The organism is Rhodococcoides sp. S146-33 (assembly GCF_059489205.1).
The window spans coordinates 190,494-244,707 of the sequence record NZ_JCAJWY010000001.1 but is presented as its reverse complement, the minus strand read 5'-3'; the positions used below and the strand labels follow the sequence as shown (position 1 = coordinate 244,707).

General features: G+C 63.4%; 62 protein-coding genes and 1 pseudogene (2 of these 63 only partly in view). 41 read left to right on the top strand and 22 right to left on the bottom strand.

What is annotated here, in order from left to right; translation table 11 throughout:
* On the bottom strand, window positions 1-275 hold the 5' portion of the coding sequence (locus AC5WEY_RS01175; protein ID WP_495644341.1) for a MerR family transcriptional regulator. Its footprint begins 187 nt before the window's first position; only the first 275 of its 462 coding nucleotides appear in the window; its start codon is at window positions 273-275; its stop codon lies off the left edge, out of view.
* A gap of 4 nt (window positions 276-279) precedes the next feature.
* Between AC5WEY_RS01175 and AC5WEY_RS01170 the strand changes: the two genes are divergently transcribed.
* The 4 genes from AC5WEY_RS01170 to AC5WEY_RS01155 all read left to right on the top strand — a co-directional run bounded on the left by AC5WEY_RS01170 (window position 280) and on the right by AC5WEY_RS01155 (window position 3,121).
* Window positions 280-1,128 (top strand): alpha/beta fold hydrolase, encoded by an 849-nt coding sequence (locus AC5WEY_RS01170; RefSeq protein WP_495644340.1) that lies wholly within the window; start codon window positions 280-282, stop codon window positions 1,126-1,128.
* Between the two features lie 20 nt (window positions 1,129-1,148).
* A complete protein-coding gene (locus AC5WEY_RS01165; protein WP_495644339.1) occupies window positions 1,149-1,829 on the top strand; it encodes a class I SAM-dependent methyltransferase in 681 nt (226 codons plus the stop codon).
* Between the two features lie 506 nt (window positions 1,830-2,335).
* Window positions 2,336-2,773 carry a protein-tyrosine phosphatase family protein gene (locus AC5WEY_RS01160; protein ID WP_495644338.1) on the top strand — a complete coding sequence of 146 codons (438 nt, stop codon included), beginning with the start codon at window positions 2,336-2,338 and terminating at the stop codon, window positions 2,771-2,773.
* Between the two features lie 45 nt (window positions 2,774-2,818).
* Window positions 2,819-3,121 carry a helix-turn-helix domain-containing protein gene (locus AC5WEY_RS01155; RefSeq protein ID WP_495644337.1) on the top strand — a complete coding sequence of 101 codons (303 nt, stop codon included), beginning with the start codon at window positions 2,819-2,821 and terminating at the stop codon, window positions 3,119-3,121.
* On the opposite strand, the gene AC5WEY_RS01150 is transcribed toward AC5WEY_RS01155, so the two are convergent.
* Both AC5WEY_RS01150 and AC5WEY_RS01145 read right to left on the bottom strand, forming a co-directional pair.
* Window positions 3,079-3,705: a ClpP family protease gene (locus AC5WEY_RS01150; protein WP_057478985.1), complete on the bottom strand. Its 627-nt coding sequence runs from the start codon at window positions 3,703-3,705 to the stop codon at window positions 3,079-3,081. The genes AC5WEY_RS01155 and AC5WEY_RS01150 overlap by 43 nt on opposite strands.
* A complete protein-coding gene (locus AC5WEY_RS01145; RefSeq protein ID WP_495644336.1) occupies window positions 3,702-4,310 on the bottom strand; it encodes a ClpP family protease in 609 nt (202 codons plus the stop codon). Before AC5WEY_RS01145 ends, AC5WEY_RS01150 begins: the two co-directional genes overlap by 4 nt.
* A 99-nt stretch (window positions 4,311-4,409) precedes the next feature.
* Between AC5WEY_RS01145 and AC5WEY_RS01140 the strand changes: the two genes are divergently transcribed.
* The 7 genes from AC5WEY_RS01140 (at window position 4,410) to AC5WEY_RS01110 (ending at window position 9,936) form a co-directional block, all read left to right on the top strand.
* Window positions 4,410-4,877: an SRPBCC family protein gene (locus AC5WEY_RS01140; protein ID WP_057478983.1), complete on the top strand. Its 468-nt coding sequence runs from the start codon at window positions 4,410-4,412 to the stop codon at window positions 4,875-4,877.
* Window positions 4,878-4,989: 112 nt separating this feature from the next.
* Complete coding sequence (locus AC5WEY_RS01135; protein WP_057478982.1) at window positions 4,990-5,439, top strand: YdeI/OmpD-associated family protein; 450 nt, start codon at window positions 4,990-4,992, stop codon at window positions 5,437-5,439.
* Between the two features lie 95 nt (window positions 5,440-5,534).
* Entirely contained in the window at window positions 5,535-6,023 is a 489-nt protein-coding gene (locus AC5WEY_RS01130) for a histidine kinase (protein ID WP_495644335.1), read from the top strand.
* A 78-nt stretch (window positions 6,024-6,101) separates the two neighbouring features.
* Window positions 6,102-6,944: a DUF4097 family beta strand repeat-containing protein gene (locus tag AC5WEY_RS01125; RefSeq protein ID WP_495644334.1), complete on the top strand. Its 843-nt coding sequence runs from the start codon at window positions 6,102-6,104 to the stop codon at window positions 6,942-6,944.
* A 16-nt stretch (window positions 6,945-6,960) separates the two neighbouring features.
* On the top strand, window positions 6,961-7,899 hold the full coding sequence (locus AC5WEY_RS01120) for an ATP-binding cassette domain-containing protein (protein ID WP_495644333.1): 939 nt from the start codon (window positions 6,961-6,963) through the stop codon (window positions 7,897-7,899).
* Entirely contained in the window at window positions 7,896-8,696 is an 801-nt protein-coding gene (locus tag AC5WEY_RS01115; RefSeq protein WP_495644332.1) for an ABC transporter permease, read from the top strand. Before AC5WEY_RS01120 ends, AC5WEY_RS01115 begins: the two co-directional genes overlap by 4 nt.
* A 136-nt stretch (window positions 8,697-8,832) precedes the next feature.
* Window positions 8,833-9,936 carry a Fic family protein gene (locus AC5WEY_RS01110; RefSeq protein WP_495644331.1) on the top strand — a complete coding sequence of 368 codons (1,104 nt, stop codon included), beginning with the start codon at window positions 8,833-8,835 and terminating at the stop codon, window positions 9,934-9,936.
* A gap of 157 nt (window positions 9,937-10,093) precedes the next feature.
* Here the strand turns inward: AC5WEY_RS01110 and AC5WEY_RS01105 are convergent, their stop codons facing one another.
* The 3 genes from AC5WEY_RS01105 to AC5WEY_RS01095 form a co-directional block, all read right to left on the bottom strand.
* Window positions 10,094-10,456: a GNAT family N-acetyltransferase gene (locus tag AC5WEY_RS01105; protein ID WP_495644330.1), complete on the bottom strand. Its 363-nt coding sequence runs from the start codon at window positions 10,454-10,456 to the stop codon at window positions 10,094-10,096.
* A 269-nt stretch (window positions 10,457-10,725) separates the two neighbouring features.
* On the bottom strand, window positions 10,726-12,192 hold the full coding sequence (locus AC5WEY_RS01100) for an aminotransferase-like domain-containing protein (protein WP_495644329.1): 1,467 nt from the start codon (window positions 12,190-12,192) through the stop codon (window positions 10,726-10,728).
* A 197-nt stretch (window positions 12,193-12,389) separates the two neighbouring features.
* Window positions 12,390-13,274 (bottom strand): LysR family transcriptional regulator, encoded by an 885-nt coding sequence (locus tag AC5WEY_RS01095; protein ID WP_495644328.1) that lies wholly within the window; start codon window positions 13,272-13,274, stop codon window positions 12,390-12,392.
* Between the two features lie 89 nt (window positions 13,275-13,363).
* On the opposite strand from AC5WEY_RS01095, the gene AC5WEY_RS01090 reads away from it, so the two are divergent.
* The 8 genes from AC5WEY_RS01090 (at window position 13,364) to AC5WEY_RS01055 (ending at window position 21,433) form a co-directional block, all read left to right on the top strand.
* Entirely contained in the window at window positions 13,364-14,401 is a 1,038-nt protein-coding gene (locus tag AC5WEY_RS01090) for an HpcH/HpaI aldolase/citrate lyase family protein (protein WP_495644327.1), read from the top strand.
* Window positions 14,284-14,781: a MaoC/PaaZ C-terminal domain-containing protein gene (locus AC5WEY_RS01085; protein WP_495644326.1), complete on the top strand. Its 498-nt coding sequence runs from the start codon at window positions 14,284-14,286 to the stop codon at window positions 14,779-14,781. Before AC5WEY_RS01090 ends, AC5WEY_RS01085 begins: the two co-directional genes overlap by 118 nt.
* Window positions 14,781-16,115, top strand: coding sequence for an acetyl-CoA hydrolase/transferase family protein (locus tag AC5WEY_RS01080; protein WP_495644325.1), 1,335 nt, complete (start codon window positions 14,781-14,783; stop codon window positions 16,113-16,115). Before AC5WEY_RS01085 ends, AC5WEY_RS01080 begins: the two co-directional genes overlap by 1 nt.
* Window positions 16,116-16,142: 27 nt before the next feature.
* On the top strand, window positions 16,143-16,523 hold the full coding sequence (locus AC5WEY_RS01075) for a VOC family protein (protein ID WP_495644324.1): 381 nt from the start codon (window positions 16,143-16,145) through the stop codon (window positions 16,521-16,523).
* A 66-nt stretch (window positions 16,524-16,589) separates the two neighbouring features.
* Window positions 16,590-17,537 carry a helix-turn-helix domain-containing protein gene (locus AC5WEY_RS01070; protein WP_495644323.1) on the top strand — a complete coding sequence of 316 codons (948 nt, stop codon included), beginning with the start codon at window positions 16,590-16,592 and terminating at the stop codon, window positions 17,535-17,537.
* A gap of 130 nt (window positions 17,538-17,667) precedes the next feature.
* The gene (locus AC5WEY_RS01065; RefSeq protein ID WP_495644322.1) at window positions 17,668-19,455 is read left to right on the top strand and encodes an FAD-dependent oxidoreductase; all 1,788 of its coding nucleotides are present in this window, start codon (window positions 17,668-17,670) and stop codon (window positions 19,453-19,455) included.
* On the top strand, window positions 19,452-20,528 hold the full coding sequence (locus AC5WEY_RS01060; protein ID WP_495644321.1) for a maleylacetate reductase: 1,077 nt from the start codon (window positions 19,452-19,454) through the stop codon (window positions 20,526-20,528). The genes AC5WEY_RS01065 and AC5WEY_RS01060 overlap by 4 nt, the downstream gene beginning before the upstream one ends.
* Before the next feature lie 8 nt (window positions 20,529-20,536).
* Window positions 20,537-21,433, top strand: coding sequence for a dioxygenase family protein (locus AC5WEY_RS01055; RefSeq protein ID WP_495644320.1), 897 nt, complete (start codon window positions 20,537-20,539; stop codon window positions 21,431-21,433).
* Between the two features lie 4 nt (window positions 21,434-21,437).
* Here AC5WEY_RS01055 and AC5WEY_RS01050 read toward each other — a convergent pair whose 3' ends face one another.
* The 5 genes from AC5WEY_RS01050 to AC5WEY_RS01030 are packed head-to-tail and all read right to left on the bottom strand — an operon-like array spanning window position 21,438 to window position 24,849.
* Window positions 21,438-22,070, bottom strand: a complete 633-nt coding sequence (locus AC5WEY_RS01050; protein ID WP_495644319.1) for a TetR/AcrR family transcriptional regulator — start codon at window positions 22,068-22,070, stop codon at window positions 21,438-21,440.
* Window positions 22,071-22,080: 10 nt separating this feature from the next.
* Window positions 22,081-23,295, bottom strand: a complete 1,215-nt coding sequence (locus tag AC5WEY_RS01045; RefSeq protein ID WP_495644318.1) for an NAD(P)/FAD-dependent oxidoreductase — start codon at window positions 23,293-23,295, stop codon at window positions 22,081-22,083.
* Entirely contained in the window at window positions 23,292-23,465 is a 174-nt protein-coding gene (locus AC5WEY_RS01040; protein WP_027495558.1) for a rubredoxin, read from the bottom strand. Before AC5WEY_RS01040 ends, AC5WEY_RS01045 begins: the two co-directional genes overlap by 4 nt.
* The gene (locus AC5WEY_RS01035) at window positions 23,462-23,626 is read right to left on the bottom strand and encodes a rubredoxin (protein ID WP_057478976.1); all 165 of its coding nucleotides are present in this window, start codon (window positions 23,624-23,626) and stop codon (window positions 23,462-23,464) included. The genes AC5WEY_RS01040 and AC5WEY_RS01035 overlap by 4 nt, the downstream gene beginning before the upstream one ends.
* Window positions 23,626-24,849, bottom strand: coding sequence for an alkane 1-monooxygenase (locus AC5WEY_RS01030; protein WP_495644317.1), 1,224 nt, complete (start codon window positions 24,847-24,849; stop codon window positions 23,626-23,628). Before AC5WEY_RS01030 ends, AC5WEY_RS01035 begins: the two co-directional genes overlap by 1 nt.
* A 501-nt stretch (window positions 24,850-25,350) precedes the next feature.
* On the opposite strand from AC5WEY_RS01030, the gene AC5WEY_RS01025 reads away from it, so the two are divergent.
* The 3 genes from AC5WEY_RS01025 to AC5WEY_RS01015 all read left to right on the top strand — a co-directional run bounded on the left by AC5WEY_RS01025 (window position 25,351) and on the right by AC5WEY_RS01015 (window position 27,859).
* Complete coding sequence (locus AC5WEY_RS01025) at window positions 25,351-26,019, top strand: SGNH/GDSL hydrolase family protein (protein ID WP_495644316.1); 669 nt, start codon at window positions 25,351-25,353, stop codon at window positions 26,017-26,019.
* A 412-nt stretch (window positions 26,020-26,431) separates the two neighbouring features.
* Entirely contained in the window at window positions 26,432-26,650 is a 219-nt protein-coding gene (locus AC5WEY_RS01020) for a hypothetical protein (RefSeq protein WP_156399647.1), read from the top strand.
* A gap of 48 nt (window positions 26,651-26,698) precedes the next feature.
* Window positions 26,699-27,859 carry a GGDEF domain-containing protein gene (locus AC5WEY_RS01015; protein ID WP_495644315.1) on the top strand — a complete coding sequence of 387 codons (1,161 nt, stop codon included), beginning with the start codon at window positions 26,699-26,701 and terminating at the stop codon, window positions 27,857-27,859.
* Window positions 27,860-27,919: 60 nt separating this feature from the next.
* On the opposite strand, the gene AC5WEY_RS01010 is transcribed toward AC5WEY_RS01015, so the two are convergent.
* Entirely contained in the window at window positions 27,920-28,639 is a 720-nt protein-coding gene (locus tag AC5WEY_RS01010; RefSeq protein WP_495644314.1) for a hypothetical protein, read from the bottom strand.
* Window positions 28,640-28,686: 47 nt separating this feature from the next.
* Entirely contained in the window at window positions 28,687-29,196 is a 510-nt protein-coding gene (gene praA, locus AC5WEY_RS01005; protein ID WP_495644313.1) for an alkane oxidation protein activator PraA, read from the bottom strand.
* A gap of 434 nt (window positions 29,197-29,630) precedes the next feature.
* On the opposite strand from praA, the gene AC5WEY_RS01000 reads away from it, so the two are divergent.
* Window positions 29,631-30,860 carry an EAL domain-containing protein gene (locus AC5WEY_RS01000; RefSeq protein ID WP_235581771.1) on the top strand — a complete coding sequence of 410 codons (1,230 nt, stop codon included), beginning with the start codon at window positions 29,631-29,633 and terminating at the stop codon, window positions 30,858-30,860.
* 144 nt (window positions 30,861-31,004) lie between these two features.
* On the opposite strand, the gene AC5WEY_RS00995 is transcribed toward AC5WEY_RS01000, so the two are convergent.
* The 5 genes from AC5WEY_RS00995 to AC5WEY_RS00975 form a co-directional block, all read right to left on the bottom strand.
* Complete coding sequence (locus AC5WEY_RS00995; RefSeq protein WP_082521122.1) at window positions 31,005-31,226, bottom strand: ANTAR domain-containing protein; 222 nt, start codon at window positions 31,224-31,226, stop codon at window positions 31,005-31,007.
* Between the two features lie 136 nt (window positions 31,227-31,362).
* The gene (locus tag AC5WEY_RS00990; RefSeq protein ID WP_037193923.1) at window positions 31,363-31,671 is read right to left on the bottom strand and encodes a WhiB family transcriptional regulator; all 309 of its coding nucleotides are present in this window, start codon (window positions 31,669-31,671) and stop codon (window positions 31,363-31,365) included.
* A gap of 158 nt (window positions 31,672-31,829) precedes the next feature.
* Window positions 31,830-31,994, bottom strand: coding sequence for a hypothetical protein (locus tag AC5WEY_RS00985; protein ID WP_495644312.1), 165 nt, complete (start codon window positions 31,992-31,994; stop codon window positions 31,830-31,832).
* 53 nt (window positions 31,995-32,047) lie between these two features.
* Window positions 32,048-32,644: an Rv1733c family protein gene (locus AC5WEY_RS00980; RefSeq protein WP_495644311.1), complete on the bottom strand. Its 597-nt coding sequence runs from the start codon at window positions 32,642-32,644 to the stop codon at window positions 32,048-32,050.
* Between the two features lie 145 nt (window positions 32,645-32,789).
* Window positions 32,790-33,563: a sulfite exporter TauE/SafE family protein gene (locus AC5WEY_RS00975; protein WP_495644310.1), complete on the bottom strand. Its 774-nt coding sequence runs from the start codon at window positions 33,561-33,563 to the stop codon at window positions 32,790-32,792.
* A 124-nt stretch (window positions 33,564-33,687) separates the two neighbouring features.
* Between AC5WEY_RS00975 and AC5WEY_RS00970 the strand changes: the two genes are divergently transcribed.
* The 6 genes from AC5WEY_RS00970 (at window position 33,688) to AC5WEY_RS00945 (ending at window position 39,599) form a co-directional block, all read left to right on the top strand.
* Complete coding sequence (locus tag AC5WEY_RS00970; RefSeq protein ID WP_495644309.1) at window positions 33,688-35,067, top strand: MBL fold metallo-hydrolase; 1,380 nt, start codon at window positions 33,688-33,690, stop codon at window positions 35,065-35,067.
* On the top strand, window positions 34,959-35,273 hold the full coding sequence (locus AC5WEY_RS00965) for a DUF8730 family Cys-rich protein (protein ID WP_495644308.1): 315 nt from the start codon (window positions 34,959-34,961) through the stop codon (window positions 35,271-35,273). The genes AC5WEY_RS00970 and AC5WEY_RS00965 overlap by 109 nt, the downstream gene beginning before the upstream one ends.
* A 133-nt stretch (window positions 35,274-35,406) precedes the next feature.
* Window positions 35,407-36,072, top strand: a complete 666-nt coding sequence (locus AC5WEY_RS00960) for a response regulator (RefSeq protein WP_495644307.1) — start codon at window positions 35,407-35,409, stop codon at window positions 36,070-36,072.
* Window positions 36,065-37,768 (top strand): sensor histidine kinase, encoded by a 1,704-nt coding sequence (locus AC5WEY_RS00955; protein ID WP_495644306.1) that lies wholly within the window; start codon window positions 36,065-36,067, stop codon window positions 37,766-37,768. Before AC5WEY_RS00960 ends, AC5WEY_RS00955 begins: the two co-directional genes overlap by 8 nt.
* 107 nt (window positions 37,769-37,875) lie before the next feature.
* The gene (locus tag AC5WEY_RS00950) at window positions 37,876-38,718 is read left to right on the top strand and encodes a universal stress protein (protein ID WP_495644305.1); all 843 of its coding nucleotides are present in this window, start codon (window positions 37,876-37,878) and stop codon (window positions 38,716-38,718) included.
* Window positions 38,715-39,599: a universal stress protein gene (locus AC5WEY_RS00945; protein WP_495644304.1), complete on the top strand. Its 885-nt coding sequence runs from the start codon at window positions 38,715-38,717 to the stop codon at window positions 39,597-39,599. Before AC5WEY_RS00950 ends, AC5WEY_RS00945 begins: the two co-directional genes overlap by 4 nt.
* A gap of 11 nt (window positions 39,600-39,610) precedes the next feature.
* Here AC5WEY_RS00945 and AC5WEY_RS00940 read toward each other — a convergent pair.
* A pseudogene (locus AC5WEY_RS00940) lies at window positions 39,611-39,922 on the bottom strand (phosphoketolase family protein); the annotation flags it as partial.
* Window positions 39,923-40,019: 97 nt separating this feature from the next.
* Complete coding sequence (locus tag AC5WEY_RS00935) at window positions 40,020-40,898, bottom strand: universal stress protein (protein WP_495644303.1); 879 nt, start codon at window positions 40,896-40,898, stop codon at window positions 40,020-40,022.
* 152 nt (window positions 40,899-41,050) lie between these two features.
* On the opposite strand from AC5WEY_RS00935, the gene AC5WEY_RS00930 reads away from it, so the two are divergent.
* From AC5WEY_RS00930 to AC5WEY_RS00910, 5 genes are all read left to right on the top strand, one after another.
* Window positions 41,051-41,446, top strand: a complete 396-nt coding sequence (locus tag AC5WEY_RS00930) for a DUF6153 family protein (protein ID WP_495644302.1) — start codon at window positions 41,051-41,053, stop codon at window positions 41,444-41,446.
* Window positions 41,447-41,528: 82 nt separating this feature from the next.
* Entirely contained in the window at window positions 41,529-42,152 is a 624-nt protein-coding gene (locus AC5WEY_RS00925) for a DUF305 domain-containing protein (protein WP_495644301.1), read from the top strand.
* Between the two features lie 128 nt (window positions 42,153-42,280).
* Window positions 42,281-43,588: an NAD(P)/FAD-dependent oxidoreductase gene (locus AC5WEY_RS00920; protein ID WP_495644300.1), complete on the top strand. Its 1,308-nt coding sequence runs from the start codon at window positions 42,281-42,283 to the stop codon at window positions 43,586-43,588.
* A 413-nt stretch (window positions 43,589-44,001) separates the two neighbouring features.
* A complete protein-coding gene (locus AC5WEY_RS00915; RefSeq protein ID WP_495645494.1) occupies window positions 44,002-44,967 on the top strand; it encodes an alpha/beta hydrolase in 966 nt (321 codons plus the stop codon).
* Between the two features lie 105 nt (window positions 44,968-45,072).
* Window positions 45,073-45,369, top strand: coding sequence for a hypothetical protein (locus AC5WEY_RS00910; protein WP_057478952.1), 297 nt, complete (start codon window positions 45,073-45,075; stop codon window positions 45,367-45,369).
* Window positions 45,370-45,423: 54 nt separating this feature from the next.
* Here AC5WEY_RS00910 and AC5WEY_RS00905 read toward each other — a convergent pair whose 3' ends face one another.
* Complete coding sequence (locus AC5WEY_RS00905; protein ID WP_495644299.1) at window positions 45,424-46,014, bottom strand: CsbD family protein; 591 nt, start codon at window positions 46,012-46,014, stop codon at window positions 45,424-45,426.
* A gap of 510 nt (window positions 46,015-46,524) precedes the next feature.
* Here AC5WEY_RS00905 and AC5WEY_RS00900 point away from each other — a divergent pair.
* From AC5WEY_RS00900 to AC5WEY_RS00890, 3 genes are read left to right on the top strand one after another with little or no spacing between them, the layout of a single operon-like run.
* Complete coding sequence (locus tag AC5WEY_RS00900; RefSeq protein ID WP_495644298.1) at window positions 46,525-48,060, top strand: flavin-containing monooxygenase; 1,536 nt, start codon at window positions 46,525-46,527, stop codon at window positions 48,058-48,060.
* 21 nt (window positions 48,061-48,081) lie between these two features.
* A complete protein-coding gene (locus AC5WEY_RS00895; protein ID WP_495644297.1) occupies window positions 48,082-48,903 on the top strand; it encodes an alpha/beta fold hydrolase in 822 nt (273 codons plus the stop codon).
* Window positions 48,900-49,577, top strand: a complete 678-nt coding sequence (locus AC5WEY_RS00890) for a TetR/AcrR family transcriptional regulator (protein WP_495644296.1) — start codon at window positions 48,900-48,902, stop codon at window positions 49,575-49,577. The genes AC5WEY_RS00895 and AC5WEY_RS00890 overlap by 4 nt, the downstream gene beginning before the upstream one ends.
* A 16-nt stretch (window positions 49,578-49,593) precedes the next feature.
* On the opposite strand, the gene AC5WEY_RS00885 is transcribed toward AC5WEY_RS00890, so the two are convergent.
* On the bottom strand, window positions 49,594-50,682 hold the full coding sequence (locus tag AC5WEY_RS00885) for a 2Fe-2S iron-sulfur cluster-binding protein (RefSeq protein WP_495645493.1): 1,089 nt from the start codon (window positions 50,680-50,682) through the stop codon (window positions 49,594-49,596).
* Window positions 50,683-50,794: 112 nt separating this feature from the next.
* Between AC5WEY_RS00885 and AC5WEY_RS00880 the strand changes: the two genes are divergently transcribed.
* The 4 genes in view from AC5WEY_RS00880 to AC5WEY_RS00865 are tightly spaced (at most 1 nt apart) and all read left to right on the top strand, a layout consistent with a single transcriptional unit that may run on beyond the window.
* Entirely contained in the window at window positions 50,795-51,802 is a 1,008-nt protein-coding gene (locus AC5WEY_RS00880; protein WP_495644295.1) for an alpha/beta hydrolase, read from the top strand.
* Window positions 51,799-52,677, top strand: a complete 879-nt coding sequence (locus AC5WEY_RS00875) for an SDR family NAD(P)-dependent oxidoreductase (protein WP_495644294.1) — start codon at window positions 51,799-51,801, stop codon at window positions 52,675-52,677. The genes AC5WEY_RS00880 and AC5WEY_RS00875 overlap by 4 nt, the downstream gene beginning before the upstream one ends.
* 1 nt (window position 52,678) lies before the next feature.
* Complete coding sequence (locus AC5WEY_RS00870) at window positions 52,679-53,599, top strand: ferritin-like domain-containing protein (protein ID WP_495644293.1); 921 nt, start codon at window positions 52,679-52,681, stop codon at window positions 53,597-53,599.
* Window positions 53,596-54,214, top strand: partial view of a flavin-containing monooxygenase gene (locus AC5WEY_RS00865; protein WP_495644292.1) — the 5' end (the start) only. 905 nt of this gene lie beyond the right edge of the window; the window shows 619 of its 1,524 coding nt (coding positions 1-619); the start codon lies at window positions 53,596-53,598; its stop codon lies off the right edge, out of view. The genes AC5WEY_RS00870 and AC5WEY_RS00865 overlap by 4 nt, the downstream gene beginning before the upstream one ends.

The following is a 54,214-nucleotide window of genomic DNA, read 5'->3' as shown; positions in this document are numbered from 1 at the left end:
GCGGTTCGTCCGGGCTCGTCTCGATGAAGGATCAGGCGAATATCGGCCAAGCTGATTCCAACGTCTTGACAGGCTCGCAACACCCGCAGTCGTCGTACATGTTCTTCGCTGTAATCGCGGTGGCCCGACGGTAGACGCTCGGGCACAACAACACCCACGTCGTCCCAATGTCTCAGGACATGGGTCGGAACGTCGAGCTCCAAGGCGACCTCTCCGATCTTCACCCGCTGATATTCCCATGTTGACTTCAGGTCGACCTGAAGTATTACCTTCATCGCCATGACGATCGACAGATTCGATCTACCAGCGCCCGTCTTCGTGTCCGTGGGCGGCGATTCGGTAGCGACCTACGAGCTGACTCCCGACGTGGACGTGCCCTCCGCTGACGTTGTGTTCTGCCATGGAACGCCCTGGTCGGCTCAGGTGTGGGCGAAGGTCGCTCGACATCTGAGCGATGGCCATCGGGTCTACCTGTGGGACATGCCCGGATACGGCCGCTCCGCACAGGGATCCGATGTGCGGACCGACCTGGCCACGCAGATGTCACGGTTCGCGATGCTGCTCGACCACTGGCGCTTGGAGCGTCCTTTCGTCGTCGCGCACGATATCGGCGGTGCCGTCGCGCTGGGAGCCCACCTGATGCACGGCCGCGACTACAGCAAGTTGTTCCTGTGGGATGTGGTGACCCTGGACCCGTGGGGATCCGAATTCTTCCGACTCGTCGCGGACAACAGCGACGTCTTCGCTGCGTTGCCGGCTTCCCTACACAGGGCATTGGTTGCCGAATACATTGCGGGAGCCGCATATCAGCGGCTGAACCCTGACATCGTGGAGATGTTGACCGAACCCTGGATATCCGACGAGGGTCAGGCCACGTTCTACCGACAGATCGCCGAACTGCGTTCCGAAGACACACGACCCATCGTCGACGCACTTCCTCGAGTCCGCTGTGAAGCCTCTATCGGATGGGGCCGGCAGGACCCCTGGATTCCCGTCGAACAGGCGTTTCGACTGCGGCAGTTGCTGCCGGGAAATTCGTCTGTGATCGCCCTTCCGGGCGTGGGGCACCTGGCCCCGTTGGAAGCGCCCTCAGCCGTCCAACAGGCCTTGGACGCATGGCTGGGTTGAGCGTTGTGAATACTGGGTCTGTGTTGCTGAGACGAATGGGGACGTCCCTGATCGGAGGCAGAGGGGCTCGGTGGCTCCGTGAGCTGAACGAGCGATACCCGTGGAGTCACAACGACTACTTCCACAGCTGGATTCTGGCCAACCTGCCCGAGAGGCGCGGCAGTGCGGTCGACTTCGGTTGCGGACGAGGTGGATTGGTGCGCGCCTTGGCTCCACACTTCGATCGAGTTACCGGGGTCGACCGCGACTCGGAGATGCGCCGAATCGCAGAAATCACTCCTGCGGATTCGAACAATGTGACCATCACGGATCGCCAACTCGATTCCTGGGCGGACCATTCGGCCGATCTCGTAACGATGGTCGCCGTCCTGCATCACCTCGACATGGACGACGCATTGCGCCATATCGAACGAATTCTTGCGCCGGGCGGACGCGTGCTCATCGTGGGTCTCGCGCCACCGCGAAGCGTACGAGATCTGCTGTGGGATTCCGTCTCCATCGTCACCAATCCACTGATCGGATTTCTCCACCGGCCATGGCCGAGTCCGGTGACGGCACCACCGCCGCCGTTCCCCGTCATGGACCCTGTGCTGAGCTTCGACGAGATCGGTCACCTGGTTCAGAACCGACTCCCGGGCGCGGTCATGCGGCACCGCATCGGGTTTCGACACACAATCGAGTGGACGAAACCGGGCAGCTAGTCACACCCACGGTGCTCGGCGTTCCCACCATGGCATCGTTCTGGACCGGTCTATCTCTACGGTGACGTCTCGATACCGTTGATCCAATTGCGCTACGGCGACGCGTAACTTGTGGGCACGACGCCCATCGCGCCGCATGAGTCGCTCCAATGCGTCGCGTGGCCCGTCGCCGAAAAAGTGGCCGTCGCACCCGGGACAACCGGTGAGGCCGGCCAATTTGGGTATTCGGTAGTCACGCAGGAGCCTGGATTTTCCATTCACGCGCTTTTCAGCATATTCGACGCGCTGACGCCACTGCGCCAGATAGTGGAGGGCCCAACCATCGTTCCGCGCCTTGCGCGGCCTGTTGGGATTCATCGGACGAACGGGGGCATTGCCCTCTCGTGCAGAATTGTCATCGAATGCGCCATGTCGGAGGCGGGGCCGGTGAGTGTTTCGGGCTGGTCGAGCGAACGATACCGCACCAGCGACACCTCCAGTAGTCGACTCAGGAAAGGAGGATCCGAATGTGGGATGTGCACACAGCGGGAGTGCTGCGGTTGCCGTCGGGCAGTCTCGTTCGTGGACGCGCCTTGCGCAATTCAATTCCTGATGGCCCACTGCCGGAATTCGGCGTCTACCTACGGGGCAGAGATCCAGGCGACTTCGACTGGGACAGCCGGTGGGTTCGGTGGCCCGACTTCTGGCTGCCGTCCGATTCGGAAGAACTCCGGGTCGCACTGCGAGAGGCACTGCGCCGCTGCGTAACTGAGAGAGTCGAAATCGCGTGTGCGGGTGGTGTGGGGAGAACGGGCACAGCGTTGGCGTGTCTTGCTGCGCTCGACGGTATGCCCGGCCGTGCGGCTATCGACTACGTTCGGCGGCAGTACTCGAACCGAGCCATTGAAACGCCCTGGCAGAAGCGCTTCGCGAGGACATTCGTGACACCGGGGTCTCTGCTCTGAGCAGAATCTCCGACACCTCATGGAATCGAGGCCTAGGCTCCGATCATGGGCGAGGTCATACGAATCGATGAGCGCCGAGCAGCGCGAACAGTGGAACCGTTGTGGCGTGAGGTGGTCGGCCGAAGGTTACGCGAGCGCAGGCACGCCCGCGGCGACACCTTGGCCGAGTCCGCTGCCCGCGCAGGCATTGCGCCGCAGTACTTGTCGGAGGTCGAACGTGGCCGCAAAGACCCGTCGAGCGAAATCCTTGCGGCCGTCGTCGGTGCCCTGGGCACGTCCATGGCGGACATCTCGCGCCTCGCGCATCACGACCTGTCGCGTGGCGATGCGACGTTGATGGCTGCCTGACGTCCCTCGAGAACCTGGTCGACGACGCCGTACTCGCGGGCAGCTGAGGCCGTCAACACCAGATCTCGGTCAGTGTCGTGTCGAAGTGTCGCCGCCTCGCGCCCGGTGTGTTTCGCGAGGATCGATTCCATCTCGGCCCGAACTCGGACCACCTCGTCTGCAGCCAGAATGAGATCGGGAATAGTGCCACGTCCCTGCGCCGCGGGTTGATGCAGCACCACCCGGCTGTGGGTCAGCGCCGAGCGTCGCCCCGGTGCCCCGGCGGCGAGCAGTACGGCACCGGCTGCGACAGCTTGCCCCACACATGTTGTGGCAACCGGTGATCCGATGAACTGCATGGTGTCGTAGACGGCCAACATAGCGGCCGTATCGCCGCCCTCGCAGTTGATGTACATCGAGATTTCCTGATCGGGTGAGTCGGCCTCCAAATGCAGAAGCTGCGCGATCATCGCGTTCGCGACGCCTGCGTCGATCCCGGTGCCGAGGTAGACGATGCGCTCACTCAACAAGTGCGAATAGACATCGACGACGCGTTCTCCGCGCGAATCTCGTGTGATGACATTGGGAATCGTGTATGTGCTCATCGTGCCATCTCCATTCCGAAGGACACCCGTCGTGCGGGCATGACCTGGTCGAACGAGTCGACGATCGCATCGACGAACCCGTACGCACGCGCGGCCTCCGCGGTGAACCAGCGGTCGTGGAGGGAGTCGTCGAAGATCTGCTCGCGTGTTTGCCGGGTGTCGTCGGCGATCAAGCCGAGCACCGTATCTCTGGTATGACGCAGATCGTTGGCCTGCACCTCCACTTCGACGGCCGAGCCTCCGATGCCCGCCGAGCCCTGATGCATGAGGATCCGTGAGTGCGGCAGGGCGTACCGCTTTCCTCGCGTGCCCGAGGACAACAGGAATTGACCAGCGCTGCAGGCCAATCCGAGCGCGAGGGTCGAGACATCGCAGGGGACGAGGTGCATCACATCGCGGATGGCGAGCATCGCGGGAACTGATCCGCCCGGGGAGTGGATCCACAGGGCGATGTCGGCCGAGGAATTCTCGGCGGCCAACGTCAGCAGATGAGTGGTGAGAACCGTGCCGTTGTCGTCGTCGAGGGGGCCGTCGAGCACGAGTACTCGGTGCCGTAGGAGTTGGTTGCGGAGTTCGGGTGGGAACATTCGAGGCGATTCGCTCATGAGTCGAGTGTGAATCCGAATTCGGTTGCGCACCAGTGATTCTGCTGTGGGCAGCGACGCTGCTCACAGCTGCGTCGGCCGCCGAGGGACAATGGTGAGATGACTGCACTCGAGTTTTCCGAATCCATTGTCGTCGCTGCACCGGTCGAGAAGGTGTACGCCGTCGTCTCCGATGTCACCCGAACGGGCGAGTGGAGCCCGATCTGCCAGGAATGCTGGTGGAACGAGCCCGACGGCGGTGGCGTCGGATCGACGTTCACCGGACGCAACGTGGTGCCGGGCCGCACGTGGGAGACGGTGTCGACAGTGGCAGCAGCCGAGCCTGGTAGCGAATTCGCCTGGGTGGTGGGCGACAACTTCGTCGGCTGGGGCTACACCCTCGAGTCGGTGGACGGTGGCACACGCCTGACCGAGAACTGGAACTTCCTGCCCGACGGAATCGCGATGTTCAACAGTAAATTCGGAGACGACGCGCAACAGGAAATCGACACCCGTAGCCAAGCGGCACTCGACGGCATCCCGCGCACCCTGGCGGCGATCAAGCGAATCGTGGAAGCCGAAGCTTGAGTGCAGTCGTTCAGGTGCGCTGACTGCCCACTATTCGACTCCCGTGGCGGGATTCCGTCTCTCGACGCAAATTGTGGACACTCAGAGCACCACCGACGGTTAGCGTGATCGCATGGCAGCAACGGTTCTGCGGGTATCCACGGTCCTCGAATCACGGGGCCCTGCGGCAGCGATTGTGCTCACGGACGAGCAGGTCGCGTCGCTCGGTTCCACCAAAACTCCGCCGGTCCGGTTCACGATCGGTGGACAAACCGTGCGCGGCCGTATCGGGCGCATGGGCGGCGAGAACCTGCTCGGGCTCAACAAGAGCGTGCGCGCCACCTTGGGCGTCGAGGCCGGCGACACCGTCGACGTGACCATCGAGTTGGACGACCAACCGCAGGTGATCGAGGTGCCGCCGGCGTTGGCGGCAGCTCTGGACGCGGATCCCGCTGTGCGCGCTGCGTTCGATGCGCTGGCACCGTCGACGCGTAAAGAGCATGCCCGCTCCGTCGCCGATGCGAAGCGGGACGACACCCGCCAGCGGCGAATCGCGGCCATCGTGGAGGCCCTCCGGCCCTGAGTCCGAGTGCTGCGATCGCGGCACAGGCTGCAATAGAGCCCGTAGTGACACCACTGGGGCTTGACGTGACACCACCGTGGTGTCATTGTTGACCCATGGAACTTGGGCAGTACGTCACCGATCTCCAACGTCGACTGGTCGAATCGGCAGCGACCGGAGACGAGAACACTCGTGCCGCTGCCGAACGACTCGTCGACGGCATGGATGCGGCGACGCGTCTGGTGATGCTCGACGTGCTGTCGGCCGCGGTCGGAGACATCAACCGCGACCTTGCCCCCGGTTCCGTGGACATCAGGCTGCGTGGACGTGAGATCGAATTCGTCGTGGCGGCACCTGTGGCGGAACCAGGAGATGACGAGCACGCATCTCCCGCAATCGAACTCGACGACACCAGCACGTCTCGCACGACGCTACGACTGCCGGACGCACTCAAGTCGCGGGTGGACGAGGCCGCGGTGTCGGACGGGATGTCGGTGAACACCTGGTTGGTGCGAGCCGTCGCCGCTGCTCTTCAACCCAACCAACGGCGCGCTGCGCAACGCACGGTGCGTACCGGCGACAACTTCGCCGGTTGGGCGCGCTGAGTTCCTGAACCACCACAGCTCCTCAGTAGCTCTGCACTCAGCAGGGTTTCACAACCATGCCCATAGGGAGGCATCGTCATGCCCGAATTCGCTACCCCGACGCCGATAGACCTGGCCATCGATCTGCAGGTCGGCAGCATCGAAGTTGTTGCGGCAGAACGCGTCGACACCGTCGTCACCGTCGGGCCAACCAACCCGTCCAAAGCCGTAGACCGCAGAGGTGCCGAGAATACCAAGGTTGAGTTCGACGGAGAACGGCTCACCGTCATCGGCCCCAAGTCGCGCATCAGCTTCTTCGGGCCGACCGAGTCAGTAGACGTGAAAGTCGAACTGCCGCAGGGATCTCGATTCACCGCGGAAATCGCAGCCGGAAGTCTTCGGACGTTGGGCGATCTCGGTGCCGTGCGCATAAAGAGTTCCACGGGCCCGGTGGAAGTGGATTCGGCAGAGGATCTGTGGGTGCGTGCCGGGCACGGTAACGCGACAGTGGGTACGGCACTGGGGAATATCGACATCACTGCCGATCACGGACAGATCCGAGTCGGCACGGTCGTCGGCGATGCGACCCTCAAGGCGTCGCACGGCTCGATCATGCTGCGGGAGTCGGGCACCGACCTCGACGCCAAGCTCTCCTATGGTGATCTCGATATCGAGAAATCACTCGGCGCAGTCACTGCGAAAACTGCCTACGGCAGCATCACACTCCACGAAGTACGCACTGGGGCAGTCCAAGTCGAAACCGGATACGGGCAGATTACTGTCGGCGTTCAGCGAGGAGTGCCGGCGTGGCTGGACCTGTCGTCGAAGGACGGGCATGTTCGCAACGAACTCACCCCCGTGGGCGCACCCGACGACACAGAAGAAAGCGTGACGATTCGCGCTCGCACACGGTACGGCGACATTGCTATCCGGCACAGCTGAGAAGAACAGGCATCCCATGACTACATCTGCCATTCACGTCCGCGGACTGCGAAAGTCTTTCGGCAATAACCGTGTACTCGATGGCGTCGACCTCACAGTCGACACCGGCACTGTCACCGCACTGCTCGGATCCAACGGGGCAGGCAAGACCACCGCCGTTCACATCCTGTCGACTCTCGTTCGACCGGAGAGCGGTTCGGCGACAGTCTCAGGATGTGACGTCGTCACCGATCCCGCTGGTGTCCGCGCGGCGATCGGCCTCACCGGCCAGTTCTCGGCGGTCGATAACCTCTTGACCGGAGAGGAAAATCTGATGCTGATGGCGAGACTGCGTCATCTCGGACCGCGATCCAAGCCGCGGGTGGCGGAGTTGCTCGATCAATTCGACCTCGTCGGAGCCGCTCGAAAACCGTTGTCCACGTATTCGGGTGGTATGCGACGCCGGCTCGATCTCGCGATGAGTCTCGTCGCTCCACCACGCGTGATCTTTCTCGACGAGCCGACCACCGGTCTCGACCCACGAAGCCGACGCACCATGTGGGAGATCGTCCGATCCCTCGTGTCGGACGGCACCACGGTGCTGCTCACCACCCAATATCTCGACGAGGCAGACGAACTCGCAGATCGTGTCGCGGTACTCGACGGCGGCCGGATCGTCGCCGACGGTACCCCGGACGAGCTGAAGCGTCGTATACCCGGCGGCCACATCCAATTGTGCTTCGCCGATGTCGCAGCGCTCGACGACGCAACCCGCGCATTCGGTGATGCGGTGGTCGACGCTGACGGACTTGCACTGTCGGTACCCACCGATGGGAGCGTCCGAACGCTGCAGGCGGTGCTGGATCGACTGGGTTCCGCAGGCGTCGAGGCCGAAGACCTGAGTATCCATACCCCCGACCTCGATGACGTGTTCATGGCTCTGACCGGCCGGGCCGACAGCAAGGAAGCATTATGACCACAACGATCACGTATACGGTCGGCGACTCGATCACGATGCTCCGCCGAAATCTGCTGCACATCGTGCGGTATCCGGGCCTGACGATGTTCGTCATCGGAGCACCCGTGGTGTTTCTGATGTTGTTCGTCTTCGTGTTCGGGGGAACGCTCGGCGCAGGGCTTCCCGGTGTGGATTCCGACGGTGGACGCACTGCGTATCTGCCGTACGTGATGCCTGGCATCCTCGCCATGACGATCGCCGGCACAGCCGGGGGGACGGCAACCACCGTCGCAATGGACATGACCGAAGGCATCACCGCGCGGTTCCGAACGATGGCGATCTCGCGGGCTGCGGTTCTCGCAGGTCACGTGCTCGGCAATACGGTGCAGGCTGTTCTCGGAGTGGTGGTGGTGCTCGCAGTGGGATTCGCTGTTGGATTTCGACCGAATGCATCTTTGCTGCAATGGATCTCGGCCAGCTTGATGGTGGTGCTCATTGCATTCGCAATCAGTTGGCTCGCGGTGGCGATGGGAATGGCGTCGAAATCGGTGGAAACCGCGAGCAATCTTCCGATGCTGTTGCTGCTGTTGCCGTTTCTCGGCAGTGGGTTCGTCCCGACCGACACGATGCCGTCGGGACTGCGATGGTTCGCCGAGTACCAACCGTTCACTCCGTTCGTCGAAACCCTGCGTGGACTGTTGACGGGGGAGCCGCTGGGCACGAACCTGCCACTGGCACTTGCCTGGTGCACAGTGATCGCATTGGTGGGGTACGTCTGGGCGATGGCGATCTACGAGAAGAAGTCGGTTCGGTGAGAGCTGCTGGTCGTGCTTCGGTGCGATGGGGCGGCCTTCGCGGCGGGATTGAGCAAGAAACTTTGCAGATAGCGCGAACGTGTAAAAATCCGTGCTCTTTCTTTACATATCCCCTGCAGCGTGGCATTGTCCACGCATGATCGCGTGGCAGCCCGACTCTCCGTTCAACGAACTTCCGGCACCCCCAGGCACCGACGTGTTGGAAACGCGCGCGGTATTGAAGGCTGCCATCGCGGCAAACACTGCGCTAGCAAAGCTCGACCAGGCAGTTGTATCGATACCGAACCCGACGGTGCTCATCAACTCCATTCCGTTGTTGGAAGCACAGGCGAGCTCCGAAATCGAAAACATCGTCACTACGACAGATGAGCTCTTCAGGCACCTCGGCGACGACGCGGCAGCCGACCCGGCTACTCGCGAGACGCTTCGATACCGGACCGCGCTCAAAGTGGGCTTCGATCGAACAATCGAGCGCGGGTTGACGGCGGCCACGGCAATCGATGTCTGCAGCACGATCAAGGGGCGGAAGATGCAAGTCCGGGCCATGCCCGGTACGCGCATCGGCAACCCGGTTACGGGTGAGGTGACGTACAGCCCACCCGAAGGTCGTGACCTGATCGAGGCGAAACTCAGCGAGTGGGAACGCTTCGTACATGCTGACAACGGGATGGACCCGCTGGTGCGGATGGCCGTCGCGCACTACCAGTTCGAGGCGATCCATCCGTTCGCCGATGGCAACGGCCGAACCGGGCGAATCCTCAATGTGATGCTCCTGATCGAGGCGGGTCTCCTGAGAATGCCCGTGCTCTATCTCTCGCGATACATCATCGACACCAAGAACGACTACTACCGCTTGCTACTGGCTGTGACGTCGCAAGCGGCGTGGGAGCCGTGGGTGCTGTATGTCCTCGCCGGCATCGAACGGACGTCGAACGACACGCTCAGCAAGATCGAAGCGATCCGTGCGCTTCAGGACGACTTCAGCATGCGAGCCCGTGCAGTCACCAAAGGAGGGGCTGATTCCGAGTTTCAGTCGGTGCTGTTCGAGCAGCCCTACTGTCGAATCAAGACCGTCGTCTCTCGATGCGGGGTTTCGCGGCCGACAGCAACTGGCTGGTTGAACGCACTGGTAGAAGCTGGCCTGCTGCAGGAGAGCAAAGTTGGGCGGGATCGCCTGTTCATCAACCGAGAGTTTCTTCGACTGCTGGTCAGGGCAGAAGGCTCCGCAGGCCAGATCTGAGTGGCAAGAAACTTGGCCCATCGCAAAAACGTGTAAAATTCGGGGCATTCTTTTTACACATGATCGGGGCTCAGACCACCGCTGCGGGTCTGTTCGACGCTTTGTCCGGTGTCGGTCCGATCCCCGCGCGTACTGAGGTCAGTGGTCGTTGCCTGCGCTACCCGGGACGGTGGTAGTAGCCCGTCAATTCCGTAGCGGTCGTCCAGCCGAGTTTGGTGTACAGCGCTCGCCCGTCCGACGTAGCACCGAGAACTGCACGCGATCTGCCGGCTCGAAGTGCACCCTGCTCGAGGTGGTTCATAACGATCGAGCCCAGGCCACGGCGGCGATGTGAATCCTCGGTCACAATCTGGTCCGGCACAACGAAAACCTGACCCAAGCCGATCTGCCCGCGCGCAGCCAACTCGCCGGTTGCGGTACGAATCTCCGTTGTCAGCAACGTATCCGACGGCTGAACGGTTCGCACGTCATAGCCGTCGGGTACCGGTACCGCGGTGACTTCGGTGATCTCTCGCAGCATGAACCACGCAGGATCGGTCCTGACCCATTCGGTAGAAAACAATGAACCGAACGCCGGCGCCCCCGCGTACTTGATGCAGGCATTCCGCGGTTGTGGTCTCTCGACAATCGATTCGACCTGTTCGGCGGTCGGAGTGTGCAAGACGGATCGACGAGATTCTTGCGTCGTACCGGTCTCGATCGCCCAGCCTCCCGCGATCTCGACCGGTGCCGGCGTGAGACGCGAGTGCGCCCAACCTCGAACCCAGCCCTCGACGTAATCGGACTGCCTCATACGACCGCCGCCGCATGCGTGCTCGACCCGACGGCCGCCGTCGGACCAATTCCAGGGGATAGTCCAGCGAGGATGTCGATTGCCGAGCTGATTTCGGGCAGTGAACGAGTGAAGGGAATGCGCTGATGATCGTCGAACGCGTATCCCGTGCCGAATCGCAGTCCCGGTGCCAGCAGCAGGCCGTGAGAGTGGGCTTGGGCGACCAGCGCACTGGATCGGATGCCGTCAGGTAGGGAACACCACAAGGCCAGGCCTCCATCCGGGACGCGAAACTGCCAATCCGGCAACCGGTCTCGCATCAGAGCAACGGTGTGATCACGTGCGACTCTCGACGTGTCGGCGCGCACCCGGCGCACCTCGTCGTACTTGCCCATCAATTCGACCGCAGCGAGTTGATCGAAAATGGACGCCGAAAGTTGGCGTCGCGCATAGGTTGCGGTGACTCTCGCCAGTAGGCCTGCTTCGGCGCGCACCCAGCCGACTCGCAGGCCGCCCCACACCGTCTTGCTGATCGACCCGATCGTCACCGTCGCGATGTCCGGGGTCGCCGCTCCGAAGGGTTCGATGTCGGGTGAGTCGTCCAGCGAAAGATCTGCCGCAACCTCGTCGACGATGGTCAGTACCGCGTGGCGGTGCATGGTCGCGGACAGTTGGCGTCGGGTCCGGAGAGGGAGCCGTGCACCGGAGGGATTGGAGAAGTCCGGCATGAAATACGCCAGCGTGGGGGCACTCTGACGCGCGGCCCTGTCTGCGGACGCCACGAACTCCTCGGTGTTCTCAGGATCGATCGGCACCGGGATGCAACGACCGCCGAACGAGTGAACGAGTTCGACGACAACCGGATACGTCGGGTGCTCGATCAGTACCCGGGCGCCCGGCTCGGTGAACGTCGCCAACACTGCGTGGATGGCGTCGGTGGCCCCCGAGGTGACGAGAATATTGTCGGCCGTTGTAGGTACTCCGCGCCCTCGGTAATACGCGGCAACGGATTCACGGAGCTCGGGCAGACCCGACGGAGCGTAGCCGCCTGATGCGAATCGGCCCGTAATCTTCTCGGCCGCAACGCTGTATGCGTCGGCAAGCAAGGGCGAGGCCGACGGTGATGCGTTGACGAATCCCAGATCTGCAGTCTCGCGATCGCCGCCGAGGGTTCCCCACGACGGCAGCGAGCTCGTCGGGGAAACATATGTGCCAGAGCCGCGTTGAGCGCTGATCCAGCCACCCTCACGGAGATGGCGATAGGCCGACGCCACCGTGACCCGGCTGACGTCCAGGCTGATCGACAGAGCCCGCTCGGCGGGCAACCGCGTCTGAGCCGTCACCTCACCGTTCTCGATCAACCGCCGCAACTCGTCGGCTATGCCGAGGTAGAGCGGGCCACCGGATCTGTTCCGCAGCGTCGACGGGTCGATGCGTGCTGCCAGATCCGGGGCCGAGATCGCGGTGGCGTCGAACGAGTCCATGCAGTCCACTGTTGCACACTGGACTGCACTATTCATCCCTAAAGCAGTCCATTGTGGTCACATGATCGCAATTGGAGCTGTATTGGCCTTGTCAGTGCTCGGAGCGGGATGGACTGTGGTCGCATTGCGCGACGGTGGGAGAAGTGCGCCCACCGGCCCTCCGCGCAGTCGGGTGCAGGCGGATTGACGGGTGCCGTCTACCCGGACTCGGTGTACATCCTGCGCAGGGATTGCCTGAAGGCGACCGCGGCGGGCGGTAGATAGCGATCGGTGACCCAGCCGACTCCGATGACGCGCGAGACGTCCTCGGCGAGATCGACCTCGACCAGGTCATCGCGGGGTACCGCCGCCGACGGCAGCAGCGCGATACCGAGCCCGCCGCCCACCAGGCCGCGAAGAGTTTCGATATCGGTTCCCTCGAACGCGATACGGGGTGTGGTGCCGAACCGCCGACATGCGTCGTCGAACACGCGACGCAGGGTGTGTTCGGCGTCCAGTGCAACGAAGGATTCCTCCGCCAGTTCGGAAAAGCGAAGCCGTCGTCGGCGCGAGAACTTGTGACCGCGCGGTAGGACGAGGAGAAGCTTCTCGACGTAGAGCGGCTCCCACGTCACCTCGAGCGAGTCGACGAACAGCCCCGGAACGCTGAGGCAGAGATCCGTGACGCCCGTGGACAGATCCGCGATCACATCGCGGCCGGAACGCTGGTGTAGCTCGAAGTTCACACCGTCGGAAATGCCGCGGTGTTCGCGAATTGCTTTGGGGACAACCGTCGCTCCCAGTGAATGCAGAAATCCGAGCGAGACGGTGCCTGCTGTTGCACCGGCCGACTCGCGCACCGCAGCGATACCGACGTCGATGCTGCGGGCTACATCCGATGTCGATTCGCGAAACGTAGTGCCGTAGCGGTTCAACACGTTCACCCGTCCCTTACGGGTGAACAAGGGGACACCGATTTCGGCCTCCAGTGATGCAATCGCACGGCTCACTGCGGACTGCGACACGACCAGGTGTTCGGCAGCCGGCCGTAAGCCCCCGAAATCGGCCACGGCATGGAAATACCGTAGCTGGTACAGCTCCATCGACACGTCCCTTCACTTGCGATATACGCAACTATAAGCCGCAAAACTATCGATAGACGCGGCAGTTCAGCCGTCGTAGCGTCGAGAACATGACACCGACCGAAGACGACGACACCACAGCCATCCCGACCGCGTGGCTGTTCACTCCCGGCACCGACCCCGAGCATTTCGACGTCGCTGCCCGATGCGGTGCCGGAGTCGCGATCCTCGACCTGGAAGACGCCGTCGCGAAAGACCACAAGGACCGCGCCCGCGACTCGGTCATAGAGCACCTGAAGACACGCGATGTCGGCGACGTCCGTAGTGCCGTGCGGATCAATCCACCGAACACGGTCACAGGCCTGCGAGACCTCCTGGCACTGGCCGACTCCGGCGTGGCACCCGATTATGTGGTCGTGCCGAAAGTCGACGCGGCGGCAACCGTCGATATTGTCGCGGAGGTACTCGCGGATGCCGGCCTGGTTACCGGCGTTGTTGCGATGATCGAAACAGCCTTCGCTGCAACAACTCTGCACACGATAGTCCAAGACGCCAGATCGCCGATCGCGGCACTGATGTACGGTGCCGCCGACATGGCGGGAGATCTCGGTGCCGAAAGTGGCACTGCTGTTCTCGCGCAGGCACGGTCGGCCTGCCTGCTGGCCGCAGCAGCGGCAGGGATTCCCGTCATCGACACACCTTGGTTCGACATTGATGACGCGGCCGGACTCGGCATCGATACCGCGGACGCAGTCCGCAGCGGATTCAGGCCAAAGCCGCCGTTCACCCCGCACAGATCGCACCCATCGTCGAGCGATTCACGCCCTCGGCTGACCAGATCGACTGGGCAACACATGTTGTCGACACAGCAACACGAGGTGTCGGAACGGTGGACGGACAGATGGTCGACGAGGCCATCGCTCGCCGAGCGCGTCGAATACTCGCACGCGCGCGGCGCTGAACACGCCGATACTTATCAAGAAAGAGAACAGGAGCGAACATGGACCCGATTCTTCCCGCGTACCGGGAGTTGGCACCCAACACGTACCGCGAGACCTCAGGCCTCTACTTCGAGGACTTCGTCGTCGGCGATACCTTCGAGCACCGTCCCGGGCGCACCATCACCGACACCGACAACATCTGGATGACGTTGTTGACCATGAACACTCAGCCCGTGCACTTCGACGCCGCATACGCTGCGGGTACCGAATGGAAGAAGATGCTCGTCGATTCGACCCTGACGATGTCGATGCTGACCGGCATGAGCGTACGCACGGTCAGTGCCAAGGTGGTCGCCAATCTCGGGTGGGACAAAGTCCGCGCGACGCATCCCGTCTTCGCCGGCGACACCCTGTACGCAGCGAGCCGCATCCTCTCCACCCGGGAATCCGCGAGCCGTCCCACTCAGGGAATCGTGACGGTCGAGACCACCGGCACCAATCAACACGCCGATGTGGTGATGACCTTCGAGCGAACCATGTTGATCTACAAGCGCGGACACGCGCCCGAGCAGGAGGTGAACTACTGATGACAACCACAGCAACCAACCGAGCCGCCGCCGAATACGCGGCCAAGCTCACCGACGCCCGAACGGCCGTCGCCGATGTTCGGAGCGGTTCCACGGTCGCTCTCGGGCAGGCAGCCGGACAACCTCCGGCACTGATGCGCGCCTTGGCCGATCGAGCCCGGCGGGCCGAGATCGACGAGGTGAAGCTCTACTACTTCCATGCCGAGCAGCCGATGCAGGAGAGTCTGCTGCAGTACGAACTGATGGGTGCCCTCGAGCCACACTCCATGTTTCTTCAGCGAGCGGAGCGTGAGCTCATCGTGCGCGGAGACCGGGACGGACGGAAGGTGGTGTCTTTCGTGCCGAATTCGTTCAGCCAGTCCATCCGATTGTTCGCCGAGCGAATCCCGGTCGATACCTTTCTCGTGACAGTCTCGCCGATGGACAGCAACGGTTACTTCACCTTCGGGACCAACAACGACTACACCAGTTCGGTTGCGCGCCAGGCCAAGAGGCTTGTCGTGGAGGTGAACGACCGCATGCCGCGGGTGTTCGGCGCGTCGGCGCTGCACGTGTCCGAGATCGACGCCATCGTGGAGCACACCGAGGAACTGCCCGCGCTGCCGCAGCGTCGGGCGGGTGAGATCGACCGCGCGATCGCGCGCCGCGTCGCGGATCTGGTTCCCGAGCATGCGTGTCTGCAGATCGGGGTCGGCGGACTCCCACAAGCAGTGTGCGAGATGCTGGCCGACCGCACCGATCTCGGTATCCACACCGAGGTTCTCACCCCTGCACTCGTGCGGTTGATCGAATCCGGCGCGGTGACCAACCGGTACAAAAGCATCGATCGCGGCACATCGGTGTTCACCTTTGCGATGGGGGACAAAGAGTTCTACGACTTCCTCGACGACAATCGCGGAGTCGAAAGCCACCCCGTCGACTACGTCAACGACCCGGCGGTGATCGCCCGCAACGACAATGTGGTGTCGGTGAACTCGACGGTGGAGATGGACCTGACCGGTGCCTGCAACTCCGAGTGGCTCAACGGTCACCAATACAGCGCATCGGGCGGCCAGGTCGACTTCGTGCGAGGGGCATACAGCTCGAAGGGGGGCGTGTCGGTCATCGCATTCGCGTCGACCGCACGAGGTGGCACGGTGAGCAAGATCGTCCCGAAGCTCTCGGGTCCGGTCACCACAGCGCGCAACGACGTCCACTGGGTCGCCACCGAGTACGGAACCGTGAACCTCAAGGGGTTGTCGTCCACGCAACGTGCGCAGTCGCTCATCGGCCTGGCTCATCCCGATCACCGGGCCGAACTCACCGAAGCCGCACGCGCACAACACCTCATCTGACCCACCGACACAGAACCGGAGCTCGCCATGAAGATCGAATCCCTCGACCACCTCGTCATCACCGCCTCGGACCCGGCCGCGACCGTCCGTTTCTACACACACATACTCGGCATGACCGAACAGACCTTCGGCTCCGGCCGGACTGCGCTGCTGTTCGGGAGCAGCAAGATCAATGTGCACCAGGCCGGTCACGAGTTCGAGCCCAAGGCGGACGTACCCACACCGGGCAGTGCCGACCTGTGCTTTCTTGTCTCCACGCCGATAGCCGATGTCGTCGAACAGCTGCACGCTGCTGAGGTGCCGATCGTCGAGGGACCGGTGACGCGCACCGGTGCCACGGGACCGATCCTGAGCGTCTACGTGCGAGACCCGGACGGCAATCTGATCGAGCTGTCGAACCCGGCGTGACTACTCGGTAGTGGACCGACTGCAAATAGCAGACGCGACCGGCATACGCGGAGGACAATCGACTCCATGCCCGCTCCCTTCGAATTCTCCACTCTCGATCTACCGCTCGAGGAGCGGATCGAGCGGTGGGAGGGGCACAATGCGGACGTGCTGCTCGGGCTGCGTTGCCGCATGTTGGAGGTGAAGCAGCTCGAAGCCACCGGAACGAACCTTCGACTCGGATCGATGGACCTGGCGCGCGTCGTCGGAACGTCGCACGTGGTGGAACGGGATGCGGAGTTGATTCGGCAGCAGCCGTCGGACTCGGTCGTGATGTACTTCAGTCTCGTCGGCGATGCATTCTTCTACTCGGAGGACGGCATTCGTACCGTCGGACCGGGCCAGGGTTTGTTGCTCGACGCCGACACCGCCTTCATGCGGGGCTTCTCCCACGGCCTCGAGGAGCTGGTGGTGAAGATGCCGCGATCGCTGTTCGCGGACGTCGCGGGTACGGCGGCACCCACAAGCCCGACGGTGTTCGATTTTTCCGCGAGCGGCAACGTTCATGCCGCAGCGCTCGCTCGGCAGGTGGGGCGAGCAACGAGTCGACACGACCCGGTAGCACCCGACGAGAGCGCAATCCTCGAACTCGTCTCGGTGCTGACCACCGGTGCCCGCGCGAATCTGAACTCCGCTCATCGAGCGGCGGCGCGTTCGTTCATCGAGCAACGCCTGCCCGACGCATCGCTGTCTGCCGCGCACGTGGCACGCGCGGTGGGAATCAGTGCCCGACACCTGTCACGGGTGTTCGCCGACGACGGCATCAGCGTGCCCAAGTACATTCTCGAGCGGCGGCTCACGCGTGCCCACGCGCAGCTCACCGCCCCCTTCGATGCGTCGGTGACCATTGCCGACGTCGCTCGATCGTGCGGGTTCTCGTCCGCCACCTATTTCTCTAGTTCGTTCGTGGCCAGATTCGGCCGGCGCGCAACCGACGTCCGACGCGATGCCGTGATCATGCGATCGGCGGGGTGACACTCACGAAATCGGCCATGTGTGTCGGTTTGCGCCGAGCTCGGCGCGATTTCGACTCCTCCCCGGAGTGATGCAGGACACTCGATCGCAGGGCCCGAAACGAGAGTCGGGCACGACGAAGGGTGATCACATGCCGGTGTTCGACGACGGTCAGAAGGCAACCGCACTGCCCGATTCCTCGGTGGTGGAGACCGACGTGCTCATCGTCGGATCGGGTCCGGCGGGCGGATCGGCGGCCTTGCTGCTGTCCACCCTGGGCATCCCCAACATCATGATCACCAAGTACCGCTGGACGGCCAACACTCCCCGCGCGCACATCACCAATCAACGGACGATGGAGATCTTTCGTGACGTGGGAATTGCCGAGCAGGTTCTCGCCGACGCGACGGCGCACGAACTCGTCGGCGACACGGTGTTCTGCACGTCCATCGCGGGCGAGGAGATCGGCCGAATTCGTACGTGGGGAACCGGTGCCGACCGTGAAGCGGACTACCAGCTTGCGTCGCCGTGCCTGACCGTCGACATTCCGCAGACCTACCTCGAGCCGATCCTCGTCAAGAACGCGACGATGCGAGGAACGCAGACTCAGTTCTCGACCGAGTACCTCTCCCATGTGCAGGACGATGATGGGGTCAGTGTGTCGGTGATGGATCGACTGACCGGACACGAGTACACGATTCGAGCCAAGTACCTCATCGGCGCGGACGGAGCGCGCTCGAAAGTGGCGGCCGACATCGACCTTCCGTTCGAGGGTGCGATGGACATCGCCGGGTCGATGAACATCACGTTCAAGGCAGACATCGCCGAGTACGTCGGGCATCGACCGTCGGTGCTGTATTGGGTGATTCAGCCCGGATCGAATGTGGGCGGTATCGGTGCCGGCTTGGTGCGGATGGTGCGGCCCTGGAACGAGTGGCTCGTCGTCTGGGGATTCGACATCTCGGCACCGCCACCGGTGGTCGACGAGGCTGCCGCCGTCCAGATCGTTCGGAACCTGTTGGGCATGCCGGATCTTCGTGTCGAGATCACGGGAACCTCGCTGTGGGGCAACAACGAAGCGCATGCCACGCATCTGCAGAAGGGTCGCGTGTTCTGTGCCGGTGACGCGATCCATCGGCATCCGCCGAGCAACGGACTCGGTTCCAATACATCGATCCAGGACTCCTACAATCTTGCCTGGAAGCTCGCCGCGGTGCTGAAAGGTACCGCCGGTGAATCATTGCTCGAAACCTACAGTGCCGAGCGGGCACCGGTGGCGAAGCGGATCGTCGAGCGGGCCAATCGCTCCAGTCGTGAATTCGTCGGCCTGTTCGAGGCTCTCGGTGTCACCGATGCGAAGACCGAAGCGGAGATGATCGAACGAATAGAGGAACGTAAGGCGAACACTCCTGCCGGAGCTGCCAAACGCGCGGCACTCGCTGCCGCCATGGAGACCAAGAACTACGAATTCAATGCGCACGGCGTCGAACTGGGACAGTTCTACACATCATCGGCCATAGTGGCGGACGGCGCTCCACCCGAACCGACACGAGACCGCGACCTGTACTACCAGGTGTCGACCCTGCCCGGATCTCACCTACCCCACGCGTGGGTGGGCGATCATCTGCACAAGCGGGCGATGCTCGATCTTGCTCCGTACGAACGCTTCACACTCATCACCGGAGTTGCCGGCTCGGCGTGGGAGTCGGCCGCGGACAAGATCGCCCACGAACTCGGGGTACCGCTCGAGACAGTCGTCATCGGACCGGGTCGCGAGGTGACCGATCTGTACTTCGACTGGGCGCGGTTACGTGAGGTATCCGAGAGCGGCGCGTTGCTCGTGCGCCCCGACAAGCACATCTGTTGGCGCGCAGACGGACTGGTCGCGGATCTCGACGGTGCACTTCGCGAGGCTCTGACCGCGGTGCTGTCGCGATGATCCGTGATTTCGCCTACGAGGCCAACCCGATGCGGGTGCGATTCGGCTCCGGTTCTCTGGAGAGCGTGGCCGAGGAACTCGATCACCTCGGACTCCGCCGGGTACTGGTGCTGTGCTCCCCGAGCCAGCAGAGCGTCGCCGACCGCGTTGCATCGATCCTCGGCGATCGTTGCGTAGGAACACGTTCCGATGCCGTCATGCACGTTCCCGCCGAGCTGGCCGCCCGAGCGAGCGCGGAGGCCGTCTCGCTGCGGGCCGACGGCTGCGTGACCGTCGGCGGAGGATCGGCCATCGGGCTCGGGAAGGCCATCGCCCTGAAACATCGCTTGCCGATCGTGGCTGTGCCCACCACCTATGCCGGGTCCGAAATGACACCGGTATGGGGCATGACGACCGACGGACACAAGGAAACCGGCCGCGACACAGCCGTATTGCCGCGCACCGTTCTCTACGATCCCGACCTGACGACGGGCCTCCCGGTAGGGCTGTCGGTGACCAGCGGCATCAACGCCGTCGCTCATGCGGTGGAAGCGTTGTACGCACCGGACATCAGCCCGATCATCGCACTGATGGCGGAGGACGGGGTGCGGGCGCTCACGTCGGCACTCCCGGCGATCGTCGCTGATCCGTCCGACCCCCAGGGCCGTGGTGACGCCTTGTACGGAGCCTGGCTGTGCGGAGCGACGCTCGGTGCCACGACGATGTCTCTGCATCACAAGCTGTGTCATGCATTGGGCGGAACGCTGAATCTGCCGCACGCCCCGACTCATACAGTGGTGCTACCGCACGTGTTGGCCTTCAACCAGTCGCACGCACCGGGGGCGGTGGCAGCTCTGGCACGGGCGCTTCCCGGTACCGCGGACCCGGCGCAACGGCTGTGGGACCTGTGCCGGACCCTCGACGCGCCTCGATCCCTGGCCGAACTGGGCATGCAGGAGAGCGACATCGACCGGATCGCCGAAGAGGCGACCAGCCGCTCCTACGGAAACCCCCGCCCCGTCAGCCGCGAGGCGGTAACCACAATTCTTCGAGCAGCATGGGCCGGGGACCGGCCGAGCGAGAGCGAACAGTGAGCGAGAGTATGACCGACGAGACCGTTTCCGAAGCCCAGACCACCGTCGAAGAACAATTGGTGGACAACGTCATCGAGTCGTTCGGTGATTGCACCGATCCACGCCTGAATCAGGTGATGACGTCGTTGGTGCGGCACCTGCACGGATTCATTCGGGACGTGCGGTTGAGCGAGGCGGAGTGGAACGCCGCTATTGCATTCCTGACCGAGGTCGGGCACATCACCGACGATCGTCGCCAGGAGTTCATCCTGCTCTCCGACGTGCTCGGCGCGTCGATGCAGACCATCAACGTCAACAATCCAGCCCACGAGGGTGCGACCGAGGCGACGGTGTTCGGCCCCTTCTTCGTCGACGATGCACCGCGTATCGAGAACGGCGGTGATGCGTCGGGAGGTGCTGCAGGACAACCGTGCTGGGTAGAAGGCACGGTACGGGACACCGACGGTAGCCCGATTCCCGGTGCTCGACTCGAGGTGTGGGAGGCGGACGAGGACGGGTTCTACGACGTTCAGTACGACGACGCACGCGTCGGCGGTCGAGCGCATCTCTACAGCGACGACGACGGGCGCTATCGATTCTGGGCGTTGACACCGACTCCGTATCCGATTCCGCACGACGGGCCGGTTGGACGGATGCTCGCTGCGACCGGTCGATCGCCTATGCGGGCATCTCACCTGCACTTCATGGTGACGGCAGCGGGGATGCGAACGTTGGTGACGCATATCTTCGTCAGCGGTGATGAATTGTTGAACAGCGACACGGTGTTCGGTGTCAAAGATTCGTTGATCAAGGACTTCGTGGAGCAGTCGGCGGGTACCCCGACCCCGGACGGTCGAGATGTGGGGGACAAGACCTGGGCGCGAGCAGGTTTCGACATCGTGCTCGTACCTGCCGGCGACTCCTGAGGGGTCAGGGCTCGGCCGGACGGCTGTCGGTGATGGAATCGATGAACGGCGTGAGCAGCAGGGCCAGATCATCGGCTGCCGCGCCGATGTCGTCCGGCGGTTCAGGGATGTAGCTCAGCGCCAATCGGACGATCGCCTTGCTGACCACGTCGGCCTGACGTGGGCTCGCGCCGACCCACCCACGCTGAAACGTCTCCGCCAGCCGCTCTCCCGCCCGGTCGATGAGCACCTCGCTGTCCGTGGTGATCAGGCGCAACAGATCCTCCGGTGCGTCGCCGCTGTGCAGCGACCGCACCAGGGGGTCCAGACCGCTCAGCTCGAAGAACGACGAAAAGCCCTGGCGCAGAGCGGCCGACGCGTCGTTCTCGTGTTGATACAGCGCCGTTTCGCACATCGCGACGAACAGGTCCGTCAATCTGATGGCGTAACCCTGTGCGACGCCACGCCGAGAACCGAATTCGTTGTACAGGCTCTGTCTGCTCAGGCCGGCAGCCTTGGCGATGTGGCTCATCGTCACGTTGCGCCAGTTGCGCTCGTGCAACAACTCGCGCAGCGCATCGAGCGCAGTGTCGCGCGCAAGAGTGGACGCTGCTTCACGGTATCGACCGGGGGTCGACGTCTGTTCGGCTGCGGGCATGAGCACGACTCTATCGAACGACCGCATGCGGCTGATCCAGCCAATCTTCCCCGAGGAGATTTCGGTCGATGGGGTCTGCGCGCGCAATGAGGGAGCGGATCTGCCGGATGTCCTTGGGGTATCCCACCCCGATAGCTCCGACGAGCGCATCGCCGCGCAGTGCACAGGCGGTGAATTTGCGGTCCTGGATCGAGCCGCGAACCACGACGTACTCGTCGTCCGCCCTGGTCCACCCCGCGAATTGCAGGTTGACGCCGTGCTGAGTGGACCAGCCCCACGGAACGTCGAGATCGCCGACGTCGAGACCGAGGATGGACCGAGCGGCGCGGGTCGCTTGATCGACGGCGCCGTTCCAGTGCTCGCTTCGATAGGTACCGCCGAGGATCGAGTTGGGAACTTCGGCGACGTCACCCGCGGCGTAGATACCGGCCGCCGATGTCCGCATCCCGGCGTCCACCAGGATTCCCGACGCGGTCTCGAGGCCCATGTCCGCCCCGAGCTCGACGTTGGCGACCGATCCGACCGACACCAGCACGGTGCCGGCAGACCACGAGCGTCCGTCCTGAGCAGTGGCCAGGAGCGTGCCGTCGGGCATCTTCTCCAGGCCGGTCACGCAGACGTCGGTGTGCATCTCGATACCGTTGTCGGCGTGCAGGTCTCGATACATCTGCGAGATCGAAGCCGGTGCGATCCGGTTCAGCGGAGCTGATGCTGCCTCCAGCACCGTGACCTCGGCACCGAGTGATCGGGCTGCCGCTGCCGCCTCGCACCCGATCAGTCCACCACCGATCACCAGCAACGATCCTGTTCGGAGGATGTCTGCGTGCAGCGGGGCGACGTCGGCAGCGCTGCGAAGGGTGAACACGTGAGCCGAGCCGGGCAGGTCGAGTTGCCGCGCCCGAGAACCCGTTGCCAGCAACACGGTGTCGTAGGGGACCGAGTCGCCATCGTCGAGTTGCACGGCCGAATCGGTGACCGCGGTCGCCGTGACACCCGTGCGAACGTCGACACCGTCGATCGCTGGACCCAGCCGAACCTGATCGACCGCCTTGGTGCCCAGCAGCAACTCCTTGGAGACCGCGGGACGACGATAGGTGGCCTCCTGTTCGCTACCGATCAGCGTGATGGACCCGGTGAAGCCCTCGGCGCGTAGCACTTTGGCGGCGGTGTATCCGGTGGCACCGGTGCCGACGATCACGACGTTGCCGGGTTGCCGAGCGTTCACCCGCGTTCGACCTCGACCATCTCGAAATCGGCCTTGGCTGCACCACAATCGGGGCACGACCAGTCGTCGGGAATATCGTCCCAGCGCGTGCCCGGTTCGATGCCGTCCTCGGGCCAGCCCAGTTCCTCGTCGTACTCGAACCCACACTGAACGCAGCGGTACAGCTTCATGCTTTACTCCTGAAGTCGATTTTTTCGCGGACACCGCAGTCGGGGCACGGCCAGTCGTCCGGTACGTCGGACCATGCAGTCCCGGCCGGAAAGCCCTCTCGCGGTGCGCCGTTGGACTCGTCGTATACGAACTCGCACACCGGGCACTCGTAGGCGGCCATCACTTAGCTCCGTAGGTGGCGAGGATCTTCTCCCGCTTGGACGGCTGAATGTTGACGCGAGTGATGTCGCCGTCGTAGTGATCGAGAACGCGGTGGTCCATCACCTTGCGCCACACGGGCGGGAAGTAGGCCAGCGAGATCATGCTCGCGTACCCGCTCGGCAGGTTGGGCGCTCCGTCCATGCTGCGCAGAGTCTGGTAGCGCCGCGTGGGGTTGGCATGGTGATCACTGTGTCGCTGAAGGTGATACAGGAAGATGTTGGTCACGATGTGATCGGAGTTCCAGCTGTGTTCGGGGGTGCATCGCTCGTAACGGCCGTTGTCCTTCTTCTGACGCTGCAAACCGTAGTGCTCGAGGTAGTTGACCGTCTCGAGCAGAGAGAAGCCATAGATGGCCTGAATGACCAAGAACGGCAGCACGATCGGGCCGAACACGGCGACGAGGACCGCGTAGAGGACGACGGACATCAGCCATGCGTTGAGCACATCGTTGTGAATGCTCCACGTGCTCTTGCCCAGACGCTCCATTCGAGTCTTCTCGAGCTCCCAGGACGACTTCAGACTGCCCCATACGCTGCGTGGCAAGAACGCCCAGAAGCTCTCTCCGAACTTGGAGCTCGCCGGATCCTCGGGAGTGGCGACGCGAACATGGTGGCCGCGATTGTGTTCGATGTAGAAGTGGCCGTAGAACGTCTGTGCCAGAGTGATTTTCGACAGCCAACGCTCGAGCTCGTCCTTCTTGTGCCCGAGTTCGTGAGCGGTGTTGATGCCGACGCCGCCCATGACGCCGATGCTGATGGCCAGGCCGATCTTCGAGACCAGCCCCAAGCCGCCGTCGATGCCGAGCCAGGAGAGGTTGTCGGTGGACCAGAGGTAGCAGGCGAACACCAGGCTCGCGAGCTGGAACGGAATGTAGGCGTACGTGCAGTAGCGGTAGTACTTGTCTTCCTCGAGCGCCTTCATCACCTCGTCGGGCGGGTTGTCACCGTCGGGGCCGAAGAACCGGTCGAGGATCGGGAGCAAGCCGTAGACGAGCAGCGCGCCGATCCACCACCACACCGGGGCGACTGCATTCCAGCCGAGCTGGTTGAAGGCCCACACCAGACCGGTTGCCAGGAACACCGCCGTGGGTGGAATCAGGCCCATGAGCCAAAGATGTCGCTTGCGGTCGTGCCACTCGTCGACCGGCACCTGTGCCTGATCGTCGATGTTCGATGCGGTCATCGTCACTCCTCGTGTAAGTCCGATCACTGTGGATTGGACAATACACTGAATTTGTCAGCACGATGTACAAATCTAGAAATTTGTACACGCATCACCGCGGAGGTGGGCGTCATCACAGCGTCGCTTTCCGGGCAGATTCAGCTGCTACCTTGCGTCTCGTTGCGGCCGGTAATGGTCGGCCGCGACATTCGTAGGTCCGTCTGTATCCCGTCGGGGGTACTTCACAACAGGAGTAGCTATGGACGCATTCATCGCCAAGATCATCGTCGACGTCATCCTCGGGCTCATCGGCAGCGGAAGCGCCGAGAGCGGAACAACCGCGGTGAGCGCTTTCCTCGGTTCCTGACGCCAGGGGCTGCGCCGGTGCTGTACCGGCGCAGCCTGCCCCGAAGTCGCGCCGCAGGGAGCTCCGGCTGCCGGTTCGGCCGCTATCGATCCCGGCCCCGACATAGGTGGGGCCTCCTGAATGCGCGCCATTGCCGGCGGTAGAGAATCTGCTACGTGCAGAGAAGTCGACTGTGGATCGCCGGGGCACTCGGACTGGCGCTTACCGCCGTGCTCGTCGCAGGACCACTGAAGAAGCCGGCGCTGGCGGTCCGCAACGCGCATTGCTTCGGGTGGAGCGTCAACGACACCGGCCCGCGATTGGTGACGCTGGGAGATTCCATGGCGCAAGGGAATTCCCGCGTCGGGTGGGGAATTCACGGCAACACGGCATGGTATTCGTACCTCGTATGCGGCGACGCGTCCCCCGCTGCAGGTGGTGGAAATTTCGGAATCAACGGCGCGACGACGACGCAGATACTCGCGCGAACCGACGATGCGCTGGCCGCGAACCCTGACATCCTCGTCGTCAACGGCGGCACCAACGACCTGGCCAGATCGGTGCCGCTGCCCCAGATCGTCGACAATTTGCGCGCCATCCTCGAGCGAGCGCGCGAAGTGGACACTGTCGTGATCGCGACGGTGCCGTCGGCGCGCACAGTCAGCGCCGACGCGCTGAACGCAGATATTCGAGCGCTCGCTGCCGAGCACGGCGTACCCGTCGCGGAGTTCGCACCACTGCTCGATCGGCCCGGTGCCACGTTCGACGGCGTGCACCCGACGGCGAGCACTGCCGCCCAGATGGCGGCCGAGGTCGCCGCACTAGCAGGAATCGCGAGTATCTGAGCTCGGACCGGACGGCACTCGCCCCTAACTGCGGACCTAAGGGTTCAGGATCGTCCGTCGGACGCGGGATCCCGCCGAATGGCGTCGATGGTGACGAGGTACGCGTTCAGAGGCGACCCTCGTGGATTGCGAGGATGGCCAGAGCGACCACGGCAATCGTGAGGATTATCAAGAGCGCCAATTGAATTGGATGTGTCGAGCCTGGCGGTCGAACCCCGTTCGGACCCCTCTTCTGGAGCATGTCACAGACTGTAGGCCACCTCTTCGGATTGTGCACAGGCTAGGTGGTACAAACTGAGCGACTCGCACATGTGTTCGATAAAGCGTATTGTTGTTCTCGGCGGAGCTGGGAGGGAAGCCCGGCTTCGCCGCCCAATCTGTGCACAGCTCCCGCGAAGTGGACGGTGATCCGATGGACGACGTAATGCGCAAAGTCAAGGAGCTCGAGGCCTTGGTGGTGGAGCTGGAGGCGCTGGATCGCCGGCGCGTCGGACTCGGGGACCGTCTGGTGGATCTCGAGCACTTCTTCCGCAGAGCCGGATGCCCCGAACTGTCCCAGCAAGCGCTCGACGCGTTTGTGGTCACATACGCCGGCCGGGTGCTCGAGTTGGCCGACGGCATGCGGGGCTAGTCCCTGCCTCGGTAAGTTCACGACTTCGCGGACCAGGTGGTTTCGTCTGTGGTTGACTTGTCGATCCAGGTCGAGACCCGAGGAAAGCCGCACTTCAAAGTGAACAGTCTTCGCCAGTGGTGGTCGCTTCCGGTCGACTACGGGTGGAACGTCGCATACGCACGGTCGCAACGCGGACTGTCCATCACCAGGGTTCTCATCGGAGTCTTCTGCTGGCTGTACGGCACCGCCGCGGCGATCGCGCTGACCATTCCGGGGCTCGGCGACAGCACGCTCGGTCGCTGGATCCTATGGTTCACCGTGATCACGACGTTTCCGGTGGGTGCGGCCTGGTTGATCGGTGGCTGGCCGAGCTGGCAGATGTCGATCGCCTTCGTCTTGTACGCCGATATCGTGCTCGCCGCGGTGCTGCTCACCACCGAAGAACCGTCCATGGTGTTGCCCCTGGCTGCTTTGTTCACCGTCATGGGCAGCTACATCGTGGGATTTCGCGGACCGAAACTGTTCACCGCACATCATGTGTTCGCGCTGTTCACTACGGCCGCGCTCTACGTCTCGGCCTTGATGGACGGCCCGGAGCAGCGTCTGCAGACCACTCTTTACCTGATCATGCTGATCCTGGTGATGTTCTCGGCCCCGCTGATCTGCCACTCGTTCCTCATGCTGCTGCGCCGCGACGCCACCGGCGCGTTCTACGACCCCCTCACCGGAATGCAGAACCGGCGGGGATTCGACGCGGCGATCGGCAACCTGGAGTTTCGATCCGGTTCGGACGTATCGGTGGCCGCCGTGGTGATCGACGTCGACAATTTCAAAGCGGTCAACGATCGGTACGGCCACGAGCACGGCGACGTGGCGATCCGAACGACCGCGAGCCGCATTCTGGAGGTGTTCCCCGCGCCGGCGGTCACGGTTCGGCTCGGCGGCGAAGAGTTCGCGGTCGTCTGCGTGGACAGCCTCGACTCGGTTATCGAACAATCCGAGCGCTTGCGAATCCGACTATCCGACAAAACCGATCGAGCACCGTTGACCGCGTCGTTGGGTATCGCCCACGTGGTTGTCGAGGTCGGAGACATCGAGTTCGGCATCAGCGAATTGTTGGGCCGCGCCGACGAAGCGATGTACCAGGCGAAACGACTCGGTGGTGATCGCGTGGCGGTCCACGGGAACGACTCGTCGTCGCACCGAGCCGTCGACGAACTCAACTGACAGCGTCGATCGGTTCCGCACTCGGAACCGATCGACGCCGTGAGTCGGTATTGGGTCGCTCTAGCGAGCAACCTCGGCTGCGATCGCAGACTGCGTTCCGACGTCGAAGACCGGGTTGGTCAGGTGCACGTCGAGGGTATTGCCGGGGCCGGCGATGATGGCGTTGAGCACCGAGGTGAACGCGCCACAGTTCTGGAACTGCGGAATCGTGTAGGTGCCCTTGACGTGTGAGTCGGTCTGGTTGTTCTGGATCAGATCGATTGCGTCGAGCGAACCGGTGAGGTTGGCCGTGGTTTCCGCGGTGACGCAATTGGCACCTGCGGGAATCAGGTCGAGTGAGGCGGACCCTGCCGATCCGGTGTCGATGCCCAGCGGCTTCACCGAATCGATGCGAATCTTGAAGCTCTGCTTCACATCGAGATCCAATGTGGGTGCCTCAGCGGGTCCGCCTTGGACGAGGGTGCCCGAGACCGGGGTCGCGTCGATGATCGAAATGGTGAACTTGGCGAGCGTGGCTGGGCCGAGTTTCAGGTTCGCCGATGCCTGGGGGAGGGCAAGCGAACCGGTGACGGTTCCGCCGACCAGGTCGACGTCGGTCACCAGGTCGGTGGTCGGGAAGATGACCGGCTGACCGGTTTTGGCGATGATCGTCGTCGTGTCTGCCTGAAAGGTGATGGGAAGCGTGTCGGCAGCGTTGGCCGGCGCAGCCACCATCGTTGCCAGTGCGACGGATGATGCCAGCGCCGCCATGGTGACGACAGACTTGTTGCGGATCTTCACGTGGGTTCCTTATCGCTGATGGGTTGTTTTTCGGACGAGTTCGAGCGTCAGGACAGGGTGAACGCCGGATTCGGCTGGACCGACAGGCTGTTGACGGTGCAGTTACCGGACATCGGCTGGTTGGTCGACGTCAGAGTGTTGGTCATGTTGTCGAACGAACCGGCCAGCGTGGCCGGGCCGCAGTTGTACCCGATCAGCGAAAAGCCCACGTTGGACACTTCGCCGGCGGTGGCGCTGGTGGGGGTGAGGGTCCACGGCAAGTTCTTCAACTGCGGCAGGTTGCACAGACGATTGGAACCGCTGATCTTGGCGTCGGTGATGGATGCCGAGGAGCCGTCGGCGCTGGTGGTACCGATGAGATCGATGGAGCAACTCACCGGTACTCCGAACGAGGCCGGGGTGCTCACGACGATTGTTCCGGGCGCTGAGAAGGCGGTGCCGGCAGGCGAGATGGTTGCGGCACCGGCGCTGGCAGCCCCGACCGTCGCACCGGTGATGGCAACGGCGGCGAGTACGGCGGCGAGTGTACGAGAGCGGGTCGGCGGGGTGAGCGTCATCGATCGATCCTCCAAGTCCAGTTAACGACTCCGGAGCCCTCCGAGGGCAGCCGGTGGCACCGGAACTCCGGTGGCCAGGAGGGACGTTAGGACGGCGAAGCGTATGTCGGAATTGTTTCATTTGAATCTTGTGACAAATAACAATACGGGCGGTATGTTTGTTGTATGCCATGGTAACGAAACTGGGCTCGAATCTCGAAAGTCCACTCCATCACGGGTTTTCGTCCCGGTTTGTCGTCGACGACGCGGTCGAGAGGGCACGTCCGCCGAGTGCGTTGCCCGTTATCGGATCGTTATGTGAAGTTACCCAAACGAGATAGTTGCGACGTCCTCCGTGACACCTCCGTCGACCAGTCTCGTGAGGGCGAGCAGAAGCTGCTGGAAACGATGTTTGAAATGTCGATCTACCCCCGTCGGACAGGGGGTGATTTTCCGTGTCAAACTGTGGTGTGACGTTCGCGCTGGCCGAAGCAGGATCCGCAGTCGACACGGACACGGGAGAGTTGACGGTGCAGCCGTATTTCGCCCCGGTCTGTCGGCTGGACAATGGCGCTCTCGCAGCGATCGAGGTGCAGCTGCGTGGGCCGGAGGGCGGTCCCCTCGCCTCGGCCGACGCGCTCAAGCGCGCGGCGAGGGCCATGGATGCCAAACGTGAACTCGACGCCCTGGCCTGGAGAGTCGCTCGACGCGAGCAGTCGGTGCGACTGCCGATGCTCGTGTCGATGGATGTCGGCTCGCTCGCCGCTATCGACTCCGCCACCGAAGAGCAACTCCGCCGAGACATCGTGGTCGTCACGGAAGCAGCTCTCGTGGACAGCCCGGCTCGTACTCTCGCGTCGATCGACAAGGCCCGGCGCGACGGCAAAGTGGTCGCCGTCGACGACGTCGGCCGCCGACCACAATCGATGACGCTGCTCCCGCTCATCGAACCGGACGTGATCATCCTCGCGGAAACCATGGTGTCCACACGCCCCGACGTGTCGACCGCGCGCACTGCCCACGCAGTCTCCGCTCAGGTCGAACGAACGGGCGCGGTGGTTGTCGCCAGCGGAGTCGATACAGCGCTGCATCGCAGCCGCGCACTGGGACTCGGCGCGACGTACGGGGTGGGCGAGCTCTACCCGGCCGCGCAATCGACCGAGGAGCTGCCGGCCGATGCCGCCGAGGTGATGCCTCCATTCCCCACGTGGAGCACGCCGGCATCAGCGCTGGAGTCGCCGTACGCCATCGCGGCCGCAGGCAAGATCGCCACGCGAAGCACCAAACGCCTACTTGTTGCGATGAGCACGTCTCTCGAGATGCAGGCTGCATCGGCGGGACCGGAAACGTTGATACTCGGCACTTTTCAGAGGGCCGAGCACTTCACTCCCACCACCCGCGCACGCTGGGTGTCGATGGCCGAGCAGATCTCCTATGCCGGCGTGTACGGCGTAGGTATGGGGTACGTGCAAGAAGGCGGCATCGTGCATGCACCTATCGATCCGGCGGACTCACTCGTCGAGGAGTGGAACGTGGTGGTGCTCGGGCCGCACTTCTGCGGAGTGCTCGCTGCAATCGACCTGCACCGCGGCGAGGCCGACGCAGACCGTGAATTCGACTACGTCATGTCGTACGACCGAGCGACCGTAGTCCGTTGTGCGCGTGCGATTCTCGCGCGTTTCTGACATACCCCCGATGGTGTCGCCGGAAGGGATGTTTCGGGCGGCCATGGCAGGGCATACCGCACAGCAGGTAATGAAGTAGTCCGGACTGCAGCATTGCTCAGGCCCCGTGCGTTGAAAAAACAGCGTACGGGGTCGCCTGAACAATCAGCTTTCGGTCGAGGCCTCGTCCACCAATTCCTGCGCGATATCGCGGAGTTTGCGATTGGTGCCCTGCGATCGGTCCACGAGCAGAGAAAATGCCGCGTCGGCGTCGATGCGATGCGTTGCCATCAACATTCCCTTGGCCTGTTCTATCGGTGCTCGCTGCGACAGTGCCCTCTGGACATCATCCGACAGCCCGAGGTGGGTAACGTGCGCTGCGATCATGCAAGCATTGTTGCGCGCTTGGCTGCGACGCAGGTCAAGCCCGAGAAGACACACCGGTTTCGCGTCGAACAGAGCTGCGGCCGTTACTGAGTTCGTAGCTTTTCGTGACCGCTGCGTTATCGAACGACTGCCTTGATCAGGCGGCGGGATTCGACAGAGGGCGCCCGATCAGGAACTCGAGAGTGCGGTACGCATCGGTCCGGCGACCGTTGCTCGCATTGTCGTGGTACGCGGCACCGGCAACGACAACGCCGACCGGAATGCGACCCGACTCGATATCTCGCGCCGTCTGCTCGGCACAGTTGCGCAACACCGGGCAATCGGCGCACAAGCGCCATGCCTTCTCTGCGCGCTTGCGTCCGTGCCGGGGAAGTTGTTGCGAGTCGTAGGCATCCATGTCTTCGATGCACGCACCCTTGAGGCGCCAGACCTGGTCATCTGTCATCGTCATGATCCGTTTCGCGTCGTGCCGATCGTTCCACGTCCTTTGTTCCCCGTCTCGATCAAGTCGAAACAACCAAATGCCTTGCGGCGCCGCAGGCCCGCGGGCCAGGTGGGACGACGAGCGGCAAACCGAGATGCAACAGGCTGCCGCCGCGATGGTCACCAGGGCTCCGAGCGCAATGGCCGGGGCCTGACCGGGAGCCAGAAGCCGGCCAGCATCACCGATGCATGGGTATGGATCGCGAGGGCCGCGAAGCCGAACAACAGCACGATGTCGAGGCGCAATTCGAGCGCGACACACAGAGCGAGTGTCTCGAAGGTCATGTGGTCGCGCCGACGTCAGGCAGAAATCAGCGTCGGGCGTCGACTCGACGGCACTACCGCGAGGGGTGGTTTCGTGCCTGCATGAAGTCTTTCCAGTCACTGTCCCAGTGCCGCATGCGAACCCGGTCACCGGCCACCGTGGTGAAGTAGACCAGGAATCCGACGAAGACCGCACCGAGAACCCACACGAATATGGCTGTGGAGGCACCGTTGATGACTGCACCAACCGCACTGACTGGCGCAGGCACGAGGTTTCCGTTCGCGTCGCACCAGACGGGAATGGTCTCACCGATCTGCACGTCCGAGGGAACCTCGGTCGACGCCGAGTGAATGGACCCGTTCGGTGCAGTCCAGTCCACTGTCGCGGTGCCGGTGGGAAGCGTGGTGCTGTCGCTTCCGGTACCCGTGGACTGCGCGGTATTGATCACTCGGGCATCGACCTGAACGTATTCTGCACGTTCCTGTTGCGACTGTGATGCCGCGTCGCTGTAGGTCACCGAACCGATCGTCGCTGCGATGGGTATCAGCAACAGCAGGACCACCACCCCGACGATGACGAGCGTTCGTTCGATCCTGTCGGGCAGTCGCATCAGCGGATTGGTGGACCAAGGACCTTGGCGCCACCAGCGGTGCGCGAGTTGTGCGTGCATGCCGTCACCTACCCCTCACCGCCGTGTGTTCAGCGTCGATTACGAGTCTCCGACGCCGTGCACCGGAAAGTAAGGGCACAAGGTCCCGATACGTCGCCGGCTACCCGCCGTTCCGGCTCGACATGGGGCCGGACGACGGCGAGATTCAGCTCAGAAAAGCCGCGTCGATGACGACGTACCCGGCCACGGCGAACACCAGGTAGGCGAACAGGCGTTGCAGTCGTGCGGTATCGACCCGAGTTCCGAAGTGCGCGGCAAGAAGGGAGCCGACGATTGCGGTGCCGGCGAACGCGAGGGTGATCGACCAGTCGATGGTCGTGCCGCTCAGATGTGAGAACAGACCGGCGACGGAGTTGGCGACGATGATGACCAACGAGGTGCCGACCGCGACCGACATCTCTATGCCGAGCATCAGCACCAACACTGGAATGATGAGGAAGCCGCCTCCGACGCCGAACAGCCCGGTCATGAATCCGACGGCAAGGCCGGCCGGAATCGACCGCGGAGCGCAGTGTCTCCAGTTGATGCCCGATGCCGATGTCTTGCAGGCTGTTCCGATATCTCCTCGCTCGGCGAGCATCCGGGCTCCGGCGGCAACCATGACGGCGGCGAAGCCGAGCAGCAAGATCCTCTCTGGAAGCAACCGGCCGAGTGCGCTGCCGGCGAAGGTCGCTGGAATGCCGGTCGCAGCGAACACTGTCGCCAGTCGCCATTCGACGCGGCGGGCTCGCAGCTTCGGTATCACTCCCACCGCCGAGGCCGTACCGACGACGATAAGCGAGACGGGGATCGCTTCCTCCACGCCGAGGCCCAGGGCGAACACCAACACCGGGACCGCAAGAATGGATCCGCCTCCACCGAGTAGGCCGAGGAGAATCCCGATCACTGCGCCGAACCCGAGCGCGAGCCCCAAAGTCATCGTTCTCTCCAATCGATGGTGTGATCCTATACCCCCAGGGGTACTTGACATACCCTAGGGGGTATTGCACACTGTGTCTACCGCCCCGTGAAACGCGCTCGGCGACAGCAGGATGGAGGGAACCGTGATCCTCGAGCAGTACTACCTCGAATGTCTTTCCCACGCTTCGTATCTGATCGGTGACGAGACCACTGGACGTGCGATCGTCGTCGATCCGCGTCGCGACATCGCCGAGTATCTCGACGACGCCGCCAAGTACGGACTCACCATCGAAGGGGTCGTCAACACTCACTTCCACGCCGACTTCGTTTCGGGCCATCTCGAACTGGTCGACGCGACCGGTGCCTGGATCGGCTTCGGCGAGGCCGCCGAGACCGACTACCCGATCCGGCGACTGCGCGACGGGGTGCGGTTGTCCCTCGGCGACGTCGAACTCGAAATCCTCTCGACGCCCGGTCACACGTGGGAGTCGATCTCGGTGCTGGTTCGGGAGCGCCCCGGTGCCACACCCACCGCGGTCCTGACCGGTGATTCCCTCTTCATCGGAGATGTCGGACGTCCGGACCTGGTCAATCTCGGGGACGGCTCCACCGCCGACCTCGCCCGTGCGATGTATTCGACGATCCACGAGAAGCTGCTGACGCTGCCCGACGACGTCGTCGTCATGCCCGCTCACGGGGCCGGCTCGTCCTGCGGCAAGAACCTGTCCACCGAGCTGACCTCGACCATCGGTGAGCAGCGCGCGAGCAACCCGTCGGTGCAGCCGATGACCGAAGACGCGTTCGTCGCGCTGGTCACCGACGGCCAACCGGCAGCACCGTCGTACTTCTCCGCCGACGCAGCTATGAACAAGCAGGTGCACCCACTGCTGTCCCCTGGCCGAACTATCCCTGCGCTGACACCCGAAGCCGTGAGGGCCGAGCTGGTTTCCGGCACAAGGGTGCTCGACGCACGAAGTGTGGATGATTTCGCGGCCGGTCATCTTCGGGGATCGGTCAATGTGGGTTTCGACGGTCGCTTCGTCGAGACCGGCGGCATGGTCGCGGAGGTCGGCGGACGGATCGTTCTCATCGCGTACCCGGGGGACGAACAGGAAGCCGCGCTGCGGTTGGCCAGAATCGGCTCGGACAACGCGATCGGTTACCTCGTGGTCGACCGAGACGGAACATTTCCCGCGGAGCTCAGCGAGCTGGTCGAGACCGCGCCTCGTACCACCGTCGAGCAACTCGACTCCATGCTCGCAGCGGGTGAGGCGACATTGGTGGACATTCGCAACCCCGGTGAGCGCGACTTCGGCACGATACCGGGAGCGATCTCAATCCCGCTGGCCCAGTTGCGAACTCGCCTCGATCAGGTGCCGACCGGCAAACCGATCGTGACGCACTGCGCCGGAGGATGGCGTTCGAGCGTGGCCGCATCCTTGCTCCGAGCACAGGGATTCGAGGACGTCTCGGATTTGCTCGGCGGATACAACGCCTGGGCCGACGCTCACGTTCCGGCCTGAACTTCGACCGACTTTTTACCAGGAGGATTCTCATGTGTTACCCCGTCACCTGCAAGAAATGCCACAAGACCGGCTGGGGCGGTTGGGGCAAACATGTCGACTCGGTCATGCGTACGGTTGCCGCAGCCGACCGCTGCACCTGCAGTGAGGATTCGACGCCGCCCACGAAGGAGCGTCGGAGCATGCGGTCGCTGTTCGGTCGCTGAGATCGGGTGAACCCGGATCGGCAACAGGGACTTTCGGCTCCACTTTCGATGTCCGAAGTGGGGTCTTCCTCGGGCCGCGGGTCCGTAGTGTTGGGGACATGCGCCCACCGAGGACGCGGGTGAGGGGTCGGACGTGGTCACAGTGTTCTTGGTCGACGATCACGAGATCGTGCGTCGGGGTCTGATCGATCTCATCGACTCCGACGACGATCTCACCGTGATCGGTGAAGCCGGAAGTTGCGCACAGGCACTCGCTCGTATTCCCGCATTACGGCCGGACGTCGCCGTTCTCGACGTCCGGCTACCCGACGGCAACGGCATCGAGCTCTGCCGCGAATTGCTCGACCGACTCCCCGATCTCAAATGCATGATGCTGACCTCGTTCACCGAGGATCAAGCCATGCTCGACGCGATCCTCGCCGGCGCGAGCGGATACGTCGTCAAGGACATCACCGGTATGGAGCTGACACGTGCGATCAAGGACGTGGGCTCGGGTCGGTCGCTGTTGGACAATCGCGCAGCGGCAGCGCTGATGGACAAGCTGCGGGCGGGTACGGCCGCTCCCGGACCGATCGATCACCTCACCGGGCAGGAACGGACGTTGCTCGACCTCCTGGGGGAGGGACTGACGAATCGGCAGATCGCCGCTCGAATGTTTTTGGCCGAGAAGACAGTGAAGAACTACGTCTCCCGGCTGCTCGCCAAGCTCGGGATGGAGCGCCGCACCCAGGCGGCGGTGTATGCGTCGAGGCTGGCCGAAACGCATCCGCGAACGCACCCCGGGCCGTCGGATGGATGATCACCGCCTATCGGGTCTTCCACAGCTTCGGCTCGGTGAACTGCTGGCCGAGGTGCAGGACCGCATCGGTCGCATCGCGGATGCGCGCGTGCAAGCGGACGGTCTGCTCGACGCGATGTTCGTCATCACCTCCGGCCTCGACCTGGAAGTGACGTTGCGGTCGATCGTGGAGTCGGCGGTCAACCTCGTCGGAGCTCGTTACGGTGCCCTCGGCGTCCGCGGCGACGGACACGGTCTGAGGGCGTTCATCCATCACGGCATGGACGACGACGTGCGCGATGCCATCGGCCATCTCCCCACCGGCCGAGGTGTACTGGGTCTGCTGATCGATCAACCACACGTATTGAGACTCGACGACCTGTCGGCGCATCCGGAGGCGGTGGGCTTCCCACCGAACCATCCGCCGATGAAATCGTTTCTCGGCGTGCCCATTCGCGTGCGTGACGAGGTGTTCGGAAATCTGTACCTGACCGAGAAGAAGAACGGAGCGCAGTTCACCGAGGACGACGAGGTCGTCACGCGGGCGCTCGCCTCGGCTGCCGGCATCGCGATCGAGAACGCGCACCTGTACGAGGAGTCGCGGATCCGTCAATCGTGGATGGAAGCGATGCGGGACATCGGCACCGAGCTGCTGGCCGGGAGCCACATCGACGAAGTCCTGCGCATGGTGTCGAGAAGGGCCGTGCACCTGACTGGGGCCGACACTGCGTTCATCGCCGTTCCCTCCGACGCGGGTTCGAGTTCCGACACGGTCTCCCGCTTGGTGATCTCCATCGCCGAGGGGTACGACGCGGACGCTGTGGTGGGTTCGTTCATCCCGATCGAGGGATCGAGTTCCGGTGCGGCATATCGTCTTCGAACCGCCACTCGCAAGGAGGAGTTGGACTATCGCCCCAGCGAGCATGTTGCGAACACATTCGGCCCCGCGCTGATCTCACCGCTGCGCGTGGCCGACGGCGTGCGCGGGGTCCTGGTGACATTGCGTCGTAAGGGAGCGCCGGCGTTCAACGACTTCCAACTCGATCTCATGTCCAGCTTCGCCGATCAAACAGCGCTGGCCATGCAGATGGCCGACTCCACGCGGAGAATGCACGAGCTGGACGTCCTCGCGGACCGTGATCGGATCGCCCGGGACCTTCACGATCACGTCATTCAACGGATCTTCGCGGCCGGGTTGTCTCTTCAGAACACGGTGCAGAAGACCGAACTCGACGATATTCGTCAGCGTCTGGCGCGCACCATCGACGATCTGCAAGACACCGTCCAGGACATCCGCACGACGATCTTCGATCTGCAGAGCTCGACGCACTCGACCACTCGTCTACGGCAGCGCGTCAACGGAGCCGTCCTGGAACTCACCGAAAGCGTTCCTATTCGCGCCGTGGTTCGTATGTTCGGGCCCCTGTCGGTCATCGACAGTTCCCTCGCCGACCACGCCGTCGCCGTCATTCGTGAAGCGGTGAGCAACGTCGTCCATCACGCTCGGGCGGAGACCGTCAACGTGACACTGGCGGTCGGGGACAATCTCCGCATCGAGGTCTCCGACGACGGAATCGGGTTGGACGAGAACAATACTCGTAGTGGACTGGCAAACCTCGAGGCGCGGGCAGTCGAGTGTGGCGGTGCGATGATTCTCAGGCCTCCCGCCTCTGGCGCAGGTGGCACCGAGCTGATCTGGTCGGTACCGCTGCCCTGACGGGTGACGACCTTGGTCACTTGTTCCGATGACCTCGGACTGCTGTGTCAGGTGTGCCTGCGCTCGTAGCGTTCTCGTCGTAGACGCGCACCATCGAGAGGCATCTTATGAACACTTCACTTTCCACCGGACCCGTCGTGGTCGGAATCGACGGATCGACGGCTGCACTGGACGCAGCCCGTTTCGCGGTCCGCGAGGCGCGCGGCCGTGGAACGTCGCTGCGTCTGGTGCACGTGATCCAGGCCCATCTTCAGCCCGAAACAGTCGATGGTGCGCCGGATGTGGACGACGATTACGCCCGTACCGTGTTGGACCAGGCGGCGATCGTGGCCGGGTCGAGCGACCCGACCGTGGTCGTCGAGACCGTTGTTCTGCAGGGACGCCCGGAGACGGTCATGCTGTCCGAAGCGGCATCGGCGTGCCTGACGGTGTTGGGTATGACTACCGAGAACTCTGTTGCTGCATGGGTTCTCGGATCCATGGTGCACACGGTCGTCGAATGCTCGAACCATCCCGTGGCGGTCGTCCGAACCTTCGACGCCGAGCGTTCCGGAGCAGTCGTCGCCGCCTTGGGCGACGCGAAGGTCTCGGCGACAGATGTCGTCGTGGCGCAGGCATTCGAGGAAGCGGCGATGCGCGGTGCCAGTGTGCTCGCGGTACACACCCAGGCGATTTCGTCCATTCTGGCCAGCGCCATCCGCGGTCCGGTCGACCACCTGCACCCCGAATCGGCGATGGACGTCCGACTGGAACCTTTCGGTGCGGACTACCCCTCGGTGCGGGTTGCGTCGGTCTACGCTGAGGCCGACTCGGGATCGGAGTTGATCGCGGTGTCCGACACCGCACAGCTGATGGTGTTGGGCCACGAGCGTGATCGCGTTCCGGGAAGCACGTTGACCACCGTCCTGCGGCACGCAGAGTGCCCCGTTCTCGTTGTCCCGCACGCATGAGCACCGTCGGCGCGAGAGCGATCGTCGTCGGTGTCGACGGCTCCGGCTCATCGCTCGACGCAGTCGGTTGGGCGGCACGTGCGGCAGAGTTGCGTGGGCTACCAGTGAAGCTGTTGTCCGCCTACCAAGTGAAGGCTCTCTACACCAGCTTCGTGGCGTTGCCGTCTCACATCGGTTCCGAGGAGCACACAGCCGCAGAATCGATCCTCGCCTGGGCGTCGCTGGTTGCTCGACGTTCGGTGAAGAACCCGGACACGCTCGTCATCACGAGCGAATCGCTTGTGGGACCGACGATTCAGGCTATGTTGGAGCAGTCCTCCAGTGCCTCGATGATCGTGGTCGGTTCGCGCGGCAACGGTGAATATTTCGCGGAACTGCTCGGCTCGGTGAGCACCGCAGTGGCCGTCCAAGCGCACTGCCCTGTGGTCATCGTGCCGGGAAGTGTGGAGTTGCATTCGTCGGCAGGCCCTGTTGTCGTTGGAATCGACGGGTCGCCGCACAACCAGGACGCGGTTCGGTTGGCATTCGACGAAGCCTCGCTCCGGGGAGCAGGTTTGGTCGCAGTCCACGTGTCGACGGACGAACTGATCTCGTCGCCCGACGCGTCCACCGGCGACAGGTCCGAGGCGATCGCGTCGAACGGTCGAACCGTTTTGGCAGAGAGCCTGTCCGGCTGGAGTGAGCAATTCCCGGGTGTGTCGGTGCAACGAACAGTGTTGCGCGGCAACGTGGCCGACGGGATCCTCGAGGTGGCGTCACGTGCGCAGGCCGTCGTCGTGGGTTCGAGTGGACGCGGTGGGTTCAGCGGTCTCCTTCTCGGGTCCACCGTCCGGTCACTGGCCTACCGCGTCGACTGTCCGTTGATCATCGCCCGCGGGTAGCTACCGATCCATCACCACCACCGCCACTGTCGAATTTCGGGGAGATCCTCGAAATGCTCACGGATGTAGGCATCGTGCCGGGTCAGTTGGTCCTCGCAGAACTGCCGGAGTTGCTGCGCGCCCTCGGGTGCGTTCGACGCTCGATCGACAGCGTCGAGGGCCAGGTGGTACGGACTGATCTTGTCGAGCGTCACCATGTCGAACGGCGTTGTGGTGGTGCCCTGTTCGATGAAGCCGCGAACATGGAATCGCTGGGCGTTCGGGCGGCCGTGCAGCAACTGATGCACGGCGCGTGGGTAGCCGTGAAACGCGAAGACCACATCGACTGCTGGGCGACCGTCAGATAGTTCGCAGCAACTCAGTAGCGCAGATCTGCGTCGAGTTCGTCGGGGCTGTAGGTGGTCTCGGTGGCGGACGCGGTCATCGGTTCGTGGGTACGACGACGACGGGAACATCGACCGAATGCAGCACCGCGCGTGAGGTCGATCCGAGCAGCATAGAGGCGAAGCCGCCCCGGCCACGGCTACCGACCACGATCAGCTGCGCGTTCTCGGCGGCGCGGACCAGTTCGCGAACGGGTCTGTCCTGAACCACCACCCGGCGGATGGTGACGTCGGGGTAGTCCTCCGACCAACCGGCCAGGCTCTCGGCCAGCGATGTCTTCTCGGCGAGTTCCGAATCTGCCCACGGCCCATCCTCGTCACGCGTCAGAACGCTGCCGAGCTCGAGATCACTCCAGGCATGCACGGCAACGAGGTCGACGCCTCGCATCGACGCTTCCTGCAGAGCGAACCCGATCGCAGGCTGACTGTTGGACGTACAGTCCACTCCCACGACGACCGGGCCGTCGCTGGCGATGTTCGACTTGATCACTGCAACAGGGCATGTGGCGTGCGATACGACGGCGGTACTGACCGACCCGATCAGCCCGCCGGTGAACTCGCCGAGGCCCCGTGAACCGACGACGATCAAGGCGGGTGCGATATCGAAGTGCGTCAGATTGCGTGCAGCCGAGCCATGTTCGAGACGAGTGTCGAGAATCAGAGAATTGCCTGCCGCGGTGTTGTGCGCAACGTCGACCGCAGCGGTCAGTACCCGCTTGGCCTCGACGTCCGGATCTGCGAACGCGCCGATCCGCAAGCTGATGGCATCGCCGTAGGTTCCCGGCGCGAACAGTGACGAGGTGACCAACTCGAGTGGGGCGTGGCGTCGTACGGCCTCGCGCGCTGCCCAGCGGACCGCGTCGAGAGAAGTGGCAGATCCGTCGACTCCGACGACGACTCGGCTCGATGCATTCATGATGTGTTCCCGTCCATTGACTTCTCGTGTGCCGATACGCGTCGAGCATGGCTGGATCAGACGCATAGCCAACAGAGGCGGAAGTCCTTCGGTTCTGGGCCGAAGTCCCTGCCCGCTACCCCTAGGGGGTATGTCTTGCTATCGTCGATGAGATGAAGTCAGTGATCCGACGCAGTCGCCCGGGCTTTGCCTCGGCGACCGGATTGCTGATCGTGCTGACGGTCCTCGGGGTGCTGCTGATGCATTCGGTGACACCGGTGATGTCACCCGGTAACAACCACACGGCCATGGCGTCGGTATCCCACCACGATGAACCCATCGAGGTGGCTGCAGCGAGGCCCGACTGCCCGTCCGCGCACCAGATGATGCATCCGTGCGCCGGAACGACGGTGTCGTGGCCGACTCTGTCGGTTCCTTCGACGAGTGTCGATGTGAGCGACTCGTTCTTGTCCGAGGCGGGTATCGGCGCGCGCACCGACGCCATCTCGGAGCGTGCACCGCCGTGGACTCTGTGGGAGTTGGACAGATCGGTGACGTTGCGAGTGTGACAGGGAGCCCGGTGGAAGCACACCCACCGGCGGATCGGCATACCCAGATCCCTGTATTCCGCACTTTCGCAAGGAGATTCACATGCGTACAAAACTGGTCGCTTCGCTGGCTGCTGCCACCGTGAGCGCATTCCTCGTCGCCGGCTGCAGTGACGACACTTCCGACATGCCGATGGACGGTCACTCGATGGGCTCGTCCAACTCGGCGTCGGCGTCATCCCAGGCCGACGCGTCCGCGGAGTTCAACGACGCGGACGTGATGTTCGCTCGGATGATGTACCCGCATCATGCGCAGGCGGTCGAGATGGCGGCAATGGTCCAGGGGCGCACCGACAATTCGGATGTCGTGGCGTTGGCGTCGGCGATAGAAGCCGCGCAGCAACCGGAAATGGACCGGATGACGGCGTGGCTCGCCGAATGGGGTCAGCCCGCACCCTCGGCCGACATGGGTGAGATGAGCGGAATGGACCACAGCTCGGGCATGGGCATGATGTCCCAACAGGACATGGATGCGTTGACTGCTCTGTCGGGTGCGGCATTCGACCGCCAGTGGCTGACGATGATGATCGAGCACCACGAAGGCGCGATCGAGATGGCGAACGTCGAGATCGCCGACGGCTCCAACCCCGAGGCGCAGGAGATGGCACGCACGATCGTGGCCACGCAGCAGCAGGAGATCGACACCATGCAGCAGTTGCTCGGCTGATCTGCATCGACACCGAAGGCCGCACCCTCTCATCGGGGGTGCGGCACCGGCGTCGCGATGGGCCTGCTCGAGTACGCTGGCAACCCGGAGAATCCATCTCTGCAGTCGGTCCGAGGGAGAACGTTCAGATGGCACGTCCACGGGTTTTGATCCTCGGCGGCGGATTCGGCGGGCTTCATGCCGCGCGACGCCTCCGCAACGAGGACGTCGATGTGACCGTGCTCGAGCGCGGTACCTCGCACGTCTTTCAGCCGTTGCTCTACCAGTGCGCCACCGGTCTTGTGTCCGAGGGCTCGATCGCCAGCCCGCTACGACACCTGCTGCGCAAACAGAAGAACGTGTACGTGGCACTGGGCGAAGCGACGTCCGTGACCACAGTCGGCGACGGCGGAGTGGTGACGGCCAGCCGATTCGACGGGTCTACCTTCGAGCTGCCCTACGACTACCTCGTCGTCGCCGTCGGAATGCAGCAGGCCTATCACGGTCACGACGAATACGTGCAGTGGGCACCGGGCATGAAGACTCTCGACGACGCCCTCGCGATCAGACGAAAGCTGATCTCCGCCTTCGAGATGGCCGAGTCTCTCCCCACCGCCGAGGAGCGTCGGCCCTGGCTGACCTTCGCCGTCGCCGGGGGAGGCCCGACGGGCGTCGAGTTGGCCGGTCAGATAAGGGAACTCGCGTCTCGGGCGCTGGCGAAGGAGTTCGACTCGATTCACCCGTCGGAAGCTCGGGTACTCCTCTTTCACGGCGGTGATCGCGTACTCGAATCGTTCCCCGACTCCTTGACGACAAAGGCGCAGCGGACCCTCGACACCGTCGGGGTGGAAACCCATCTCGGGGTCCACGTCACGGACGTCACGGCCACCGACGTCGAAGTAACGACCAAGGCCGAACCGAAGTCGGTCACTCGCTACGGCACTCACACGGTGCTGTGGACCGCAGGCGTAGAGGCTGTTCCGTTCGTGAAGCAGCTCGCCGACGCGATGGGCGTGGAGCAGGACCGCTCGGGACGCATCGCCGTGGAGCCCGACCTGTCGATCCCGGGACACCGGAACGTCTTCGTCGTCGGAGACATCATGTCGCTGAACAAACTCGCCGGAGTGGCAGAAGTGGCGATGCAGGGCGGTAAGGCTGCGGGTGCGGCGATCGCGGCCGACGTATCCGGTTCTGCGCGTTCGGATTTCAAGTATCGAGACCTCGGCACCGCGGCCTACATCGCGCGTGGACACGCACTGGTGCAGGCCGGGCCGCTGAAGATGTCGGGATTCCTGGGCTGGGTATCGTGGGGCGTCATCCACATCGCATTCCTCGCTGGCAACCGCAATCGCATCGGAACGTTGATCAACTGGGCGGCAACCCTGGCCACCGGGACCCGACGCGAACGCGCCATCACCTACGGCGACCCGGCAACGGCGCGTAGGCCGTACAACTGACCTGAGCGCCCACTATTTCGGCCGTCGTACGGAATCCCGCTTCCGCAGGCAAATAGTGGACACTCAGGTCGGTTCGCGTCAGTGATGGGCTCCGACCGGACCCCATGGTTCAGGATCGGTGCCGATCGGCGGGATTCCGCGACCGGGTGCCGATCCTGAACAACCAGGTCCGGGTCAGCCGAGGAGGTCGCGAGCGAGAGCATCACGATCGCGTCTCGGATTCGTCCGGTCCATAACGCTCGGGACGTTTGCTCGAGGTAACGTCACCTCATCTTCGGCCGATGTAGAAACTCGACCGGTGTAACTCGACGAAAAGGTGAAACAGCGTGCCACGATCTCGACGACACGGCTTCCGGCGAATCGGTTCGGCTACGGCCGTCGCCCTCGCAGTGGCGATTCTTCCGACCGCGCTGATGACGCCCGTCGCGTCCGCAGACGAGCTGCCTGCGTCGACGACACAGTCGAGCAACGGATCTCGCATCGAGTCGGTGAACACCCTCGACGGCAAGCAGGTTCAGCTCCAGGTCTTCTCCGCGTCGATGAACCGCACCATTCCCGTGACGGTGCAGCGTCCCGCCGACGAGAGCGTGTCGCGCCCGGTGCTGTACCTGCTCAACGGTGCAGGCGGCGGCGAGGACGCGGCTTCGTGGCAGTCGCAGACCGACGCCGAGGCCTTCCTCGCCGACAAGAACGCCTGGATCGTGACCCCGCAGAAGGGCAAGTGGTCCTACTACACCGACTGGCTGCAGGACGATCCGAAGCTCGGCAGCAACAAGTGGAGCACCTTCCTCGGTGAAGAACTGCCCCCGCTGATCGACGCCCAGTTCGACACCAACGGTCGCCAGTCGCTCGCAGCGCTGTCGATGACGGGCACCTCGGTCCTCAACATCGCGATCAAGTACCCCGGCAAGTTCACCGGCGTCGCGGCATACAGCGGTTGCGCACAGACGTCGGACCCGATCGGGCAACAGTTCGTGAAGCTCGTCGTCGAGACGTACGGCGGCGGAAACGTCGAAAACATGTGGGGACCGCTCGACGGGCCCGTGTGGCGCGAGAACGATCCACTGCTCAACGCCGAGAGGCTCCGCGGCACGCAGATCTACATGAGCACCGGCAGCGGCCTGCCCGGCATTCCGAACGACACCTTCGCCAACCCGCGCCTGAACAACGACCCGGCGACGCTCGCCAACCAGGTCATCGTCGGCGGCGGCATCGAGGTGGCCACCAACTTCTGCGCGTCGAACCTGGCGAAGCGTCTCGACCAGCTCGGAATTCCGGCCACCGTCGACTTCCGTCCGGTCGGCAACCACTCGTGGGGCTACTGGCAGGACGATCTGCACAAGTCCTGGCCGTTCCTGGCGGGATCGCTCGGCCTCTGACTCTCGTAGCACCGAACAACGGCCCCTTGCACATCACGTGTGAGGGGCCGTTGTTCGTTTCCGGGGTGTGTGGATCGACGCGACTATCGAACGTATGATCGAACGATGGCACGGCGCGCGCAACCCCGACCGGCGTCCGCCGTGCGCCCCTTCAAGTTGCTCCGACCACCACTGAAGGTGTGGATCGACCTGAACATCCTCTATCCACTGCCGCCGCATCACGCGTCGAAGTTCAACCCCGAAGGATTCGATGTACGACGCGTCGTGCCGGGCGATCTGGTCGAATGGTCCATCACCGTGGACGGCGACTGGCTGGGCCGAGTCACGTACGAGCTGATGTCACGCGATCGCAGTGAATCCGTCACGCATTGGGTGCCCAGCCGGGCACTGAAGCCGCTCTAGAGGCGCACGAAGCCCCGCCTCGAACGACGAGGCGGGGCTTTCGCGTGACTACCTTCAGAAGCTGTGCTTGCGTGCCTTCTTGGCGAGCTTGCGGGTGGTGCGCTTCGACGGAACGAACAGGTGTGCGGCGCTGCGACGACGGTTACGACGACGAATCAGCACGAACGCGACGGCTCCCGCTGCGGCTGCGATGGCAGCGATGACCGGGGTTCCGACCTTCGCGGCCTGGGCCACGTCGTCGCTGTCGATATTGCGGACCGTGTTCTTCACATCGTCGGCGACGGCGGAGGCCTTGTCGGCTGCCTTGTCGGCAACCTGGGAGGCCTTCTGCTTCACGTCGTCGACATCGACGTTCTGCACCTTGTCCTTGACGGTGTTCTTGACATCCTCGGCCACGTCGGCGGCCTTGTCGGCTGCATCGGAGGCTGCGTGCTTGGCCTCGTTGGCGGCGTCGGCTGCGGTGTCGGCAACGTTCTCGGCCGCGTCGGACACGGAGTCCGCAGCCTGGTGGGTGTTGGCCTTGGCCTGATCCGTTGCACCTTCGGCGCGGAGGCTGTCGTCACCGGTGGCCTCGCCGACCTTCTCCTTCGCAGTCCCGGCCAGTTCCTCTGCCTTGTGCTGAGCCTTGTCGATGAAGTCGGCCATCGGTGCGTACCTCTTTCGTGTAGGTAATCTCCGGTCAACCCGGAGCTGGGGGCGTCGCGGACGACGCCGATAGGTATGAGTCGAAATCGACGCTCCGAAACATACGTCCGACGGGGCGTGTTTCGGGTCACTATCGGCGGGCGGGCCCGACGGGTACCTACGTCCTCGAACGGAGCCTCCATGTTCGACGGCGAGAGCGCTCTGAACCCGACTCGTACGCCATCGAGACGGAACGTCGGTCGAAGTCCAAACCGGAACCGCGCGAGGTGAGCAGGATGAGGGCGACGACTCCCGCAACACCGACCACCACGGGAGTCATCGGAGGTCGCTTCCGGGTGTGATGGCGGTGCGTCTCGGCTTGTGCGTGTAGTTCATGGCTGCTCCTGTCTACGGGGTGTGGTGAACGCTGCCATTGACATAACCATTCGTCAATGGCACATTGTGTGATGTAGGTCGCGGTCTTCTATTCGCCTGGTCGAATCGCGAGGATGCTCGGGGAGGCAGCGAGGCATGACAGTGAGTACAAGTGAATGGCCTGAGGTCGACAGCTCGGTCGAAAATTTCGAGGACGTGCTCATCATCGGTGCCGGCATATCGGGCGTCGGCGCGGCATATCGCCTGCAGCAGATGGCACCGGAGTTGAGCTACGCGATTCTCGAAGGACGCGAGCGGGCGGGCGGCACCTGGGATCTGTTCAGATACCCCGGAATTCGTTCGGACAGCGACATCTTCACGTTCTCGTTTCCGCACACGCCGTGGCAGGGAGACACCCTGCTCGCGCATGGCGAGGACATCCGCAACTACATCGTCGACACCGCCTACGCCAACGGCATCGACGAGCACACACGTTTCTCGACCATGGTCACTGCGGCGAACTGGGATTCGTCGACGGACCTGTGGACCGTCGAGGCGTTGTCGGACGGCGTTCCGAAGACCTACCGCAGCCGTTTCGTGTTCCTGTGTACCGGCTATTTCGACTATTCGGGCGGGTACACCCCCGATCTTCCCGGGCTGGACGAGTTCACCGGACAGGTAGTGCATCCGCAGCAGTGGCCCGAGGACCTCGACCATTCCGGCAAGCGGGTCGTCGTGATCGGGAGTGGCGCAACCGCAATCACATTGGTGCCGACGCTGGCGGCCGACGCCGCGTCGGTGACGATGCTGCAGCGTTCGCCGACCTATATCGCATCACTGCCGATGACCGATCCGTTCACCACGCTCACCCAGCGTGTGCTGCCGGACTCCCTGGCGCACAGTGCGTTGCGGTGGCGCAACGCGCTGTTGATGGTCGGCTCGTATCAGCTGTGCCGACGCGCACCGAAGACTGCCCGCAGGGTGTTCCGGGCGATGTCGAAGGCCCAGCTGCCACGTGGATACGACGTGGACAAGCACTTCGACCCCACCTACGCCCCATGGGACCAGCGGTTGTGCGTCGTTCCGGACGGCGATCTGTTCAAGGCCATTCGCTCCGGTCGCGCGACCGTGGTGACCGACCACATCGCCGGCGTGACCGCCGACGGCATCCTGCTGGAATCGGGCGACGAGATCCCCGCCGACATCATCGTCACCGCAACGGGCCTGAAGCTGCAGGCATTCGGCGGTATCGCGCTGTCACTGGACGGACAGCCGTTCGAGGCGCACGACAAGTTCGTCTACAAGGGCCACATGCTCGAAGACGTGCCCAACGTGGCCTGGTGCATCGGGTACACGAACGCATCGTGGACGCTCAAAGCCGACATGACGGCTCAGGCAGTGGCAAAACTGCTCGTGTACATGCGCTCCCACGGTTTCACCCATGCGATACCGGACCGGGCAGGCAAGCCCGTGGAATCTCGGCCCGTCGTCGACCTCGCATCGGGATACGTCACCCGCTCGCTCGACGAGCTACCGAAGTCGGGTACCGAGCGTCCCTGGTCGGTGCGTCAGAACTATATTCTCGACAGAATCGACGCGCGATTCGACGATCTGACGGAATCGATGAGGTTCGGGCGGACCGTACCTGTGACGGTGGCCGGTCCTGTATCGGTGGACGCTCGCACCGGGTAGACGAGAAGAGATTGGATCGCAATGACTTTCGAGATCGACGGTTCCGCGCTGGCACACACCATCCGCGGTGAGGGACCGACCCTGGTGCTGATCCACGGCATAGTTCACCGGCAACATGCGTGGGACAGTGTCGTCGAGAGTCTGGCCCGGCACCGGCGCGTGGTGACGGTGGATCTGCCCGGCCACGGCAATTCACCGGAACTGCCCACCGAAGCATTCGATCTCGGTCCCTGGATCGTGGCCGAACTCGAGCGCTTCCTCGAGCTCGTGGCCGTGGACGGCGAGAAGCCGCATGTGGCCGGTAATTCGCTGGGCGGATACTTCGCCCTCGAACTCGCAGCGCGCGGTTCGGTCGCCTCGGCCACCGCGCTCTCTCCGGCCGGCTTCTTCCGCGGCCACTGGGATCAGACGCGGGCGCTGCTCGTATTCCGTTTGCTGCGGGCCTTGTCGCGAGTCATCAGTCCGATCGCGCCCACCATCATGCGTTCGGTGATCGGACGCACAATCGCCAACGGCGTGTTCTACGCCAAGCCGTGGCGAGTTCCCGCAGCGACGGCCACGATCGACGCACTCAGCATCACCACCAACCGCGCGATCGACGCAGCCGGAAATGCAGTGCCGCGCTTCAGCGTTCCGGTCGACGAGACCGTTCCCGTCACCGTCGCGTGGGGCCGTCGTGACTTGGTTCTGCCGGTGTATCAGGCACCGCTGGTGCGTCGAACCTTTCCGCAGGCGGAAGTGACGACGTACCCGGGGCTCGGGCACGTCCCGATGTCGGACGATCCCGAGCTGGTGGCGTCGATTCTGCTGAGGGGATCACGAGCGGTATCGCAGTCGGCATGAGCGTGGCGGTCAAGGTCGACGGGCGAAGCGACCGATGGCGAGATCACAGAATCACCCGGCGACGTGAACTGCTCGATCGCACGCTGGCAGCGATTCGTGAGCACGGACACGACGTGGGTATGGATGACATCGCCTCAGCGAACGGTGTCTCGAAAACCGTTCTGTACAAACATTTCGCGGACAAAAAGGGTCTCGCCGACGCTGCGATGGCTCGATACGTCGAGACCGCACTGGTGCCGCGGATCCAGGACGCGATCTCCGAGGACCTGGACGAGTACCACCTCACCCGCGCCGTGATCCAGGCTTACGTCACGACGGTCGCCACCGATCCCGATATCTACATCTACGTGCACGCCAACAACGCGGTCAGCGGGAATCAAGACATCATCACCGCGGCCGAAGGGCTGATCGCAGACCTGCTGGCTACCGTCATCGCCGACAGATTTCGAGAGCGCGAGTTCTCGACGGCGGGCTCGATGCCCATCGCGTTCGCCATGATCGGAGCGGTCCGATTGGCGTCGCATTGGTGGATCTTCGACCGAACCATGCCGGCCGACGAACTCGTCGACTACCTCACCATGATGGTCTGGGGTGGAATCGCAGGGATTGCGCGCGCTTCGGGATCCGTCGCGACTTTCAACTCGGAGCCACACTCGGTGACGCTCGAGGGCTGAGCGAACTCCTGCGGCATCAGCGGTCGAACACCGCACGGACGGCCGTGGAATCGGGCACGGACTGGCAGGCCAATCGGACGCCGTGCTGCAGCTCGTGCTCGTCGAGCGTCTCGTTGGCGAGCATGGTCACAGTGCCCTCGGTGAGCGTGTAAGCGCAACCGCCGCAGGTTCCTTCGCGGCACACGTACGGCGGATCGAGGCCCAACTCGAGGAGCCGGTCGAGCAGCTTCGTGTCCGCATTCCAGGCGAACTCGGTCTCCATTCCATCGATCTCGACCTGAGCGGTGACGGAGTTCGCATCCGGTTCCTCGGACGCTGGCGCGTCGCCGGCCCGGAACGGATTGGCGTCGAAGGAGGAAAACACCTCTCGATGGGTTCTGTGCGCCGTCGTGCCGGTGCGGGTGATCCACTCCTCGGCGACGTTCATGTACTGCGCAGGGCCGCAGAGGAATGCCTCGCATTCCGCCGGAACCGTGGTGGTCATCGAGGCCAGTCCGGCAGCGTTGGGTAGCCCCGATTCCGAGGTGTACCAGTGGTGCACGTCGAGACGATCGGGAAAACGAGACTGTAGTTCGGTCAGTTGCTCCCCGAAGATCACCGAGTCGCGGTTCTGGTTGGCGTAGACGAGGGTGATCCGATTGTCGTGCCGGAACAGGGCGGTTTCGATGATCGACATGATCGGTGTGATCCCGCTGCCGGCGGCCATGAGGACAAAATCCACGTCCCAGCTCTCGGGTCCGAACATGCCCGACGGCTTCAGCGCCTTGAGTCGCATCCCACGAACGGCGTTGTTGTGCAACCAGTGTGATGCACGACCGTCCTGGATTCGCTTCACGGTCACGGTGGGAATCGAGTCACGGGCCGGGGAACTGGAGAAGGAGTAGCAGCGGGCTACCGAACCGCCGTCCGTGCACGGAATCTCGAGGGTCAGGAATTGCCCCGGTTCGTACCGAAAGTGTGCTTCTCCGTGTTCGGGGATCGCAAAGCCGAGGGATATCGCATCCTCGGTTTCACGGGTCACGTCGGTGATCTCCAACTCGAAGATTCTGTCCTCGGGACCGCTGGCAGACGTATCCGGCTCTGCCGATGATTCGCTCCTGAACATCGTCACGTGTGCTCGCTCCCTTGCGCTTTCGGTATTGGACGTTACTGTTGCACACTTCGCCACTAATTAATAGGCCATTGACAAATGGCGAATAGAGGGTGAAGGTGATGTCGTGACTCCGACCACCGACGACCACTACTTGCCCCGCGGCGCATTCAGCGCCGGTTCGCGGCGAACTCGTCTGGCCTCCTTGATGACTCGGCTGACTCTGCGCCCGGTGACGAACCTGCTCCCGACGTCCCGCGGGGGCATCGAGTTCTCCCGACGCCTCGTCGCTACCTCGATGAACCTCTTCGGTCCCGTCCTCGAGGGCACGAGAGTGGACCTCGTGGCCGACGGCCCGGTTCGTGGCGAGTGGGTGCGTGCGCCCGGACTGACTCCGGGGCCACGGGTAATTCTCTACATCCACGGCAGCGCGTACGTCATCTGCTCGGCGCGAACGCATCGTGGTCTGACTTCCCGATTGTCCTCCGCGACCGGACTGCCGGTGTTCACGGTGGACTACCGACTGGCTCCTGAACACCCCTTTCCAGCTGCAGCCGACGACCTCGAGGCCGCGTTCCGCTGGCTGCTGAGCCAGGGGTACGACGCAGCGAACATCGTCATCGCCGGGGACTCCGCCGGCGGACACCTGGCCGCCGACCTGATCATCGAGAACGACCGGACCGGGACGCCGCAACCGGGAGCGATGGTGCTGTTCTCGCCCTTGATCGATCTCGACTTCGAGCTCTCGGCGCGGATGGAGCGCACGCGCAAGGACCCGATGATTTCAGCGAAGGCAGCGAGGGGACTCGTGGCGCTGTACACGGACGGCCACGATGCGAATCTCCCGCGTCTCCGGCTCGATCTCGCACTCGTGCGCAACTTTCCACCCACCCTGATCCAAGTGGGTGGAGCCGAGATGTTGCGAGGCGACGCTCGGCATCTGCACACCATGATCGAGGCGGGAGGCGGACGAAGTGAACTCGAGATCTGGCCCGATCAGATGCACGTGTTCCAAGCTCTCCCGAAGTTGATACCGGAGGCCGCGCATGCGCTCGAGCATGCCGCCGAGTTTGTCGAACGTGTACTCGAAACCACTGTTGTACAACAAGAGTCGAAGGAACAGGTAAGCCGATGAGAAGCAAGACCGGAAAACCGTCGTACGGGTCGAGAGCGGTAGTGACCGGCGCGGGCAGCGGTATCGGCCGGGCGTTCGCACTCGAGCTGGCTCGTCGCGGAGGCGTCGTGATGTGCGCCGACATCTCGTTGCCGCGTGCGCAGGAGACGGTAGCGATGGTGAACGCCCTCGGTGCCACCGGATACGCCGTCGAGTGCGACGTGTCGATACGCGAGAACGTCGAGGAACTGGCTCTGCGTGCCGGCATCGAGTTCGACGGACCGACCACGGTGCTGATCAACAACGCCGGCGTCGGCATCGGTGGAAAGCCCGTCGGCGACATCGGTTTCGAGGACTGGAACTGGGCACTGGGAATCAACCTGTGGGGCGTGATCCACGGCTGCGAGGTGTTCACCCCTGGACTGCGCGCCGCAGGCGAGGGCGGCATCATCAACGTCGCGTCCGCCGCCGGCTTTGCCGCTGCGCCGCTGATGGGTCCGTACAACGTGGGTAAGGCCGCAGTGATGAGCCTGTCGGAAACGATGGCAGCGGAATTCTCGGGTACCGGTGTGCGGGTGTCGGTTCTGTGCCCCACGTTCGTCAAGACCAACGTGGCCGTCGACGGCCGGATCACCGCGAGTTCGTCCCGGTTGGCGGAGTTCGCGATGCGTTGGACCGGACGCTCGCCGGACAAGATCGCTGCCCGAACGCTCGACGCCTTCGACAAGGGTCGGCTCTACGTCGTGCCCCAGTTCGACGCCAAGGCGGTCTGGCGATTCAAGAGACTGCTGCCTGCTGTGTACGTGCGCTTTCTCGGATTGCTCAATCGTGTGATGCCCGCCGAGCAGGAGCCGGCGAAGAACGAATCCCTCACCTCGACAACCACAGGAGCCTGACATGGCAATGGATTTCGAAGACATGTTGACCAAGATCAAGGACCGTCAGTGGGCATTGGCGGACATCGATTGGGACGGCCTGGGAGCCGAGACCATCAGCCCCGAACTGCACGCCAAACTCAAGCCGTTCATGTCCGATCTGATGTGGATCGAAAACGTGGGTGCTCGCGGCTTCGCGGCGATGGCGCTCAAGGCTCCGAACGAGACGCTGGCCGAGATCTATCGATACTTTCACGCCGAGGAGCAGAAGCACGCCAACGCCGAACTCGCTCTCATGCGGCGTTGGGGCATGCTCGACGGTGACAAGATGCCCGAGCCCAACATCAACGTCAAGCTCGTGATCGATTGGCTCGACAAGCATTCCGACGGGCTGTCCCTGACCGTGCTGGGCACCGTCATACCGATGCTCGAGGTGGCGCTGGACGGTGCACTGGTGAAGTTCATCATGGACGAGATCGACGATCCGGTGTGTCAGGCAGTGTTCAAGAAGATCAACTCCGACGAATCTCGCCATCTTGCAGTGGATTTCGCCGTCATCGAACTGCTCGGGCATTCCCGGATGCGCAAGCTGCTGGTCGAGACCATCGGTGCGTGGATGAACCCGGCCCTCATCGTCGGATTGCTGCGCTACATCCCACTGCTGAACAAGATGCGCGACAACATCGTCGAGATGGGCGTGGACGAGCAGCGTCTGTACACCGCGATGAAGCGATTCCGCAGTGTCGGGGAGCGCAGCCCGGAGGCACTGCGCGTGCCGATGTATCGATTTGTGCAGTGGCACAGCAGCATCGTCATCAACCGCAAGCACCCGTACCACGTACTCGCGGACGGCCTGGTGAAGCTCACTCGCCGGTACCCGAGCAAGACCCTCAATTCCGAGCCCACCTGGGCCAAGGAACTGACCTACGAGCCCGTCGCATGAGCGAGTTCGACGTACGCGAAGGTGTACTCGACGCGGTGATCGTCGGTGCGGGATTCGCTGGAGTCGGCACCGCTATCCGGCTGCGCAACAGTGGAATCGAGAATTTTGCCATCCTGGAACGTGGAAGCGCGGTCGGTGGAACCTGGCGCGACAACACCTATCCGGGCGCAGCCTGCGACATACCGTCCAGGTTGTACTCGTACAGTTTTGCCCCCAATCCCAACTGGTCGCACACATACTCCGGTAGCGGCGAGATTCTCGACTACATCCACACGATGGTCGGTGAGTTCGACATCGAATCGCGTATCCGATTCGGACACAACGTCGTCGACATAATCTGGAACGAAGCGTCCGGGTATTGGCACCTGAGCATCGACGGGTGCCCCGATGTTCGGGCGCGTGCGGTGGTGATGGCCTCGGGCCCGCTCGCCAATGCCAGCCTGCCGAACATTCGCGGCATCGACACCTACGAGGGGCGCAAGATCCACAGTGCTCGGTGGGATCACGACTACGACTTCGAGGGTAAGAAGATCGCCGTCGTCGGAACCGGGGCGAGCGCGGTGCAGATCGTTCCCGAACTGGTGAAGATCGCCGATACGGTCAAGGTGTTCCAAC

What these genes read in the sequence shown, in the direction of transcription:
- AC5WEY_RS01170 (WP_495644340.1), top strand. Translation starts at nt 280, where the DNA reads ATGACGATCGACAGATTCGATCTACCAGCGCCCGTCTTCGTGTCCGTG.
- AC5WEY_RS01160 (WP_495644338.1), top strand. Translation starts at nt 2,336, where the DNA reads ATGTGGGATGTGCACACAGCGGGAGTGCTGCGGTTGCCGTCGGGCAGT.
- AC5WEY_RS01155 (WP_495644337.1), top strand. Translation starts at nt 2,819, where the DNA reads ATGGGCGAGGTCATACGAATCGATGAGCGCCGAGCAGCGCGAACAGTG.
- AC5WEY_RS01150 (WP_057478985.1), bottom strand. Translation starts at nt 3,705, where the DNA reads ATGAGCACATACACGATTCCCAATGTCATCACACGAGATTCGCGCGGA.
- AC5WEY_RS01145 (WP_495644336.1), bottom strand. Translation starts at nt 4,310, where the DNA reads ATGAGCGAATCGCCTCGAATGTTCCCACCCGAACTCCGCAACCAACTC.
- AC5WEY_RS01140 (WP_057478983.1), top strand. Translation starts at nt 4,410, where the DNA reads ATGACTGCACTCGAGTTTTCCGAATCCATTGTCGTCGCTGCACCGGTC.
- AC5WEY_RS01135 (WP_057478982.1), top strand. Translation starts at nt 4,990, where the DNA reads ATGGCAGCAACGGTTCTGCGGGTATCCACGGTCCTCGAATCACGGGGC.
- AC5WEY_RS01130 (WP_495644335.1), top strand. Translation starts at nt 5,535, where the DNA reads ATGGAACTTGGGCAGTACGTCACCGATCTCCAACGTCGACTGGTCGAA.
- AC5WEY_RS01125 (WP_495644334.1), top strand. Translation starts at nt 6,102, where the DNA reads ATGCCCGAATTCGCTACCCCGACGCCGATAGACCTGGCCATCGATCTG.
- AC5WEY_RS01120 (WP_495644333.1), top strand. Translation starts at nt 6,961, where the DNA reads ATGACTACATCTGCCATTCACGTCCGCGGACTGCGAAAGTCTTTCGGC.
- AC5WEY_RS01115 (WP_495644332.1), top strand. Translation starts at nt 7,896, where the DNA reads ATGACCACAACGATCACGTATACGGTCGGCGACTCGATCACGATGCTC.
- AC5WEY_RS01110 (WP_495644331.1), top strand. Translation starts at nt 8,833, where the DNA reads ATGATCGCGTGGCAGCCCGACTCTCCGTTCAACGAACTTCCGGCACCC.
- AC5WEY_RS01105 (WP_495644330.1), bottom strand. Translation starts at nt 10,456, where the DNA reads ATGCTGCGAGAGATCACCGAAGTCACCGCGGTACCGGTACCCGACGGC.
- AC5WEY_RS01100 (WP_495644329.1), bottom strand. Translation starts at nt 12,192, where the DNA reads ATGGACTCGTTCGACGCCACCGCGATCTCGGCCCCGGATCTGGCAGCA.
- AC5WEY_RS01095 (WP_495644328.1), bottom strand. Translation starts at nt 13,274, where the DNA reads ATGGAGCTGTACCAGCTACGGTATTTCCATGCCGTGGCCGATTTCGGG.
- AC5WEY_RS01090 (WP_495644327.1), top strand. Translation starts at nt 13,364, where the DNA reads ATGACACCGACCGAAGACGACGACACCACAGCCATCCCGACCGCGTGG.
- AC5WEY_RS01080 (WP_495644325.1), top strand. Translation starts at nt 14,781, where the DNA reads ATGACAACCACAGCAACCAACCGAGCCGCCGCCGAATACGCGGCCAAG.
- AC5WEY_RS01075 (WP_495644324.1), top strand. Translation starts at nt 16,143, where the DNA reads ATGAAGATCGAATCCCTCGACCACCTCGTCATCACCGCCTCGGACCCG.
- AC5WEY_RS01070 (WP_495644323.1), top strand. Translation starts at nt 16,590, where the DNA reads ATGCCCGCTCCCTTCGAATTCTCCACTCTCGATCTACCGCTCGAGGAG.
- AC5WEY_RS01065 (WP_495644322.1), top strand. Translation starts at nt 17,668, where the DNA reads ATGCCGGTGTTCGACGACGGTCAGAAGGCAACCGCACTGCCCGATTCC.
- AC5WEY_RS01060 (WP_495644321.1), top strand. Translation starts at nt 19,452, where the DNA reads ATGATCCGTGATTTCGCCTACGAGGCCAACCCGATGCGGGTGCGATTC.
- AC5WEY_RS01055 (WP_495644320.1), top strand. Translation starts at nt 20,537, where the DNA reads ATGACCGACGAGACCGTTTCCGAAGCCCAGACCACCGTCGAAGAACAA.
- AC5WEY_RS01050 (WP_495644319.1), bottom strand. Translation starts at nt 22,070, where the DNA reads ATGCCCGCAGCCGAACAGACGTCGACCCCCGGTCGATACCGTGAAGCA.
- AC5WEY_RS01040 (WP_027495558.1), bottom strand. Translation starts at nt 23,465, where the DNA reads ATGAAGCTGTACCGCTGCGTTCAGTGTGGGTTCGAGTACGACGAGGAA.
- AC5WEY_RS01035 (WP_057478976.1), bottom strand. Translation starts at nt 23,626, where the DNA reads ATGGCCGCCTACGAGTGCCCGGTGTGCGAGTTCGTATACGACGAGTCC.
- AC5WEY_RS01030 (WP_495644317.1), bottom strand. Translation starts at nt 24,849, where the DNA reads ATGACCGCATCGAACATCGACGATCAGGCACAGGTGCCGGTCGACGAG.
- AC5WEY_RS01020 (WP_156399647.1), top strand. Translation starts at nt 26,432, where the DNA reads ATGGACGACGTAATGCGCAAAGTCAAGGAGCTCGAGGCCTTGGTGGTG.
- praA (WP_495644313.1), bottom strand. Translation starts at nt 29,196, where the DNA reads ATGACGCTCACCCCGCCGACCCGCTCTCGTACACTCGCCGCCGTACTC.
- AC5WEY_RS00995 (WP_082521122.1), bottom strand. Translation starts at nt 31,226, where the DNA reads ATGATCGCAGCGCACGTTACCCACCTCGGGCTGTCGGATGATGTCCAG.
- AC5WEY_RS00990 (WP_037193923.1), bottom strand. Translation starts at nt 31,671, where the DNA reads ATGACAGATGACCAGGTCTGGCGCCTCAAGGGTGCGTGCATCGAAGAC.
- AC5WEY_RS00985 (WP_495644312.1), bottom strand. Translation starts at nt 31,994, where the DNA reads ATGACCTTCGAGACACTCGCTCTGTGTGTCGCGCTCGAATTGCGCCTC.
- AC5WEY_RS00980 (WP_495644311.1), bottom strand. Translation starts at nt 32,644, where the DNA reads ATGCACGCACAACTCGCGCACCGCTGGTGGCGCCAAGGTCCTTGGTCC.
- AC5WEY_RS00975 (WP_495644310.1), bottom strand. Translation starts at nt 33,563, where the DNA reads ATGACTTTGGGGCTCGCGCTCGGGTTCGGCGCAGTGATCGGGATTCTC.
- AC5WEY_RS00965 (WP_495644308.1), top strand. Translation starts at nt 34,959, where the DNA reads ATGGCGTTCGAGCGTGGCCGCATCCTTGCTCCGAGCACAGGGATTCGA.
- AC5WEY_RS00955 (WP_495644306.1), top strand. Translation starts at nt 36,065, where the DNA reads ATGGATGATCACCGCCTATCGGGTCTTCCACAGCTTCGGCTCGGTGAA.
- AC5WEY_RS00950 (WP_495644305.1), top strand. Translation starts at nt 37,876, where the DNA reads ATGAACACTTCACTTTCCACCGGACCCGTCGTGGTCGGAATCGACGGA.
- AC5WEY_RS00945 (WP_495644304.1), top strand. Translation starts at nt 38,715, where the DNA reads ATGAGCACCGTCGGCGCGAGAGCGATCGTCGTCGGTGTCGACGGCTCC.
- AC5WEY_RS00935 (WP_495644303.1), bottom strand. Translation starts at nt 40,898, where the DNA reads ATGAATGCATCGAGCCGAGTCGTCGTCGGAGTCGACGGATCTGCCACT.
- AC5WEY_RS00930 (WP_495644302.1), top strand. Translation starts at nt 41,051, where the DNA reads ATGAAGTCAGTGATCCGACGCAGTCGCCCGGGCTTTGCCTCGGCGACC.
- AC5WEY_RS00925 (WP_495644301.1), top strand. Translation starts at nt 41,529, where the DNA reads ATGCGTACAAAACTGGTCGCTTCGCTGGCTGCTGCCACCGTGAGCGCA.
- AC5WEY_RS00920 (WP_495644300.1), top strand. Translation starts at nt 42,281, where the DNA reads ATGGCACGTCCACGGGTTTTGATCCTCGGCGGCGGATTCGGCGGGCTT.
- AC5WEY_RS00915 (WP_495645494.1), top strand. Translation starts at nt 44,002, where the DNA reads ATGACGCCCGTCGCGTCCGCAGACGAGCTGCCTGCGTCGACGACACAG.
- AC5WEY_RS00910 (WP_057478952.1), top strand. Translation starts at nt 45,073, where the DNA reads ATGGCACGGCGCGCGCAACCCCGACCGGCGTCCGCCGTGCGCCCCTTC.
- AC5WEY_RS00905 (WP_495644299.1), bottom strand. Translation starts at nt 46,014, where the DNA reads ATGGCCGACTTCATCGACAAGGCTCAGCACAAGGCAGAGGAACTGGCC.
- AC5WEY_RS00900 (WP_495644298.1), top strand. Translation starts at nt 46,525, where the DNA reads ATGACAGTGAGTACAAGTGAATGGCCTGAGGTCGACAGCTCGGTCGAA.
- AC5WEY_RS00895 (WP_495644297.1), top strand. Translation starts at nt 48,082, where the DNA reads ATGACTTTCGAGATCGACGGTTCCGCGCTGGCACACACCATCCGCGGT.
- AC5WEY_RS00890 (WP_495644296.1), top strand. Translation starts at nt 48,900, where the DNA reads ATGAGCGTGGCGGTCAAGGTCGACGGGCGAAGCGACCGATGGCGAGAT.
- AC5WEY_RS00885 (WP_495645493.1), bottom strand. Translation starts at nt 50,682, where the DNA reads ATGTTCAGGAGCGAATCATCGGCAGAGCCGGATACGTCTGCCAGCGGT.
- AC5WEY_RS00875 (WP_495644294.1), top strand. Translation starts at nt 51,799, where the DNA reads ATGAGAAGCAAGACCGGAAAACCGTCGTACGGGTCGAGAGCGGTAGTG.
- AC5WEY_RS00870 (WP_495644293.1), top strand. Translation starts at nt 52,679, where the DNA reads ATGGCAATGGATTTCGAAGACATGTTGACCAAGATCAAGGACCGTCAG.